Annotated in this window: 48 protein-coding genes and 1 pseudogene (1 of these 49 only partly in view); 34 read left to right on the forward strand and 15 right to left on the reverse strand. The window is 61.4% G+C overall.

What is annotated here, in order from left to right; all coding sequences use genetic code 11:
• Positions 1-208, reverse strand: the 5' end (the start) of a protein-coding gene (locus tag GTP46_RS21430; RefSeq protein ID WP_161008654.1) for an NAD(P)H-dependent oxidoreductase. Its footprint begins 533 nt before the window's first position; the window shows 208 of its 741 coding nt (coding positions 1-208); it begins with the start codon at positions 206-208; its stop codon lies off the left edge, out of view.
• A 78-nt stretch (positions 209-286) separates the two neighbouring features.
• Here GTP46_RS21430 and GTP46_RS21435 point away from each other — a divergent pair, with 78 nt between their 5' ends.
• Together GTP46_RS21435 and GTP46_RS21440 are read left to right on the forward strand one after the other, a co-directional pair.
• The gene (locus GTP46_RS21435; RefSeq protein WP_161008655.1) at positions 287-1,180 is read left to right on the forward strand and encodes a LysR family transcriptional regulator; all 894 of its coding nucleotides are present in this window, start codon (positions 287-289) and stop codon (positions 1,178-1,180) included.
• A 13-nt stretch (positions 1,181-1,193) separates the two neighbouring features.
• A complete protein-coding gene (locus GTP46_RS21440) occupies positions 1,194-1,589 on the forward strand; it encodes a GFA family protein (RefSeq protein WP_161008656.1) in 396 nt (131 codons plus the stop codon).
• Positions 1,590-1,619: 30 nt separating this feature from the next.
• Here GTP46_RS21440 and eda read toward each other — a convergent pair whose 3' ends face one another.
• Positions 1,620-2,246: a bifunctional 4-hydroxy-2-oxoglutarate aldolase/2-dehydro-3-deoxy-phosphogluconate aldolase gene (gene eda, locus GTP46_RS21445; RefSeq protein ID WP_161008657.1), complete on the reverse strand. Its 627-nt coding sequence runs from the start codon at positions 2,244-2,246 to the stop codon at positions 1,620-1,622.
• Between the two features lies 1 nt (position 2,247).
• Positions 2,248-4,173: a phosphogluconate dehydratase gene (gene edd / locus GTP46_RS21450; protein ID WP_161008658.1), complete on the reverse strand. Its 1,926-nt coding sequence runs from the start codon at positions 4,171-4,173 to the stop codon at positions 2,248-2,250.
• Positions 4,174-4,365: 192 nt separating this feature from the next.
• On the opposite strand from edd, the gene pgi reads away from it, so the two are divergent.
• The 3 genes from pgi (at position 4,366) to GTP46_RS21465 (ending at position 9,103) form a co-directional block, all read left to right on the forward strand.
• A complete protein-coding gene (gene pgi, locus GTP46_RS21455) occupies positions 4,366-6,018 on the forward strand; it encodes a glucose-6-phosphate isomerase (RefSeq protein WP_161008659.1) in 1,653 nt (550 codons plus the stop codon).
• Positions 6,015-6,905 (forward strand): SMP-30/gluconolactonase/LRE family protein, encoded by an 891-nt coding sequence (locus GTP46_RS21460; RefSeq protein WP_161008660.1) that lies wholly within the window; start codon positions 6,015-6,017, stop codon positions 6,903-6,905. Before pgi ends, GTP46_RS21460 begins: the two co-directional genes overlap by 4 nt.
• A gap of 128 nt (positions 6,906-7,033) precedes the next feature.
• On the forward strand, positions 7,034-9,103 hold the full coding sequence (locus GTP46_RS21465) for a DUF7024 domain-containing protein (protein WP_161008661.1): 2,070 nt from the start codon (positions 7,034-7,036) through the stop codon (positions 9,101-9,103).
• A gap of 9 nt (positions 9,104-9,112) precedes the next feature.
• Here GTP46_RS21465 and GTP46_RS21470 read toward each other — a convergent pair whose 3' ends face one another.
• Complete coding sequence (locus GTP46_RS21470; RefSeq protein ID WP_229259047.1) at positions 9,113-10,600, reverse strand: methyl-accepting chemotaxis protein; 1,488 nt, start codon at positions 10,598-10,600, stop codon at positions 9,113-9,115.
• A 398-nt stretch (positions 10,601-10,998) separates the two neighbouring features.
• Between GTP46_RS21470 and zwf the strand changes: the two genes are divergently transcribed.
• The 11 genes from zwf (at position 10,999) to GTP46_RS21525 (ending at position 25,123) form a co-directional block, all read left to right on the forward strand.
• Positions 10,999-12,471 carry a glucose-6-phosphate dehydrogenase gene (zwf, locus tag GTP46_RS21475; protein WP_161008663.1) on the forward strand — a complete coding sequence of 491 codons (1,473 nt, stop codon included), beginning with the start codon at positions 10,999-11,001 and terminating at the stop codon, positions 12,469-12,471.
• Positions 12,472-12,479: 8 nt separating this feature from the next.
• Complete coding sequence (locus tag GTP46_RS21480) at positions 12,480-13,334, forward strand: SIS domain-containing protein (protein WP_161008664.1); 855 nt, start codon at positions 12,480-12,482, stop codon at positions 13,332-13,334.
• Between the two features lie 86 nt (positions 13,335-13,420).
• Positions 13,421-13,726, forward strand: coding sequence for a HigA family addiction module antitoxin (locus GTP46_RS21485; RefSeq protein WP_161008665.1), 306 nt, complete (start codon positions 13,421-13,423; stop codon positions 13,724-13,726).
• A gap of 140 nt (positions 13,727-13,866) precedes the next feature.
• On the forward strand, positions 13,867-14,493 hold the full coding sequence (locus GTP46_RS21490; RefSeq protein ID WP_161008666.1) for a hypothetical protein: 627 nt from the start codon (positions 13,867-13,869) through the stop codon (positions 14,491-14,493).
• A 60-nt stretch (positions 14,494-14,553) separates the two neighbouring features.
• Positions 14,554-15,417: an EamA family transporter gene (locus tag GTP46_RS21495; protein WP_161008667.1), complete on the forward strand. Its 864-nt coding sequence runs from the start codon at positions 14,554-14,556 to the stop codon at positions 15,415-15,417.
• A 53-nt stretch (positions 15,418-15,470) separates the two neighbouring features.
• Positions 15,471-16,406 carry a transaldolase gene (tal, locus tag GTP46_RS21500; protein WP_161008668.1) on the forward strand — a complete coding sequence of 312 codons (936 nt, stop codon included), beginning with the start codon at positions 15,471-15,473 and terminating at the stop codon, positions 16,404-16,406.
• A 110-nt stretch (positions 16,407-16,516) separates the two neighbouring features.
• Entirely contained in the window at positions 16,517-17,692 is a 1,176-nt protein-coding gene (locus GTP46_RS21505) for an efflux RND transporter periplasmic adaptor subunit (protein ID WP_161008669.1), read from the forward strand.
• Positions 17,693-17,704: 12 nt separating this feature from the next.
• Positions 17,705-20,857, forward strand: a complete 3,153-nt coding sequence (locus GTP46_RS21510) for an efflux RND transporter permease subunit (protein ID WP_161008670.1) — start codon at positions 17,705-17,707, stop codon at positions 20,855-20,857.
• Complete coding sequence (locus tag GTP46_RS21515; RefSeq protein ID WP_161008709.1) at positions 20,850-22,310, forward strand: efflux transporter outer membrane subunit; 1,461 nt, start codon at positions 20,850-20,852, stop codon at positions 22,308-22,310. Before GTP46_RS21510 ends, GTP46_RS21515 begins: the two co-directional genes overlap by 8 nt.
• A gap of 9 nt (positions 22,311-22,319) precedes the next feature.
• Positions 22,320-23,393 carry a patatin-like phospholipase family protein gene (locus GTP46_RS21520; RefSeq protein ID WP_161008671.1) on the forward strand — a complete coding sequence of 358 codons (1,074 nt, stop codon included), beginning with the start codon at positions 22,320-22,322 and terminating at the stop codon, positions 23,391-23,393.
• Between the two features lie 95 nt (positions 23,394-23,488).
• A complete protein-coding gene (locus GTP46_RS21525) occupies positions 23,489-25,123 on the forward strand; it encodes a methyl-accepting chemotaxis protein (RefSeq protein WP_161008672.1) in 1,635 nt (544 codons plus the stop codon).
• Here the strand turns inward: GTP46_RS21525 and hemW are convergent.
• Genes hemW through GTP46_RS21540 form a run of 3 tightly spaced genes read right to left on the reverse strand, consistent with a single transcriptional unit; the run spans position 25,089 to position 27,987 of the window.
• Positions 25,089-26,348: a radical SAM family heme chaperone HemW gene (hemW, locus tag GTP46_RS21530; protein WP_161008673.1), complete on the reverse strand. Its 1,260-nt coding sequence runs from the start codon at positions 26,346-26,348 to the stop codon at positions 25,089-25,091. The genes GTP46_RS21525 and hemW overlap by 35 nt on opposite strands.
• Entirely contained in the window at positions 26,345-26,929 is a 585-nt protein-coding gene (rdgB, locus tag GTP46_RS21535) for an RdgB/HAM1 family non-canonical purine NTP pyrophosphatase (RefSeq protein ID WP_161008674.1), read from the reverse strand. Before rdgB ends, hemW begins: the two co-directional genes overlap by 4 nt.
• Before the next feature lie 56 nt (positions 26,930-26,985).
• Positions 26,986-27,987 (reverse strand): NADP-dependent oxidoreductase, encoded by a 1,002-nt coding sequence (locus GTP46_RS21540; protein ID WP_161008675.1) that lies wholly within the window; start codon positions 27,985-27,987, stop codon positions 26,986-26,988.
• A 108-nt stretch (positions 27,988-28,095) separates the two neighbouring features.
• Here GTP46_RS21540 and GTP46_RS21545 point away from each other — a divergent pair, with 108 nt between their 5' ends.
• Complete coding sequence (locus GTP46_RS21545; protein WP_161008676.1) at positions 28,096-28,524, forward strand: substrate binding domain-containing protein; 429 nt, start codon at positions 28,096-28,098, stop codon at positions 28,522-28,524.
• A 217-nt stretch (positions 28,525-28,741) separates the two neighbouring features.
• Here GTP46_RS21545 and rph read toward each other — a convergent pair whose 3' ends face one another.
• The 3 genes from rph to GTP46_RS21560 are packed head-to-tail and all read right to left on the reverse strand — an operon-like array spanning position 28,742 to position 31,463.
• Positions 28,742-29,470: a ribonuclease PH gene (gene rph, locus GTP46_RS21550; RefSeq protein ID WP_161008677.1), complete on the reverse strand. Its 729-nt coding sequence runs from the start codon at positions 29,468-29,470 to the stop codon at positions 28,742-28,744.
• Positions 29,471-29,480: 10 nt separating this feature from the next.
• Positions 29,481-30,437 carry a PP2C family protein-serine/threonine phosphatase gene (locus GTP46_RS21555; protein WP_161008678.1) on the reverse strand — a complete coding sequence of 319 codons (957 nt, stop codon included), beginning with the start codon at positions 30,435-30,437 and terminating at the stop codon, positions 29,481-29,483.
• A gap of 18 nt (positions 30,438-30,455) precedes the next feature.
• Positions 30,456-31,463, reverse strand: a complete 1,008-nt coding sequence (locus tag GTP46_RS21560) for a serine/threonine protein kinase (RefSeq protein WP_161008679.1) — start codon at positions 31,461-31,463, stop codon at positions 30,456-30,458.
• Positions 31,464-31,552: 89 nt separating this feature from the next.
• Between GTP46_RS21560 and GTP46_RS21565 the strand changes: the two genes are divergently transcribed.
• From GTP46_RS21565 to GTP46_RS21580, 4 genes are all read left to right on the forward strand, one after another.
• Positions 31,553-32,443, forward strand: coding sequence for a YicC/YloC family endoribonuclease (locus tag GTP46_RS21565; protein WP_161008710.1), 891 nt, complete (start codon positions 31,553-31,555; stop codon positions 32,441-32,443).
• Between the two features lie 139 nt (positions 32,444-32,582).
• Positions 32,583-32,978 (forward strand): nuclear transport factor 2 family protein, encoded by a 396-nt coding sequence (locus tag GTP46_RS21570; RefSeq protein WP_161008680.1) that lies wholly within the window; start codon positions 32,583-32,585, stop codon positions 32,976-32,978.
• Between the two features lie 65 nt (positions 32,979-33,043).
• Positions 33,044-33,301 carry a type II toxin-antitoxin system Phd/YefM family antitoxin gene (locus GTP46_RS21575; protein WP_161008681.1) on the forward strand — a complete coding sequence of 86 codons (258 nt, stop codon included), beginning with the start codon at positions 33,044-33,046 and terminating at the stop codon, positions 33,299-33,301.
• Entirely contained in the window at positions 33,298-33,717 is a 420-nt protein-coding gene (locus GTP46_RS21580; protein ID WP_161008682.1) for a type II toxin-antitoxin system VapC family toxin, read from the forward strand. The genes GTP46_RS21575 and GTP46_RS21580 overlap by 4 nt, the downstream gene beginning before the upstream one ends.
• Here GTP46_RS21580 and GTP46_RS21585 read toward each other — a convergent pair.
• Positions 33,709-33,996, reverse strand: coding sequence for a putative quinol monooxygenase (locus GTP46_RS21585; RefSeq protein ID WP_161008683.1), 288 nt, complete (start codon positions 33,994-33,996; stop codon positions 33,709-33,711). The genes GTP46_RS21580 and GTP46_RS21585 overlap by 9 nt on opposite strands.
• Positions 33,997-34,057: 61 nt before the next feature.
• Positions 34,058-34,522: an FKBP-type peptidyl-prolyl cis-trans isomerase gene (locus tag GTP46_RS21590; protein ID WP_229259048.1), complete on the reverse strand. Its 465-nt coding sequence runs from the start codon at positions 34,520-34,522 to the stop codon at positions 34,058-34,060.
• Positions 34,523-34,619: 97 nt separating this feature from the next.
• On the opposite strand from GTP46_RS21590, the gene GTP46_RS21595 reads away from it, so the two are divergent.
• The 4 genes from GTP46_RS21595 (at position 34,620) to GTP46_RS21610 (ending at position 38,737) form a co-directional block, all read left to right on the forward strand.
• Positions 34,620-35,363 carry a DUF72 domain-containing protein gene (locus GTP46_RS21595; protein ID WP_161008684.1) on the forward strand — a complete coding sequence of 248 codons (744 nt, stop codon included), beginning with the start codon at positions 34,620-34,622 and terminating at the stop codon, positions 35,361-35,363.
• A gap of 84 nt (positions 35,364-35,447) precedes the next feature.
• Positions 35,448-36,086: a guanylate kinase gene (gene gmk / locus GTP46_RS21600; protein ID WP_161008685.1), complete on the forward strand. Its 639-nt coding sequence runs from the start codon at positions 35,448-35,450 to the stop codon at positions 36,084-36,086.
• Positions 36,087-36,115: 29 nt separating this feature from the next.
• Complete coding sequence (rpoZ, locus tag GTP46_RS21605) at positions 36,116-36,319, forward strand: DNA-directed RNA polymerase subunit omega (RefSeq protein WP_154359737.1); 204 nt, start codon at positions 36,116-36,118, stop codon at positions 36,317-36,319.
• An 81-nt stretch (positions 36,320-36,400) separates the two neighbouring features.
• Complete coding sequence (locus GTP46_RS21610) at positions 36,401-38,737, forward strand: RelA/SpoT family protein (protein WP_161008686.1); 2,337 nt, start codon at positions 36,401-36,403, stop codon at positions 38,735-38,737.
• Between the two features lie 68 nt (positions 38,738-38,805).
• On the opposite strand, the gene GTP46_RS21615 is transcribed toward GTP46_RS21610, so the two are convergent.
• The 3 genes from GTP46_RS21615 to greB all read right to left on the reverse strand — a co-directional run bounded on the left by GTP46_RS21615 (position 38,806) and on the right by greB (position 40,930).
• Entirely contained in the window at positions 38,806-39,444 is a 639-nt protein-coding gene (locus tag GTP46_RS21615) for a transposase (protein ID WP_161008687.1), read from the reverse strand.
• A gap of 63 nt (positions 39,445-39,507) precedes the next feature.
• Positions 39,508-40,350, reverse strand: coding sequence for a hypothetical protein (locus GTP46_RS21620; RefSeq protein WP_161008688.1), 843 nt, complete (start codon positions 40,348-40,350; stop codon positions 39,508-39,510).
• A gap of 13 nt (positions 40,351-40,363) precedes the next feature.
• Positions 40,364-40,930: a transcription elongation factor GreB gene (gene greB, locus GTP46_RS21625; RefSeq protein WP_161008689.1), complete on the reverse strand. Its 567-nt coding sequence runs from the start codon at positions 40,928-40,930 to the stop codon at positions 40,364-40,366.
• Between the two features lie 38 nt (positions 40,931-40,968).
• On the opposite strand from greB, the gene GTP46_RS21630 reads away from it, so the two are divergent.
• From GTP46_RS21630 to GTP46_RS21670, 9 genes and pseudogenes are all read left to right on the forward strand, one after another.
• A complete protein-coding gene (locus GTP46_RS21630; RefSeq protein WP_161008690.1) occupies positions 40,969-42,147 on the forward strand; it encodes a sensor histidine kinase in 1,179 nt (392 codons plus the stop codon).
• A gap of 13 nt (positions 42,148-42,160) precedes the next feature.
• On the forward strand, positions 42,161-42,808 hold the full coding sequence (locus GTP46_RS21635; RefSeq protein ID WP_161008691.1) for a response regulator: 648 nt from the start codon (positions 42,161-42,163) through the stop codon (positions 42,806-42,808).
• 126 nt (positions 42,809-42,934) lie between these two features.
• Entirely contained in the window at positions 42,935-44,527 is a 1,593-nt protein-coding gene (locus GTP46_RS21640) for a GGDEF domain-containing protein (protein ID WP_161008692.1), read from the forward strand.
• A 303-nt stretch (positions 44,528-44,830) separates the two neighbouring features.
• Positions 44,831-46,393 (forward strand): flagellin N-terminal helical domain-containing protein, encoded by a 1,563-nt coding sequence (locus tag GTP46_RS21645; protein WP_161008693.1) that lies wholly within the window; start codon positions 44,831-44,833, stop codon positions 46,391-46,393.
• 91 nt (positions 46,394-46,484) lie between these two features.
• A complete protein-coding gene (locus tag GTP46_RS21650; protein ID WP_161008694.1) occupies positions 46,485-46,868 on the forward strand; it encodes a flagellar protein FlaG in 384 nt (127 codons plus the stop codon).
• Positions 46,869-47,073: 205 nt separating this feature from the next.
• A complete protein-coding gene (gene fliD, locus GTP46_RS30405; protein ID WP_161008695.1) occupies positions 47,074-49,758 on the forward strand; it encodes a flagellar filament capping protein FliD in 2,685 nt (894 codons plus the stop codon).
• A gap of 28 nt (positions 49,759-49,786) precedes the next feature.
• Positions 49,787-50,224 carry a flagellar export chaperone FliS gene (gene fliS / locus GTP46_RS21660; RefSeq protein WP_161008696.1) on the forward strand — a complete coding sequence of 146 codons (438 nt, stop codon included), beginning with the start codon at positions 49,787-49,789 and terminating at the stop codon, positions 50,222-50,224.
• Between the two features lie 3 nt (positions 50,225-50,227).
• A complete protein-coding gene (locus GTP46_RS21665) occupies positions 50,228-50,557 on the forward strand; it encodes a flagellar protein FliT (protein ID WP_161008697.1) in 330 nt (109 codons plus the stop codon).
• Between the two features lie 14 nt (positions 50,558-50,571).
• A pseudogene (locus GTP46_RS21670) lies at positions 50,572-51,113 on the forward strand (flagellar hook-length control protein FliK); the annotation flags it as partial.

Consider the following 51,113-nt stretch of genomic DNA (forward strand, 5'->3'; position numbering starts at 1 on the left):
ATTTTTCCTGCTCTCGCAGGATGTCGGCGCGGTGATTTTCGAGTTTGGGGATTTCGCTGGCGGCCAGCTTGGCGTTCCACTCCATCGCATATAAGTCCGAGACCTGCACCGCATGGCCTGCAGTCTGCAAACGCTGGATGGCGTAGTGCTTCAATGCGGCGTTCAGCGAGTTGGGATCGGGGTGGGCATAGACAATCAATACATTCATAAGTGGCTCCTGAAAAACCTCAGCATAGACAGGCATCAGGTATAGTTGAAATGAATTCCCAATATCCCAGCTATAGACATGAATAATCTCAGGCAACTAGACCTCAACCTGCTCGTGACACTGGACGTGCTACTGGCCGAGCATAACGTCACGCGTGCAGCAGAGCGATTGCATTTCTCGCAGCCCTCCATAAGCGTGCACTTGGCCAAGCTGCGCGATATTTTCAGCGATCCGTTGCTGCTGCCCGGACCGCGCGGCATGCGCCCCACCGCGCGCGCCGAAGAACTGCGCGAGCCATTGCGACTAGCGCTGGAAGCATTGGGGCGCGCAGTGTCGGCAGCCGCGCCTTTCGATCCGGCGCAGGCCGAGCAAACCTGGCGCGTTGCAGCTACCGACTATGCGGAATCGACCATCCTGCTGCCGGCAATGGCAGGCCTGCGTGCCGCCGCACCGGGCACGCGACTGGCCGTACTGGAGCTAACGCCACCGCACATCACGCGGCAAGCGGAGCAAGGCCTGATCGACCTGGCCTTTCACACCAGCGAGGATGCACCGCAAGGCATGCGGCGACGGCTACTGTTCAAGGAGCACTACGTCCTCGCAGGCCGCGCCGGCCATCCACGCCTGAAGCGCAAGCCGACACTCAAACAATTCTGCGAACTGGAACACGTGATCGTTTCGCCGGACGGTGGAGGCTTCAGCGGCATCACCGACGCCATGCTGACGCAGGCAGGCATGACGCGGCGCGTGGTACTGTCAGTGCCGCACTTCCTGTTCGTGATCTCGGCGCTGGCCAGTACCGACTTGGTGGCGATGCTGCCGGAACGGCTGGTGCACGGCAACCCGGCACTACGCGTGGTGCAGCCGCCGGTAGACATTCCCGGCTACGAAATGGCCATGCTCTGGCACGAACGCCTGCATCGCGATCCAGCGCATCAATGGCTGCGCGAGCACATCGGCGCCAACATTTAAAAGGAGATACAGCATGAGAACCGCATCCTGCTCTTGCGGCCAACTGCAAATAGAAGTGAACGGCGAACCACGCGGCGTTGGCGTCTGCCACTGCTTCGCGTGCCAGCAACGCACCGGCAGCGTCTTCGCCGCCTTGGCAAGTTTTAACGTACCCTATAAAGTGAGCGGCACAGCGACGGAATACCTACGCACCGGCGACCAGGGCGCACAGTTCCTGTTCCGCTTCTGTCCTATCTGCGGCACCAGCTTGTACCACACCGAAATCGGCTACGACGACAAAGTCAGCATCGCAGTAGGCGCCTTCGCCGACCCAAGCTTCCCAGCGCCCACTGCCTCCATCTACGACGTCCGCCGCCACACGTGGGTCCAACTCCCGCACGGTACCAAGACTTTCAGCAAAGACCCATAAAAAACGACGCCGTAGCGTCGTTTCGTTGGTTTAGATCCGCAGGCCGCTGGCGGCTTTGGCCAGGTCGGTGATGCGTGCCCAGTCGCCGGCGGCGATGGCGTCTTTTGGCGTCAGCCACGAGCCGCCTACGCAGGCGACGTTTTTCAGTGCCAGGAACTGCGACGCGGTCTCTTGCGAGATGCCGCCGGTCGGGCAGAAGGTGATGTCCGGCAGTGGGCCGTTGATCGCGTTCAGCATGCCGATGCCGCCGGCAGGAACGGCCGGGAACAGTTTCAGCTGCTTGAAGCCTTGCTCGCGCGCGGCCATGATTTCCGATGGCGTCATCACGCCCGGCAGCAGCGGCAGGCCGCTGCTCTTGGCGGCGGCGATCAGCGCTGGCGTCAGGCCCGGCGATACACCGAACACCGCCCCCGCATCACGTGCTGCGGCAAATTCTTCCGGCTGCGTCAGCGTACCCACGCCGACGATGGCGCCTTCCACTGCGGCCATGGCCTTGATCGCGCCCAGGCCGTGCTTGGTGCGCAGGGTCACTTCCAGCACGCGGATGCCACCAGCCACCAGCGCCTTCGCCAGCGGAACTGCATGTTCAGGTTCGTCAATCGCGATCACAGGGATCACGGCCGAAGTACGCATAATATCGAGCAGAGACAGGGTCATATCAGGCTTCTTTCTTGGTCGAGAAATCTTCGTCGGAACCCGGCACGGTATTACCGACCGGATCTTTGTCATGCAGGCCTACCGTGGTGGCGATCGGCGACGGCAGCGGGAAGGTGGTTGCACCCTTTTCTGCTTCGCACACGGCGTTGCGGAACATGGAGAACAGTTCACGGCCCATGCCCACGTGGTTCACCGACATATCGGCATGCGCCATCGAGCGTGCGTGCCATGCCGCCGAATCCACCAGCGCTTCCAGCGTGCCAGTTTCGGCGCAGACTTTGATGATGTCGCCATCGCGCACCAGGCCCAGTGGACCGCCAGCCAGAATCTCAGGCGACACGTGGATCGCAGCCGGTACCTTGCCCGATGCGCCCGACATACGGCCGTCGGTGACCAGTGCCACTTTGCGGCCAGCGTCTTGCAGATTGGCCAGCGCAGGGGTCAACGCGTGCAGTTCCGGCATGCCGTTGGCGCGCGGGCCCTGGAAGCGCAGCACGGCCACGAAGTCGCGGTCCAGCTGACCGGTTTTGTACGCATCCATGAAATCTTCCTGCGAATTGAATACCAGCGCTGGCGCTTCAACGGTACGGTGCTGTGGCTTCACTGCCGACACCTTCATCACAGCACGGCCCAGGTTACCCTGCACCAGCACCATGCCGCCGTCCGGCGAGAATGGATTACCGTGCTTGCGCAGCACATTTTCGTCGCCCGATTCAACTGGCGAATCCTTGAACACTACACCTTTGTCACCCTCGCCCAGGAACGGCTCAGCGCAGTGCTTGCGCAGGCCTTTGCCCAGGATGGTGGTGACGTCGTCGTGCAGCAGGCCTGCATCCAGCAGTTCACGGATCACAAAACCGGTGCTGCCGGCGGCGTGGAAGTGGTTCACATCCGCTTCGCCGTTCGGGTAGATGCGGCACAGCAGCGGCACTACTTTCGACAGCTCGTCAAAGTCGTTCCAGTCGATCACAATACCGGCTGCCTTGGCGATGGCCGGCAGGTGCAGCGTGTGATTGGTCGAACCGCCGGTGGCCAGCAGCGCGACAATGGCGTTGACGATGGACTTCTCGTCGACCACATGGCCGACCGGGATGTATTCATTGCCTTGGTCGGTGATGACGGCGGCACGCTGGGCGGCAGCCTTGGTCAGTTCATCGCGCAGCGGCGTGTTCGGGGTGATGAAGGCGGCGCCTGGCAAGTGCAGGCCCATGACTTCCATCAGCATCTGGTTGGAGTTGGCGGTGCCGTAGAAGGTACAGGTGCCGGCGCCGTGGTAGGACTTCGACTCGCCTTCCAGCAGCTCGGCGCGACCGGCTTTGCCTTGTGCGTACAGCTGGCGGATCTTGGCTTTTTCGGAATTCGACAGGCCGGTGGTCATCGGGCCGGCCGGCACGAACACCGCAGGCAGGTGGCCGAAGTGCAGCGCGCCGATCAACAGGCCAGGAACGATCTTGTCGCACACGCCCAGGTACACGGCGGAGTCGAACATATTGTGCGACAGCGCCACGGCAGCCGACATGGCGATGGCGTCGCGCGAGAACAGCGACAGTTCCATGCCAGGCTGGCCCTGGGTCACGCCATCACACATGGCAGGCGTGCCGCCGGCGTATTGCGCCACCGCGCCCACTTCGCGCACGGCTTGTTTAATCAATTCTGGATAACGCTCAAACGGCTGGTGCGCCGACAGCATGTCGTTGTAGGCCGAGACAATCGCCACCGACGGCTTCTTCACTTCCTTCAGCACCAGCTTGTCGTTGGCCGGGAAGGCAGCGAAACCGTGCGCCAGGTTGGTACACGCCAGCGCGCCGCGTTGCGGGCCGCCTTTGATACGGGCCGCTTCAAGATGGGCCAAGTACGCGCCGCGCGATGGTTTGCTGCGCTGAATGATGCGATTGGTGACTTTTTCCAGGACTGGATGCAACGCCATGATCGTTCCTTATGAATGGATTGCGTGAAATTTTACTACAAAATTGCAAATCTCACTGTCTTTTCTTAGGCCGATATGCGCCCTGCAGCATCGCTACGAGGCAGGAATATTCAGGGTAGCACCACCAAATCGTAGTGAATTTACCTGATTTTCCTGTATCATTCGGCCATCCCCTCCTTACCTGCCACCATTATGCGCCAGCCTGCACTGACCACTATCGCGAGCTTCAAAGCCCTTGAATCCCACGCCGCCGAGGCCAAAAACTGGCAACTGCGCCAGCTGTTTGCCACCGACGCCGAGCGCTTCCCGAAACTGACGGTCGATGCCGCCGGCCTGTTCCTCGATTATTCCAAGAACCGCCTGGACGCCACCACCGTCGGCCTGCTGCTGGACTTGGCCCGTGAGCGCGGCGTTGAGCGCCAGCGCGATGCCATGCTGAGCGGCGAGAAAATCAATCTTACCGAACAACGCGCAGTGCTGCATACCGCGCTGCGTATGCCGCGCGGCAAAGCATTGGTGGTCGACGGCCAGGATGTCAACGCCGACGTGCATGCAGTGCTGGACCACGTTAAAGAATTCACCGACCGCGTACGCAGTGGCGCTTGGCTGGGCTACAGCGGCAAGCCGATTACCGACATCGTCAACGTCGGTATCGGCGGTTCGGACCTGGGCCCGAAGATGGCCGTGCTGGCACTGCGTTCGTACGCGCATCCGCGCCTGAAGATGCACTTCGTCTCCAACGTCGATGGCCATGACATGGACGCCGCGCTGGCGCAGGTCAATCCTGAAACCACGCTGTTCATCATCGCGTCGAAAACCTTCACCACCGCCGAGACCATGCTGAACGCGAACACCGCGCGCACCTGGTTCCTCAACAACGGCGGCGCGCAAGACAACTTGGCCAAGCACTTCGTGGCCGTGTCGACCAACGCCAAATCGGTGGCGGAATTCGGCATCGATACCGCCAATATGTTCCCGTTCTGGGACTGGGTGGGCGGCCGTTACTCGGTGTGGTCGGCGATTGGTTTGTCGGTGGCGCTGGCGGTGGGCTTCGGCTACTTCAGCGACTTCCTGGCCGGCGCGCACGCGATGGATGAACACTTCCGCGAGGCGCCGCTGGAACAGAACATGCCGGTGCTGCTGGCGATGGTCGGTTTCTGGAACCGCCAGTTCCTGAACGCCAGTTCGCTGTCGATCGCGCCGTACCATCAAGACCTGAACCGCTTCCCGGCCTACCTGCAACAGCTGGATATGGAATCGAACGGCAAGCGCATCACCCGCAGTGGCGCGGAAGTCGATACGCCAACCTGCCCTGTCGTGTGGGGCGAGTGCGGCACCAACGCGCAACACGCTTACTTCCAGCTGCTGCACCAAGGCACCGATGTGACGCCGATGGACTTCATCGCCGCCTTGCGCGCGACCCACGACCTGGCAGGCCATCACGATGCACTGCTGGCCAACTGCTTCGCGCAGTCGGAAGCCTTCATGACCGGTAAAACCGCCGATGAAGTGCGCGCCGACCTGGCAGGCTCGAACCTGAGCGCCGACGAAATCGAAGCGCTGGTGCCGCATAAAACCTTCCCTGGCAACCGTCCATCGAACACCATCCTGATGGACCAGCTGACGCCTGCCGCACTGGGCGCGCTGATCGCGCTGTACGAGCACAAGACCTTCGTGCAAGGCGTGATCTGGGACGTAAACAGCTTCGACCAGTGGGGCGTGGAACTGGGCAAGGTACTGGCCAAGAACATCCAGTCAGAACTGACCGGCGAAGTCAAACCGGAACGTCACGACAGCTCGACCAATGGCCTGATCTTCATGGCGAAAGCGGCGCAACACATATGAATATCCAAGTAGCTTATGACGCGGTGATGCAGACCGGCGAATGCCCGCTGTGGCACCCGCAGGAACAGGTGCTGTACTGGGTGGATATTCCGGCCTTCACCGTGCACCGGCTGGATCCTGCCAGCGGCGCGCATCGTTCGTGGAAGCTGGATAGCGAGCCGGCCACGCTGGGCATCAGTGACAAGGGCGGCTTGATCGTCGCCATGCGCAGCGGCTTTGCGCATCTGGACACCAGCAGCGTGGATGTGAAGCTGACCACGATTGTGGATGCGCCTTACGATCAGTCGATTACGCGCTTTAACGACGGCCATGTGGACCCTGCGGGCCGCTTCTGGGTCGGCACCATCTACGAACCGCGCGACAAGCCGGCAGCGGAGATGTACGTGCTGGAACAGGGCAAGCTGCGCAAGGCATGGTCGGGCGGCATGACGAATTCAAACGGCTCGGGTTTCAGCCCGGACCAGAAGTCCATGTACCACGCAGACACCGCCGCACATCGCGTGACCAAGCTGGATTACGACGTCGCTACTGGCGCGGTCGATAACCAGCGCTTGCTGCACCAGTTCTCGATGGACAAGGAGAACAACTACGGCGGCCGTCCTGACGGCGCGGCCGTGGACAGCGAAGGCAACTACTGGGTGGCGATGTTTGAAGGCGCGCGGATTGCGAAGCTGTCGCCGGAAGGTGTGCTGCTGGGCGAGATCAAGCTGCCGGTGCGCTGCCCGACCATGCCGGCATTCGGCGGTCCAGATTTAAAGACGCTATACGTCACCAGCGCCGGCGCACGTCCGGCGCCGGAACTGGAGCAGTATCCACTGAGCGGTAAGCTGCTGGCAATTGAAATGGATGTCGCCGGCCGCGTGGAACCAACTTACCGCAGCGCCTGAGCATCCCTGTATTGGAATGTTTGAGCAATAGTTAATCGGGAAGATTGCTTAATAAGCATTTTCATATTAGCATTGTTTCAAACAATTCAATACGTAGGGAAATAATGCGCACCCCCTTGGAACGGCCCGTGATGGGACGACGCGTCACTGTCCTGCTCACGCTGGCGGTGGCGCTGCTGGTACTGGCGGTCTTCTTCCGCCAGCAAATCCACAGCCACTTCGGTTATCTGTCGGGCGACCGCTACGACGGCGTAATTCAGGTCGCCTTGCTGGAGCACTGGTTCAATGTGTTCCGCGGCTGGTCGCACTGGAGCAGCCCCAACTACTTCTATCCTTATCCCAACACGCTCGGTTACAATGAAGGCCTGTTCCTGAACGGCGTACTGTACTCGTTCTTCCGCGCCCTGTCGTTCGACGCTTTCCTCGCCAATGAACTGGTGAACATGGTGATCAAGAGCGTGGGCTTCTTCGGCTTCCTGGCGGCGGCGCGCCGCATGCTCAAGCTGCCGTTCGAGTGGGCGCTACTGGGCGCTGCCATATTCACACTCAGCAACAACAGCTTCATGCAGCTGTCGCACGCGCAGCTGCTGTCGGTGTCGCTGGCGCCGCTTGAAGCGCTGTTGATCTACAACGCGGCGCAGGCCCTGCTAGCGTTGCAGAGCCGCCGCCTATTCGTGTCCGGCAGCCTTGCGGCGCTGCTGTTTGCGGGCTGGATGATGAGCTGCCTGTACACCGCCTGGTTCTTCGCAGTGTTTGCGCTGATCGCCGTGCTGTTCCAGCTGCTGCTGCGCGGCCTGCCGGGCCTGAAGCAGCTTGGACAAGCCGTTGCTGACAACAAGGTCGCGCTGCTCGGCATTGCTGCCGTGGCGGCGCTGTCGCTACTGCCTTTCATCAGCGTTTATCTGGGTAGCGGCAAGCAGCGGCCGTGGAGCGAAATCCTGTTCTACGTCCCCAGCCTGTTCGACAGCTTCAACGTCGGCACCGGCAATGCGGTGTTCGGCGACATGATCGCCTCGCTGCACGCAGGCTGCGAGATGTGTGATCTTGGCAGTGGCGAGCGCGAAGCCGGCATCGCGCCGGTGCTGCTACTGCTAGCCGGTATGTGCATCCTCGATATCTTCAAGCGCCAGCTACCACTGCCGGAAGAGGTGAAAACCATCATGGTCGGCATCGCCGCCGCTAGCTTGGTGCTGTGGCTGCTGTCGATCCGCTTCGACCAGGATACCGGCTGGGCATGGCTCTACCAGTACCTGCCGGGCGGCAGCGGGCTGCGCGTGGTGTCGCGCATCTTCCTGCTGCTGACACTGCCGGCAACGGCGCTGGCAGTGTGGTACTTGTCGCGCTCCTCGTGGTCGCCGCTGGTGCTGCTGGCAGTGAGCGCGCTGCTGTTGGCGGAAGAAGTCAACCACAGTCCGATCACCACGCTGGACCGCCACCTGCTGCTCGACCGCGTCAGCGGCATGCCACCCGCACCGGCCGAATGCCGCGCCTTCTTCACCACCGCCTCGCCGGATACGGTGGATGGCGACACCTCGTTCCCGGTCGGCGCGATGTATCCGCACAATGTGGACGCCATGCTGATCGCCGAACTGGTCCACCTGCCCACCATCAACGGATTCGCCAGCTTCAATCCGAAGGACTGGAATTTCGCCTCGCCCGCCGCGCCGGACTACCTGCTGCGGGTGCAAGCCTACGCCAAGGCCCACCAGTTGCAGGGCCTATGCCAGCTGGACCTGGTGGACAAGCGCTGGCACACCAAACCGGTGTACCTCGCCTCGAAAACGCGCCTCGGTTACTGGGATCTGGCCAGCAAGCAGATACCGGCCGAGCGCCTGCGCGGCTTCGGTCCGGCCGAAACGTTTGGCCGCTGGACCGAAGGTCGCGAGGCCAGCTTCCAATATGCGCTGCCGGAGCACGCCAAACGCGACACGCTATCACTGAAGATTAATCTGATCACCGCGATGGTCAATGACCAGCACAGCCAGCGCGTGCTGGTGTCGGTCGACGGTGGCGAGAAGCATGAATTCGTATTCAAGAGCAATGCCCGCGCCAGCATCGCGCTGACAGTGCCGGCACCGACCGGAACACAGGGCGAGATTCACATGGAGCTGCCCGATGCCGTGTCGCCGCGCGAACTGGGCATCAACGCCGACCCGCGCCAACTGGCAATCGGCGTCAAATCGATCGAGATCGAGTAAGCGCGGCGCTTATGCTGCCGCCAGTCGCAGCGCCGCACGGGAAGCCTGTGCGCGTTGCGATAGGCCCGATTCCGCTTGCCCCGCATCCAGCTTGAAGGCCGACACCAGCGTGGTCAGATGCTGCGCTTCCTGCGCCAGCGCATCTGCCGCCGCCGCATCCTCCTGCACCAGCGCCGCGTTTTGCTGCGTGTTCTCGTCAAACTCCACGATCGCGCTGTTGATGCGCTCTATGCCCTCGTTCTGCTCCTGATTGGCGTTGCTCATCTCGCCCATGATGGCCGTCACACGCTGCACGCTATCCACCACTTCCAGGATGGTGGACCCCGCCTCATCCACCAAACGGCTGCCGGTTTCCACCGTCTGCACGGTATTGCCGATCAACTCCTTGATCTCCTTGGCCGCCGCCGCCGAACGATGCGCCAGACTACGCACCTCGGACGCCACCACCGCAAAGCCCCTGCCCTGCTCACCCGCACGCGCCGCTTCCACCGCCGCATTCAAGGCCAGGATATTGGTCTGGAACGCGATCCCGTCGATCACGCTGATGATGTCCACAATCTGGCGCGACGAGGCGTTGATCTCGCCCATCGTATCCACCACCTGTCGCACCGCCTCGCCGCCTTTAACCGCGATCTGCGATGCACTCTGCACCAGCTCATTGGCCTGGCGCGCGCTCTCGTTGTTCTGGCGCACCGTCTGCGCAAGGCGCGACATCGACGATGCGGTCTGCTCAATGCTGCTGGCCTGGCGCTCGGTGCGGCGCGACAGCTCCGCATTGCCATGGGCAATCTCACCGGACGCACCGGCTATCGTATGCGCACCATCGCGCACGCCGGCGATGGTGTCGCGCATGGTAACCAGCATCTCCACCAGCGAACGCGCCAGGCGGCTGCGCGGCTTGGCTTCGGTGGCTGACAAGTCGATGCGTCCCTCAATCGACGCCAACGCCGACACAATGCTCTCCAGCTCCGCCGCCTGGCACGCCGCGCGCCGCAAAATCGTCGCGAGGAAGATCAGCACTGCCGATTCCACCACCACATACGCGGCGTGAATAAACACGGTCGACAGCGCCGGACGGGTGAAGCACATCACGCCATAGCCCCACTCCTGCAGATAGTGGAAGCTCAGGTGGTGCACCGCCGCCACGCCGGCCGCCACCACGATTGGCTTCCAGTCGCGGTAGGCCAGCAAGAATGCCAGATACACAAAAATCCCGAAATGCAGCTCGGTCAGGCCGGCGCCCTGATGAATGTTCAAACCGGCAAATACCATCACACTGGCCGCCACCACGCAACGTGTCAGCACCGAGCCCGGTGCGCTAAAGTGCAGCAAGGTCGGTAGACCAGCAGCCGGCAGGCCGACCAGCAGCGCCACCATCCAGGTGTCGTGAATGCCGGCCAGCGCCAGCGAGAACAGTTGCAGCGCCCACAGGACGCACAGCATCATCTTGTCCGCCTGGACCGCAATCGCCTGCAAGGGATCGTGTTTATTTGTCATGAAATACTCCGGGCTGGCCAAGCAAACGCGCATGGATAACACGCGACGACAAGCCAGCTTATAATTTGGTCGTGGTGAGTATCGGCGGGGAGAGGGCCGGATGCCTGTTGATGCCGCAGAGGGGCGGCGCATGCGCTACGTGATCTGGCGGAGACCGCGCATTGTGGCGCGGAACGGCGAGCAGGATCGCATGCAGGAATGCCGCCATTATAGCGTATTTTTCCAAGCGGAAATTAATCTCGCAACCGTGCGCCAGACCGCAACAGCAACGGCTCCCTCATAGGAGAATGTAGTAAATTTTCTTGCCAAGCACCTGAATAAGTAGTAAATTTACAGTAGCGGCTGCGTGCTGCACGCGGCAATTCCTTCGGCACTTTTTTTGCGACGAAATTCATACTATGGCTCTTTCCGATTTTGATCTGGTTCTGTTTGGCGGCAGCGGCGATCTGGCGATGCGCAAATTGCTGCCCGCGATGTATGCCCGCGATGTAGCCAATGACCTGCCTCCGACCGCCCGCATTATTTGCGTCGGCCGCGCGGACGCCAGCCAGGAAGAATTCCTGCAAACCGTGGAGACCACGTCCAAACCGCTGATCAAATCGCCGGCCGTAACGCCGGCCGCGTGGGCGCGCTTCACCGCCCGCATCGTCTACGTCTCGCTGAACGCGACCGACGCCGGCAGCTACACCTCGCTGGTGGAAGCGCTGCGCAAGGACGAAGCCATCACCAAGGTCTACTACCTGGCCACGCCGCCGGCCATCTTCGCGCAGATTTGCGAGAACCTGAAAACCAACGGCCTGGTCACCGCCAACTCGCGCGTGGTGCTGGAAAAACCGCTGGGCCGCGACCTGGCTTCGGCCAAGCAGATCAACGCTGAAGTGGGCAAGGTATTCGAAGAATCGCAGATCTACCGTATCGACCACTACCTCGGCAAAGAGACTGTGCAGAACTTGCTGGCCCTGCGTTTCGGTAACATCCTGTTCGAGCCGCTGTGGCGCCGCGAGTGGATCTCCGATGTGCAGATCACCATCGCCGAGAAACTCGGCGTCGGCAACCGCCTCGGCTACTACGACACCTCCGGCGCGCTGCGCGACATGCTGCAGAACCACTTGCTGCAACTGCTGTGTATCGTCGCCATGGAACCGCCGACCTCGATCGCGCCGGACGCCGTGCGCGACGCCAAGCTGCAAGTGCTGCGCTCGCTGAAAAAATTCACCCCGACCACGCTGGCGCAAAACATCGTGCGCGGCCAGTATCGTGCCGGTCATGTGGACGGCAAGGCTGTCCCAAGCTACCGCGACGAACCGGACGCACCAGCCCACTCGCGCACCGAAACCTTCGTGGCGATGAAAGCGGAAATCGACACCTGGCGCTGGGCCGGCGTGCCGTTCTACCTGCGTACCGGCAAGCGCATGGCCGATGGCCTGGCTGAAATCGTGGTGCGCTTCAAGCAAATCCCGCACTCGATCTTCAACCAGCCGACCAACAGCTTCCAGCCGAATTCGCTGGTCATCCGCCTGCAGCCGGACGAGGGCCTGCGCATGAACCTGATGGCGAAAACGCCAGGCGACGGCATGCGCTTGAAACAGGCCGAGCTGGAACTGGACTTCCGCGAGCAATTCAAATCGCCGCGCATGGAAGCCTACGAGCGCCTGCTGCTGGACGTGCTGCGCGGCCAACTGACCTTGTTCATGCGCGGCGACGAATTGGAAGCGGCGTGGGAATGGGTTGAGCCTATCCTCAACAGCTGGGAATCGGAAGACAGCTATCCACTGCCGTACGCATCGGGTACCTGGGGTCCGGCCGCCGCTTCGGCGCTGATCGGGCGCGATGGCCTGCAATGGCGTGAAGAAGTTTTACCGGAAGACTAATCGCTACAATGCTACTCGATTCCATCCGTACCCAACTCGACTCGCTCTCCAAATCGGAGCGCAAGGTGGCTCTGGCCGTGCTCGAACATCCGACGCAGACGGTCAACCAGAACATCACTGCGCTGGCCAAAAGCGCGCAAGTGTCCGAACCGACCGTGGTGCGTTTCTGCCGTACGCTGGGCTATGACGGCTGGCATGAGTTCAAGCTTAAGCTGGCGCAAGGCCTGGCCTTGGCCCTGCCCGGCCTGAACGAACAGCCGACGCAGGACGACCTGGCGGCAGATCTGGTCAACAAGATCTGCAGCCGCTCGATCAACACCCTGCTCGACTTGCGCAACAACCTCGATCCGGAAGCGATCCAGAAGGCGCTGGACATCCTATCCAAGGCCAACAAGATCGAATTCTATGGGCAGGGCACGTCCGGTATAGTGGCGTCCGATGCGCAGCACAAGTTCTTCCGTTCGGGCGTACCGACTGTGGCGTACGCCGATCCGCACATCCACAGCATCGCAGCGGCCCTGTTGCGTACTGGCGATGCGCTGGTGGCGATCTCCCAGCGCGGCAACAGCCCAACGCTGGTGCGCTCAGTCAAACTGGCCCGCCGCGGCGGTGCCGACGTGATCGTGCTGGCGCCTTCGGGTACGCCGCTGGCGGAACTGGCCACGGTACTGATCCCGATTGACCTGATCTTCAACATCGACCCTTACACGCCGATTTCGGCGCGCCTGGCGTATCTGGTAGTGATCGACGTCCTGGCCGTCGGCCTGGCTCTGCAACGCGGCCCCGAGTTCCGCAAAAAAATGCAAAACGCCCAAAAAGCGTTGCAGGAATTCGACTTGCAATTCGACTCCTTCATCGGCTGATCCACATTTAAACCTGCGCGTATATCACGCGCAGGCATTGCTATGATCTTAAAGTCGCTTATCCTGAAAGCGACTGGAAGACTGACATGGCAAAACTACTCGACGAAATACATCCCGGCGCAATCCTGCTTGAGGACTTCATGAAGCCGATGGGCATTACCGCGCAAAGGCTGGCCGCTGATATGGATGTGGCACCTAGCCGCATCAGCGACATCATCAACGGCAAGCGCCCCATTACTGCCGATACTGCGCTGCGCCTCGGTCTCTTCTTCGGCATGGAGGCGCACTTCTGGTTGCACTTGCAAAGCGAATACGATATCCGGATTGCGGCGCGCGCGAAGCAGAAGCAGTTGCAAGCTCGGGTGCGGCCTCTGCGCCACAACCTTGCATGACTGCAGCCCTCGCGCTGCTGGTGCTGACGCCCCTGCTGTAACATTTTGTAATACCTTCAAAGCCGGGATTTACTATCCCGGCTGTTGCCTCCGTGAACGAGCTCGCCTAGCCTGTCTCTACACATTCACCGGAGACAGCCATGCGTAATGATTTTCATGATAATTTTTCCTGCGGCTTTCACGACCGCGGCGATGAGACGTTCAGCTTCACCCTCACCAACGGCGCCGTGACCGCTGTGCAGGTAACGGAAACGCATGGCACCCGCACCAGCACGCATACCGACACTATCGGCGCCACCTCCACCTACGCCGTAGGCACCGACGGCACCATCACCGAGACTTCGATCTTCGGCCACACCGTGGAGACCACCATCTACACCGCAGCCGCCACCGCCGGCCAGTACACGGTCAAATCGGTCACCGATACTTACATCCCGCAAGGCACGGCCACTACTGCGCTCAATGTTGATCCTAACGACCGCGCCAAGTTCACCATCGACACCAGCGGCGCCGTCACTGCTGTGCAGCGCGTGCTGGACGACGGCACCACCAAGGCGGTGACCGTTGGCACCGGCACCACCTATTCCCAGCTGGCCGCAGGCTATGTGCTGGAAGTGCAGACCCATGGCACCCGCACCAGCTACGAGGTCTACCACGACGGCAACGGCGATGGCGTCTACACCGAGATCGCCCATGGCAGCGGCAGCACAGTCGACCTGGTCGGCCTGCAATCACAGATCAGCGCAAGCATCCACGCTGTCCTGTAACTCTCCTCGTATAATCGTCCAGATACGCTGCAGCGGGGCGGTTTGCAAGGGAGTCAATGGATGGATGGATCGGTCGTCACCGTCGTGCTGTTTGCCGCGCTGCTGCATGCGAGCTGGAATGCGCTGGTCAAGGCCGGTTCCGATAAATACCTGAGCACCGTGCTGGTGGCCTGCGGCGCCGGTCTGGTCTCGCTGCCGCTGCTGCCGTTCGCTAGCGCGCCACATGCCGACAGTTGGCCGTGGCTGGTTGCCTCCGCCTGCTGCCAGGTGATCTACTACCGCCTGCTGGCTGCCGCCTACCATCACGGCGACATGAGCCAGGCTTACCCGCTGATGCGCGGCGCCGCGCCGCTGCTGGTGGCGCTGGCCAGCGTGCCGCTGCTAGGCGAACGGCTGCACTGGCGGCAGGATGTTGCCGTGATGCTAATCTGCGGCGGCGTGCTCACTCTCACCATCCTGCGCGGCGCCCACGCCGGCGCGGACAATGCCGCCAATCGCGCCACCCGCCGCAAAGCCACCTCCTACGCCCTGCTCAACGCCGCCATCATCGCCGGCTACACCATGATCGACGCCGTCGGCGTGCGCAAGTCCGGCGCGCCAGCCGCCTACACCATGTGGCTGTTCGTGCTGACCGCCGTCATGCTGCTGTTGTGTTCTACCAACCGCTGGCGCGAACTGCCGGCCTACGCGCGCAGCCACGCGCCCGTGATGCTGTTGGGCGGCTTCGGCACGCTGGCCTCCTACGGCCTGGCGCTGTGGGCCATGACGCAGGCGCCGGTGGCCGCCGTGGCCGCGCTGCGCGAAACTTCGATCATGTTTGCCGCCGCCATCGCCGCCCTGTTCCTGCGCGAGCGGCTGGCGCCCGGACGTATCCTCGCCGTCAGTCTGATCGCCTGCGGCGCAATTCTCATGCGGCTGGGCTGAGACGGAGTAAAATAAGCGAGATCACCATTTTTCTTATCAGATTGGCAGCGTTTATGAACCAACTCGAACAACTCAAACAATACACCACCGTCGTAGCGGATACCGGCGACTTCCAGGCTATCCAGCAATACACCCCGCGCGATGCCACCACCAATCCATCGCTGATCCTGAAAGCGGTGCAGAAGGAAGAGTACAAGCCGCTGCTGGAAAAAGCCGTACGCGACAATATGGACGCCAGCACCGGCGAAGTGATCGACCACCTGCTGGTCGCCTTCGGCAAGCAAATCCTGCGCGTAATCCCAGGCCGTGTATCGACCGAAATCGACGCTGCCCTGTCGTTCAACACCGCCGCTTCGGTGACCAAAGGCCGTGAACTGATCAAACTGTACGAGAAAAACGGCATCGACCGCGAGCGCGTGCTGATCAAGATGGCTTCGACCTGGGAAGGCATCCGCGCTTCCGAGATCCTGGAAAAAGAAGGCATCCACACCAACATGACGCTGCTGTTCTCGCTGCCGCAAGCCATCGCTTGCGCTGAAGCGGGCGCCAAGCTGATTTCGCCGTTCGTGGGCCGCATCTACGACTGGTACAAAAAATCCACCGGCATCGACTATCAAGGCGCGGAAGATCCAGGCGTACAGTCGGTCAAGCGCATCTACAACTACTACCGCAAGTTCGGCTACCAGACCGAAGTGATGGGCGCCAGCTTCCGCAACACCAGCCAGATCCTGGAACTGGCCGGCTGCGACCTGCTGACCATCAGCCCGGACCTGCTGCAAAAGCTGGCCGACACCAACGCCCCGCTGGAGCGCAAGCTGAGCACCGACAGCGGCAAAAACGCCGCCATCGGCAAAATCTCGGTCGACGAAGCCACCTTCCGCTTCATGATGAACGAAGATGCGATGGCCACCGAGAAGACCGCCGAAGGCATCCGCGCCTTCGTGGCCGACACCGGCAAGCTGAAACAAATCATCTCCGGCATGCGTTAATTCTCTCGCGGTTTCGCTGGTAAAAGGCAGGAGCGTGGCACAGGCCGCCCTCCTGCCTTTTTTGCATTACAATCTTGCATCAACAATAAAACCAGACCGCGAGACCATCCATGAGATTCGTCCCACGTTGTACCGCCGTGGCAGTCGCCAGCCTCACCCTGCTGGCCGCCTGCGGCGAGAAAACCGATACCCACGGCGCCCCGCCGCCTGCCACCGTCTCCGTCATCACCGTTACTCCCGCCAGCGTCACCCTGAACAGCGAACTGCCAGGCCGCACCGAAGCTTCGCGCACGGCGCAGGTGCGCGCGCGTACCGCCGGCATTGTGCTGCAGCGGGTGTACCAGGAAGGCGGCGAGGTGAAGGCGGGCCAGGTCTTGTTCCGCATCGATCCAGCGCAGTTCCAAGCTTCGTTCGACAGCGCGCAAGCGGCCGTCGCCAAGGCCGAGGCCAACCTGGCGCAGGCCGAATTAAAGGTAAAACGGTATAAACCATTAATCGCGGCGCAAGCGGTCAGCCAGCAGGAATACGACGATGCCGTCACCGCACAGAAGCAGGCCGCGGCCGATCTGGCGACTACCAAGGCGGCCCGCACCACCGCCAACCTGACGCTGGGCTACGCCACCGTCACCTCGCCGATCTCCGGCCGCGTGAGCCGCGCGCTGGTGACAGAAGGCGCGCTGGTGGGCCAAGGCGAAGCGACGCCGATGGCCACCGTGCAGCAGCTCGATCCGATCTACGTCACCATCACCCAATCCTCCACCGAGGTGCTGAAGCTGCAGCGCGCGCTGGCCGAGGGCAAACTGAAACGCGCCGGCAAGGATCAAGTCCGCGTCACGTTGGTGACGGAAGACGGCCAAGCCTACCCGCAAGCGGGCAAGCTGCTGTTCTCGGATGTGTCGGTGGATGAGAGCACCGGCACCGTCTCCATGCGCGCCGAATTCCCGAATCCGAATCGGGTCCTCCTGCCCGGCATGTACGTGCGCGCGCGCCTTGAGCAAGGTGTGAGTGACGCCGCCATCACCGTGCCGCAGCAAGCCATCGTACGCACCAACGAAGGTTCGACGGTGCTGATCGTCGGCGCCGATAATAAAGTGGTTTCGCAGCCGGTGACGGCCAACGCCAACGACGGTAACAACTGGGTCGTCAGCGCTGGCTTGAAAGGTGGTGAACGCATCGTAGTCGAAGGCTTCCAGAAGGCCAAGCCAGGCGCCACGGTGAATCCGCAGCCGTGGAAAGGCCCGGCCAGCGCCGCGCCGGCCGCACCTGCGCCTGTCGCCGCCAAGTAACCGGGAGCACACATGGCCAAGTTCTTCATCGACCGCCCGGTCTTCGCATGGGTGATCGCGCTGTTTATCCTGCTCGGCGGGATGCTGGCGATTACCGTGCTGCCGGTGTCGCAGTACCCGACCATCGCACCGCCATCCATCGTGGTGACGGCCAACTACCCCGGCGCCACCGCGCAAGTGCTGGACGATGCCGTCACCAGCGTCATCGAACAAGAGATGAACGGCGCCGATGGCCTGCAATACGTCGAATCGCAAAGCGAGGCCAGTGGCGCGGTGACGATTACCGTCACCTTCGTCCCCGGCACCAATCCTGACCTGGCGGCGGTGGATGTACAGAACCGCATCAAACGCGTGGAGTCACGCCTGCCGGCCGCTGTGACGCAGCAAGGCGTGCAGGTGAACAAGGCGCGTTCCAACATCCTGATGTTCGTCGGTCTGACTTCTACCGACGGCCGCCTCGATCCGACCGGCTTGGGCGACTACATGGCGCGCAACGTGGTCAATGAAATCAAACGCATTCCCGGCGTGGGACAGGCGCAGTTGTTCGGCACCGAGCGTGCTATGCGCGTCTGGGTTGATCCGCAAAAGCTGATCGGACTAAAACTGAACATGACCGACGTCACGGCAGCCATCCGCGCACAGAATGCGCAAGTTACTTCTGGCACGCTGGGTGATCTGCCTAGCCCCGCGCAGCAGACCTACTCTGCACCGATTGTGGTGACCGGCCAGCTGTCGTCCACCACGGAATTCGGCCAGATCGTACTGCGCGCGAATCCCAACGGCTCGCTGGTGCGCTTGAAAGACGTGGCGCGCGTGGAGATGGGCGGCGCCAGCTTCAACATCAACGCGCGCCTGAACGGCGCGCCCTTCTCCGCGATTGCAGTGCAGCTGTCGCTGACCGGTAACGCGCTGCAAACCGCGACCGCCGTCAAAGATAAAATGGAGCAGCTGGCGAAATACTTCCCACCCGGCGTGAAGTACACCATCCCTTACGACACCTCGCTGTTCGTCAAAATCTCGATTGAGGAAGTGGTAAAGACACTGCTGGAAGCGGTGCTGCTGGTGTTCCTCGTGATGTATCTGTTCCTGCAAAATATACGCTACACGCTGATCCCGACCATCGTGGTGCCAGTGGCGCTGATGGGCACTTTCGCGGCGATGCAGCTGTTCGGCTTCTCCATCAACGTGCTGACCATGTTCGGCATGGTGCTGGCGATCGGTATTCTGGTTGACGATGCGATTGTGGTGGTAGAAAACGTCGAGCGCATCATGAGCGAGGAAGGCTTGTCGCCGCGCGACGCTACGCGCAAGGCGATGAGCCAGATCACTGGCGCGATCATCGGCATTACGCTGGTGCTGGTGGCGGTGTTCATTCCGATGGCATTCTTCGGCGGCGCGGTCGGTGCGATCTACCGCCAGTTCTCGCTGGCGATGGTGTCGGCCATGCTGTTCTCCGCGCTGATGGCGCTGACCCTGACGCCGGCCTTGTGCGCCACCATGCTCAAGCCGGTGGAGGCTGGGCATCACCACGAGAAGAAAGGCTTCTTCGGCTGGTTCAACCGCAAGTTCGCGGTGACGGCGACCGGCTACCAGGGAGTGATTGCGAATATCCTCAAGCGCACCGGCCGTTATCTCGTGATCTTCGCGCTGCTGTGTGGTGTTGTGGGCTGGCTGTATGCGCGCCTGCCATCGTCCTTCCTGCCGAATGAAGACCAGGGCTACTTGATCGCCAACGTACAGCTGCCGCCAGGCGCATCGACCAGCCGCACGCAAGCCGTGCTGGCGCAGGCCGACGCCTACTTCCGCAAACAGCCGGGCGTGGCACGCACCATTGCGGTGGCGGGCTTCTCGTTCTCGGGTAACGGCCAGAATGCTGGTCTGGTGTTTATTCCGCTGAAGGACTGGAAAGAGCGCGGACCGGAGCAGTCGGCACAGGCGATTGCGCAACGCGCGTTTGGCGATTTGTCCGGCATCCCCGATGCAATCATCTTCCCGCTCAGCCCTCCGCCGATCCGCGAACTGGGTAACGCCACCGGCATCACGGCGCGCCTGCAGGATCGCAGCGCGCAAGGCCACGATGCGCTGATCGCGGCGCGCAACCAGCTGCTGGGGCTTGCGGGTAAGAGCGAGATCCTGAAAGGCGTTCGTCCGGAAGGACTGGAAGATGCGCCACAGCTGCAAGTCGATATCGATCGCGAGAAGGCCAATGCGCTGGGCGTGTCCTTCGCCGACATCAACGCCATGATGTCGACCGCACTGGGCTCCTCGTACGTCAACGACTTCACCAGCAGCGGGCGCCAGCAGCGCGTGATCGTGCAGGCCGACGCGCCTCGCCGCTTGCAGCCGACGGACATCATGCAGCTCAACGTGCGTAGCGCCAGTGGGACCATGGTGCCGTTTTCTTCGTTCGCCTCATCGCACTGGATACAAGGCCCGGTGCAGCTGGTGCGCTACAACGGCTACCCGGCCATCAAGCTGACCGGCGATGCTGCGCCGGGCCGCTCGACTGGCGAAGCGATGGCCGAGTTGGAGCGTTTGGCGGAACAACTGCCGCCGGGCTTCGGCATCGAGTGGACCGGCCAGTCGCTGGAAGAGAAAACCTCCGGCTCGCAAGCGCCGATGCTGTTTGCGTTGTCGCTGCTGGCCGCCTTCCTGGTGCTGGCAGCGCTGTACGAAAGCGAATCGATCCCGGTGGCGGTGCTGCTGGTGGTGCCGCTGGGAGTACTGGGTGCGCTACTCGGCGCTCACCTGCGCGGACTGCCGAATGACGTCTACTTCAAGGTCGGCCTGATTGCCATCATCGGCTTGTCGGCCAAGAATGCGATCCTGATTATCGAGTTTGCGAAGGACTTGCAAGCGCAAGGCAAAGGCCTGATCGAGGCGACGCTGGAAGCCGTGCACCTGCGCTTCCGCCCCATCATCATGACGTCGCTGGCGTTTATCTTGGGCGTGCTGCCGCTGGTGATTGCCACCGGTGCGGGATCGGCCAGCCAGCGCGCCATCGGCACCGGCGTGATGGGCGGAATGATTACGGCGACCGTGCTGGCGGTGTTTTTGGTGCCAGTGTTCTTTGTGGTGGTGCGTCGCATCTTCAAGGGCAGCGAGCGCCAACGCAAACTGGCTGCACATGAATTGAACGATAAAAACCATGAAACCTATGATTAAGCCCGCAGCCTTATTCAGCGCTGCCCTGCTCTCCGCCTGCTCGATGGCGCCGACCTACCAGCGCCCCGCCGCACCGGTGGCCGCAGCCCTCCCGTCCGACAGCGCCGGCGCAGCATCGCGCACCAGCGTACCACTGCCGCTGCCTGCCGACGCCAGGACCGCCGTCGATACCGGCTGGCGCGAATACTTCTCCGATGCGCGCCTGCAGCAGCTGATCGCCGCAGCGCTGGACAACAACCGCGACCTGCGCACTGCCGTACTGCGCATCGAAGAAGCTCGCGCCCAGTACAACATCCAATCCGCCGACCGCCTGCCGAACCTGAACGCCAGCGTGGCTGACACGCGCGCCAAGACACCGGCCTTCCTGTCATCGACCGGGAAATCAACCGTCGGTCAACGCTACGACGTCGGCGTATCGGTATCCTCGTTTGAGCTGGATTTCTTCGGCCGCGTAAAAAGCCTGAGCGATGCTGCACTGGCTAGCTACCTCGCCACCGAAGAAGCACGCCAGGCCGCGCAAATCGCACTGGTGTCGCAAGTGGCGCAGGCCTACTACACCGAACGCGCCTACGCCGAACAATACGCGCTGGCGCAGCAAACCTACGAAGCACGCGCCCGCACCTACAAGCTCACGCAGCAACGCGCCGAAGTGGGCGCCTCATCGCGCCTCGACCTGCGCTCCAACGAAACGCTGATGGAGACCGCGCGCGCATCCGCACTGGCACTGGCCCGCCAACGCGCGCAAGCCGAAAACGCCCTGACGCTGCTGGTTGGCCAAGCCCCGAGAGCCGCAGAAGGCACCAGCTCTGGCGCGGCCAAAGCAGCGAACACCGGCGCCATGCCGACCGACGCGCAAATCGACGCACTGAGCGCCTTGCCAGCCGGCCTGCCATCTGACCTGCTGGCCCGCCGTCCCGACATCCGCGCCGCCGAGCAGCGTCTGAAAGCTGCCAACGCCAACATCGGCGCCGCACGCGCCGCTTTCTTCCCGCGCATCAGCCTCACGGCGGCAGTGGGCAGCAGCAGTCCTGCGCTGCATGGCCTGTTCGACAGCGGCTCCGGCAGCTGGTCCTTCGCACCGCAACTGACGCTGCCGATCTTCGACGCGGGCCGCAACAGCGCCAACCTCTCGCTGGCCGAAGTCCGCAAAAACATCGCCATCGCTGACTACGAGAAAACCATCCAGACCGCCTTCCGCGAAGTCGCAGATGCACTGGCCGCACGCGACTACCTCGGCGAACAGGTGGCCGCCCAGCGCGCCGTGCAGGAAGCGCAAGCCGATCGCCTCAAACTGCTGCAACTGCGCTTCGACAACGGCGTCGCCAGCTCGCTGGACATCCTCGACGCCCAGCGCGAACTATTCAGCGCACAGCAAACATTGGTGCAAGCCCGCCTGCTGCGCACCACCAGCGCCATTGACCTGTACCGCACGCTGGGAGGCGGCGTGCGCTAAACTAGCGGGATGACTTCTCCGATTACCATCCGCCTCGGTCAGCGGGCACGCCAGCGGATTGCCGCCGAGGGCATGCAGGCTGCCGATATCGCTATCGTTCCTGCCGCCGCCGGCGGTCCGAAAGGCCTCATCCTGCATGGCCTGGACTGCTGGATGTTTGGCGATTTTTTCAAGACCGCACCACGCCAGCGTAAGCTCGTCGGCGCCTCCATCGGCGCGTGGCGCATGGCTGCTTCCGCGTTCCGGGATCCGGTCGCGGCGCATAAGCGGCTGGTGCGCCTGTACGCCGGCCAGCGCTATCCGGACAAGGTGACGTCAGCCTACGTCAGCCAAACCTGCCGTGCCCTGCTCGATGAACTGCTCGACGGCCGTGGCCAGGAAGCGATCAACCACCCAGACCATCACGTCTCCATCATCACCATCCGTGGCATCGGCGCCTTGAGCGGCACCAACGGCGCGCGCTGGCGCGAGATGGCAGGCTTCCTGCTCGCCGCCGCCGGCAACGCCGTATCGCGCAAACGCCTCGCCGCCTCGATGGAGCGCGTGATCTTCCACAATCAGCACGACGACGCACGCTGGCTGCGCGACGACTTCGACGCCTTCGCCGCCCATTTCGTCGGCCTGCAAACAGAAAATCTGCGCGACGCCCTGCTGGCCTCCGGCTCCATCCCGCTGGTGCTGGAAGCGGTGACCAACATCGCCGGCGCGCCGGACGGCGCCTACTGGGACGGCGGTTTGATCGACTACCACCTGCACCTGCCCTACCAGCGCGATCCCGGCCTGGTGCTGTACCCACACTTCAACGACTACATCGTGCCCGGCTGGCTCGATAAGTCGATGCCGTGGCGCCGCGCCCGCGACCACGCGCTGGAGAACATGATCCTGGTCTCGCCATCGCAGGACTTCGTACGCACGCTCCCCAACGCCAAACTCCCCGACCGCAAGGACTTTAAGGTCTACGGCCAAAATCACGACCACCGCAACCGCGACTGGCTGCGAGCCATCGGTGAGAGCGAACGCATGGCCGAAGCCTTCGCCCGCTGGTGCGAAAAGCCCGACCTGAAACAGGCCGCCAGCTTCTGACTGTTCTCAAAATACGACAGAAGCCGCCGAAGTGAACGCATCGCCGCAGGACTAGCGCATACTTGTATTCCGCATGTATGTTCGGAGGGGTGATCATGAATGTCCTGTCGCAGATGCGCATCGGTACTCGTCTCGCTGTCGGTTTCGCCGTGGTGCTATTGCTGGCGATCCTGGCCACCTCGGTCGCACTGATCAACGCCCGCTCCACCGCGCAAGCCACGCGCGACATGATGGAACTGCCGCTGGCCAAAGAGCGCCTTGTCTCCGACTGGTACGTATTGATTTACTCGGCCATCGCCCGCACCGCGCTGATCGCCCGCAGCTCCGACGAAAAACTCTCCGATACCTTTGCTGATGTCATCTCCGCCAGCACCAAGCGCGGTAGCGAATTGATTGAGCAGATCAAGAGCCGGCTGTCCACTGACGAGGAGCGCAAGGTGATGGAACAGATCACGGACCTGCGCAACAAGTACCAGAAGGCCAAGACCGATATCATGAACGCCCGTAAGGCTGGCGACTCGGCCAAGGCTGAGCAGCTGTTCAAGGATGGCTTCACGCCCTCCGCCGATGCTTACCAGGACAAGGTGAAAAGCTTCCTCGCCATGCAGCGCAAGGCTATCGACGATACCGCCCACGCCATCGATGCCGCCAACAGCCGCTCCAACGCGCTGCTGCTGGTGCTGGCGGTGCTGATGGTCAGCATCGGCTCCGTAGCCGCGTGGATCATCTCGCGCTCCATCACCGTGCCGCTGAAGTCCGCCGTGGACATCGCCGCCACCGTTGCCAACGGCGACCTGACCACGCAGTTCAGCGCACAAAACAACCAGGACGAAATCGGCGATTTGATGAAGGCCCTGCGCGGCATGAACGACTCGCTGCGCGAAGTGGTGAGCCAGGTGCAGATCGGCACCAACACCATCGCCACCGCCTCCAACGAAATCGCCACCGGGAATATGGACCTGTCGCAGCGCACCGAGGAGCAAGCCAGCTCGCTGGAGGAAACCGCGTCTTCGATGGAAGAGCTGACGTCCACCGTGCGTCAGAATGCGGAAAACGCCAAGCAGGCCAACCAACTGGCGCATGCCGCGTCCGCGGTGGCGGAGAAAGGCGGCGCCATTGTCGGCCAGGTGGTGAACACCATGGGCTCCATCAACGACTCGTCGCGCAAAATTTTCGACATCATCAGCGTGATTGACGGCATTGCGTTCCAGACCAATATCCTGGCGCTGAATGCGGCGGTGGAAGCAGCGCGCGCCGGTGAACAAGGGCGCGGCTTTGCGGTGGTGGCGTCGGAAGTGCGCAACCTCGCGCAGCGTTCTGCCGGTGCGGCCAAGGAGATCAAGGAGTTGATCGGCAATTCGGTCGAGCAGGTGGATATCGGCCAGAAGCTGGTGCAGCAAGCCGGCAGCACCATGAACGACGTGGTGGCCAGCGTGCGCCGCGTGACCGATATCATGGGGGAGATTACCTCCGCCAGCAGCGAGCAGAGTATCGGCATCGATCAGGTCAATACCGCCATCACGCAGATGGATAGCGTGACGCAGCAGAACGCCGCGCTGGTGGAGCAAGCCGCTGCGGCAGCGGCCAGCATGCAGGAACAGGCCTCGAAGCTGGCCGATGTGGCGTCGTCGTTCAAACTCGGACATGATGGCTTGCACGGCGCCCTGTCAGCGCCGGCAAGGCCAGGCAAGCGTCCTAGCCCTTCAAGAATAGCTCTTGCAAATCATTGAGGAAGCGCTGGCCTAACTCGGTCGGCTTGATGATCTTGTAGTCGCGGTAGAGCAGCCCTTTCGCCTCGGCGGCGTTGAGCTGCTTGTCGATGGCGTTGATGCTCAAGCCAGTGCGCTCGCTGAAAAGGTTGGGATCGAAGCCGCCGTGCAAGCGCAAGGTGTTGAGCATGAACTCAAAGCCCATGTCCTCGCGCTGGATTTCGTACTCTTCCTGAATTGGCGTGCCCAGTTTGACCTGTTCCATGTAGGCCTTGGGCTGCTTGTAGCGCGCCTGGCGCAGGATGCGATGCGGGAACGACAGCTTGGAGTGCGCGCCCGCGCCGATGCCGAGGTAATCGCCAAACTCCCAGTAGTTCAGGTTGTGGCGCGCGCGATGGCCTTCTTTCGCGTAGGCCGAAATCTCGTACTGGTTGTAGCCATTGGCCTTGGTCAGTTCCGCGATCATGTCCTGCATGTCGGCACTGGCATCGTCGTCCGGTAGCGTTGGCGGATATTTCGCGAACAGCGTGTTCGGCTCCATCGTCAGGTGATACAGCGACAGGTGCGGTGGATTGAAGGCCATCGCCGTTTCCACATCATGACGCGCCTCTTCCAGCGTTTGCGACGGCAGCGCGTACATCAAATCCAGATTAAAGTTGTCGAAGTTGGCGAGTGCGATTTCCACTGCGCGCTTGGCTTCGTTGTCGTCGTGGATGCGGCCGAGCGCCTTGAGGTGACGCTCGTTGAAGCTCTGGATGCCAATCGATAAACGATTCACGCCACTGGCGCGATAGGACTTGAACTTCTCGGCCTCGAAGGTGCCGGGATTGGCTTCCATCGTGATCTCGCAGTCGCTGTCCAGCGGCAGCAAGGTGCGCACGTCAGACAGCAAGCGGTCCAGCCCTGCGGCCGACATCAGGCTAGGCGTACCGCCGCCGATGAAGATGGTGTAGATCTTGCGACCCCAGATCAGCGGCAGCGCCATTTCCAGGTCGGTGCGCACCGCGTCCAGATATTCCTGCTCGGGGAACGCGCCGCCATCCTTAGCTTCGTGCGAGTTGAAATCGCAGTACGGGCATTTGCGCACGCACCATGGGAAGTGGATGTACAGCGACAGCGGCGGCAGCGCCGTCAAATTCAGCGAGCCACCCTGCAGATACTTGGCAGCGACGCCTGCGGTTTCACTAATGTCGACCGCTGGCTTAGAGGCTTGCGTAGTTGCGCCGACGATTTTAATCGGGATCATTTCAGCTTCTCTACCAGTGCGCGCAGGGCCTGGCCGCGATGCGACAAGGCGTTCTTTTCATCGGAGCTCAATTCAGCAGCGCACTTGCCCAGTGACGGAATGAAGAAGTAAGGATCGTAGCCAAAGCCACCGGCGCCGCGCGGGGTGTCGATCATCACGCCGTTCCAGCGACCATCAGCGATGATAGGCTGCGGATCGTCAGCATGGCGCACGAACACCAGCACGCAATAGTAGTACGCGGACTTGTCTTCATGCTTGGCCAGTTCCGCGATCATCTTCTCGTTGTTGCGCGCGTCCGATTTCGGCTCGCCGGCAAAGCGCGCCGAGTACACGCCGGGCGCGCCGCCCAGCGCATTGACGCATACGCCGGAATCGTCCGCCAGCGCAGGAAGCCCGGTCAGGCGCGCGGCGTGACGGGCTTTTTGCAATGCATTTTCGACAAACGTGTGAAAAGGCTCATCCGCTTCAGGGACGTCGTATTCGCCCTGCGCGTGGACATCAAAGCCCACGGTCGACAGCAGTTCGTTGAACTCTTTCAGTTTGCCCTTGTTATTGGAGGCGAGGATCAGGCGTTGGGTCATGATGTTCGGCTACGTAAATGAAGCCGACATTGTAAACCCTTTGCGCCGGGGTGACCTTAAGCTACCTTGAGCACCAACTTACCGTTGTTGGAACCGTCGAACAGCTTGTTGAAGGTTTCAGGGAAGCTCTCCAGACCTGCTACCACGTCTTCACGCGTTTTCAGCTTGCCGGCGCGGATCCAGCCCGCCATGTCGGTGATGGCTTCCTTGGCGCGGGGGTAGTAGTCGGACACCATCACGCCACGCAGCGTGGCGCGCTTCACCATGATTTGCAGGTAGTTGGCCGGGCCCTTGGCTGCTTCCAGGTTGTTGTACTGCGAGATAGCGCCACAAATCACCACGCGCGCGCCCATTGCCAGCTTGGCCAGCACCGCATCCAGGATCTCGCCGCCGACGTTATCGAAGAACACGTTCACACCGTTCGGGCAATGCTGCTTCAGTGCTGCGGCCACGTCTTCCGACTTGTAATCGATGGCGGCGTCGAAGCCCAGTTCTTCAACCAGATACCGGCATTTGTCCGCACCACCGGCGATGCCGACCACGCGTGCACCTTTGATCTTGGCGATCTGGCCGACCGTTGCGCCCACTGCGCCGGCCGCGCCGGAGACCACCACCGTGTCGCCCTCTTTCGGCTGGCCGACGTCCAGCAGGCCAAAGTACGCCGTCATGCCGGTCATGCCCAGTGTGCCGAGGAACAGCGGCAGCGGCGCCAGCGCAGCATCAACCTTGAACAAGCCTTGGCCGCTGGAGATGGCGTATTCCTGCACGCCCAACAGGCCGGTCACGTGGTCACCCACTGCAAAGCCGTCGTTGCGCGAGTCGATCACCTTGCCCGCCGCGATGGCGCGCATCACCTCACCGATGCCGACTGGCGGCATGTAGGAATTCTCGCTGGCGTTCATCCAGCCGCGCATGGCCGGATCGAGCGACACGTACTTGATCTGCACCAGCACTTCGCCTTCGACCAGCGCGCGCACTGCCTCGCTACCGTAGCTAAAGTCGCTGCGTTGAACGGCGCCCGCTGGGCGGCTGGTGAGACGGAATTGGTGGTTTTGCATGTGGGACTCCTTGATAGTCGATGGAAGCAGTATAGACCGCGTTAAATCACTTGATAAGTCACCAATCAGGCGATACATTGTTGTCCACAGAGGGGCAGTCTTGATCAGGTGCTGCAGCAGGCGCGCCAGATCGAGCGGGCGCTGGGCAATATCGAACAGCTGACCGACCAGCACCAGCAACAGGTACGCGGGCTGCTGCGCGTGTCCAGCTCCATTGCCGCGCGGCGTCCGCTGGTGCCGCTGCTGGCGGAGTTTGCGCAGCGGTACCCGGAAGTGAAAATCTCGCTGCAGCTGGAGGAACGCATTGTTGACCTGATCGATGAGCAGATCGATGTGGCGATCCGCACTTCCAATCTGGTCGACTCCACGCTGGTGGCGCGCAAACTGGCCGAGAACCGCAGCGTGATCGTGGCCTCCCCTACCTACCTTGCACGCGCGGGCGAGCCGGAAACGCCGGAGGATTTGCGCGAGCATGCCCGCTGCCGCAAGGTCCGGCAACTTATGCAGTCTATCCAGCGCGCGAATTTTTGGCGTTGAAGACGTCGGTGTTTATCGACTTCCTCAAGGAGCGCATGGGTCAGGCCTCCAGCGCCACCGGCTTGGAGGGATAAGTCGCCAGCACGATGGAAGTCGACACGGCGCCGTATGCGGCCAGGCTGTCGATCACCGCTTCCAGCTGGTGCATGGCAGCGACGAACGGACAGTGGCCGCGAGCAGCTTGGGCGACTAGCCGGCTGGCAGCTATTAGAGAACCTTACAGTCCCAGCGTCTGCTTCTGCAGCTTGATCAAATCCGCGATACCGGCTTGCGCCAGATCCAGCAGACGGTTCATGCCGGCGCGGTCGAAGGCTGCACCTTCTGCCGTGCCTTGCACTTCGATGAAGTGGCCGGCATCGGTCATCACCACGTTCATGTCGGTATCGCAGCCCGAATCTTCGATGTAGTCGAGATCCAGCACTGGCGTGCCTTGGTACACGCCGACCGAAATCGCGGCCACGAAGTGCTTCAGCGGAATCGCAGGAATCGCACCGCGTGCCACCAGCTTGGAGAATGCATCGTAAGCCGCCACCATCGCACCGGTGATGGACGCGGTGCGGGTGCCGCCGTCGGCCTGAATTACGTCGCAGTCCAGGTGCAGGGTGCGCTCGCCGAACGCTTCCAGATCGAACGCTGCGCGCAGCGAACGGCCAATCAGGCGCTGGATCTCTTGCGTGCGGCCGGACTGCTTGCCCTTGGCCGCCTCGCGGTCCATGCGGCTGTGGGTGGAGCGCGGCAGCATGCCGTATTCGGCGGTCAGCCAGCCCTGGCCTTTACCCTTCAGGAAGCCCGGCACTTTATCTTCGATGCTGGCGGTGCAAATCACCTTGGTGTCGCCACACTCGATCAGCACCGAACCCTCGGCGTGCTTGGTGTAGTCGCGGGTCAGGCGCAGGGTGCGCAGCGCGTCGACAGGACGGCCGCTTGGGCGAGTTACTTCAGTCATTACGTTTTCCTTATTTCAGAATTTGGGAAGATTTTTCGATTGCACCGCGAATCTCCGCGATGGCTTTTTCAATTTCGTCGTCATCGAAGGCATCGGCCTCCGAAGGTGCAGTATCGGAAGACAGCGCCGGCGGCGCCGTGTCGCGGATGGTGGTGCTGTGCAGGTCTTCCGGCAGCGCCTCGGTCGAAATCATGGTCTCGGTTACCGGGTCCATATTATCCAGCACCGAACTGCCTTGCCACATGATGGCCAGCGCCGTGACGTTGTCGCTGGCGTCGCCCGCTGCTCGCAGCGCGGCTTGCAGCATGTCCGGCACGGCGCTCACCACGGTTTGCGCTTGCAGGCGCCGCACAATTTCATCGTCCGGCAGCATAGACCACAAACCGTCGGAGCACAACAGCATCAAATCGCCCGGCAGCAGACCAACGCCAGCGCCGACTTCCACGCGCGGCAGCGAATCAGCGCCAAGGCAGTTCCACAGCTTGTTGCGGTCCGGGTGCGTAGCGCGTTCGGACGGCAGCGCCATGCCTTTGGCGATCAGGTTCTCCACGTGCGAGTGGTCCCTCGTGCGGCCGAGGATTTGGCCATTGCGCATCCAGTACAGGCGCGAGTCGCCGCAGTGCGCCCATGTTGCTGTGTTGTGCTGGATCAGACAAGCGACGATGGTGGTGCGCGGCGTTTCAGGCAGCTTGTTCGCGTGGCGGAACTGGTGGATGTCGCGGTGCGCTGCCAGCAAGGCTTCTTCCAGAAAGCGCTGCGGTTTTTTCATGTAGGGCTGCGCCTGTTGCTGGAACATGGTGGAGATGGTTTGCAGCGCCACGCTGGCCGCGATCTCACCGCGCAGGTGGCCGCCCATGCCGTCGGCCAGCACCAGCAGCAGCGCGTCGCGCGTGAAGCTATAGCCCATGCGGTCCTGGTTCACCTTGCGGCCGCCAATATGACTTTCCTGGTACACGGAGAATTGCATGATTCAGTCCTTCTAAAGTCAGACCAGCGTATCCGGACCAGCCTTGGCGCGCGCGGCGCCGCCACTGCCGCCGCCCAAACGCCCCACCAGTCCACGCAGCTTGTCCATCACGCTTTGTGGCTGTGGCGTTGGCGGCGCGACCACCGGCGGTTTCGCTTGCAGCACCTTCTGCAAGGCGAACAGGCTTTGCGGACGGTCCAACGGTTCGAGCTGTAAACACCAGCGCACCAGCTGCACCAGCTCTGGCGAGTACTGGCCTTCCAGTTTTTCAAAGTGCCCGGCCATCTTGTCCTCGATCTTGCGCTGGTCGGCAGGCTGCGGCGGCGAGCCGACCATGCAGGCGAACATGGAGGCGCCAATACTGTAGATATCGGTCCACGGTCCCATGCCGGTCTTGGCGTACAGCTCGGGCGGCGCGAAGCCGGGCGTGTACATCGGCGTCAGCGTCGGCATGTCGGTGTTGATGGTCTGGCGCGCGGCGCCGAAGTCCAGCAGCATCGGCGTGCCGTCGGTGCGCAGGTAGATGTTGGCGGGCTTGAGGTCGAGGTGTAGCAGCTTGTTGGCGTGGACTTCACGCAGGCCTTTCACCGCTTGCGTGAAGATAGTGCGGATAAAAAGTTCACCTACTTTAACTCCCTTGCCGCGCTGGCGCTGGATATACTCCTGCAGCGAATGGCCGGACTCGTAGGCCATAACCATATAAACCGTTTCGTGCGCACGGAAGAAATTGAGCACGCTTACAACATTCGGATGCGAGATGCGGGCCAGCGCCCGGCCTTCCTCGAAAAAGCACTTGAGCCCAATGCGGAACACGGCAAGATTGGCTTTGGAGACGGCCGGCACCAGCTCGCCGTCCTGCCGCAGTGCCAAAGAACTAGGCAAATATTCCTTGATTGCGACCGCCACGCCCTCGGTATCGTAGGCAAGGTAAACAATACTGAACCCACCGGACGCAATTTTCTTTACAATGCGATATCCAGCAATTTCCAGACCATCCGGTAGGGGGGCGTTGTTTTGTGCAGCCATAGGGTTCCTCGCCTCGACATCCCGGATTGTGTGGATAAATCACTGTTTTGTAAAGATTAAATCGGGGATATCCATTGAGCATTTCCAGCATGACGGGCTACGCGGTCGCCACCAGTGAAAGTGCGGCGGGAACTTTGACCATTGAAATCAAGAGTGTGAACTCACGGTTTTTGGACTTGCAGTTCCGAATAAACGACGATTTGCGTGCGCTTGAACCCGATTTACGCGCGGCGATCATGGCCGCCATCACCCGCGGCAAAGTCGAACTGCGACTGAGTTTTGGCCGCAAAGCCGCCACCACAGGTACGCAGGCGCTGAATCTGCCCCTATTAACCGAATTACAACGCTTGCAGAGCGAAGTCGCTGGCTTGTTCGCCGGTGTGCAAACGATGTCAGTAGCTGAACTACTGCGCTGGCCGGGCGTGATCGAAGAAGCGCAAATCGGCCAGGAGTCGCTGCAGGCTGACGTGGCCACCCTCACCGCGCGCACCGTGGAAGCGTTCGTGCACAGTCGTCAGCGCGAAGGCGCGGCGCTGGAAGCCATGCTGGTGTCGCGGATTGAAGCGATGGAAGGCATCGTCAAGCGCATCACGCCGCTGATTCCGCAAGTAGTGGCAGCGTTCCAGCAAAAGGCAGTGGAACGCATGCAGGATGCGCTGGGCCTGGCTTGCCAAGGCTCGAATTCGGCGCTGTCGCGCCAGGATGCGCTGGAGCGGATACGCCAGGAAGTGATTTTGTACGGCATCCGTATCGACGTGGCGGAAGAACTGGGCCGCCTGTCGGCGCACCTGACCGAGACGCGCCACATCCTGAAAAAAGGCGGCCAGGTCGGCAAGCGCCTGGACTTCATGATGCAGGAGCTGAACCGCGAAGCCAACACCCTCGGCGCCAAAGCCTCGGTGAAGGAACTGGCCGACGCTTCGATGGAGCTGAAACTGCTGATCGAACAGATGCGGGAACAGGTTCAGAACCTCGAATAAAACAAAGGAGCTCCGGCTCCTTTTTTTTACGCCCAGATTATTCACTCATATGAATAAAGCTTTTGCGATTAGCGGATTTATCCAACAATGATGTAGCGCTACAGTGGTGTCACTCCAACTTCTTTTTGAAAGCGACATCATGAAAAACGCCAGCCAATTACTGACCGCCTACCTCGATAATATTCAGGACCCTGCCGTCGCTGCGGCCTTGTTTGCCGATGACGGCGTACTGGAACTGCCTTCGCTGTCTTCGCTGGGCATCAACGCCCGCGCTGTAGGTCCCGCCGCCATCGCAGCCTTCATCGGCGGCCTGCTAAAAAACGTGCCCGAGTTCCGCTTTCACAACGTGCAGCTGTTGATCGAAACCGCAGACCAGGCCTTCGGCGAATACAGCGTCGAAGCCAAAGTCCTCTCGACCGGCAAGCTCTACAAACAAACCTACGCCGGCCGCTTGGTCGCCAAAGACGGCAAAATCCAACTCCTGCGCGAAGCCCTCGACACCTACGCCGCGTCCCAAGCCTTCACCCCTGACTGACCCGCTTGCTTGATGTACCTCGTTGCCTGTAGTAGCTTAGAACTACAGCCAAACGAGGTGCCATCATGACGAGCACAACTCTGTCCTCCCGGGAATTTAATCAGCAGTTCAATAAACCAGCCAAAGCCGTCATCAACGGCCCAGTGTTCGTGACAGAGCAGGGCCAAACGAGTTACGTACTCCTGAATTTTAAGGACTACCAACGTCTTATTCGAGAGCACAGCAATATGGCCGAGCTACTTTCCGTGCCAGAATTGGCTGCTAACATTGACTTCGATCCGCCACGTTCAGCAGAAATAGCGCGGGGAGCAGATTTGTCATGACATATCTGCTCGACACCAATATCGTATCTGAGTTGAGGAAGGCCGCAGGCAAGGCACATCCCAATGTCGTTCGTTGGAAACTCAGCGTCGATGCCAGTCCACAGCACCTGTCGGCGATTACTATTCACGAGTTAGAGCTCGGCATCTTACTGCTGGCACGACGCAACGCAGTCGGTGGTGACTCGTTGCGCTACTGGCTTCAAAATCAAATACTAATCTCATATGCCGGTCGAATTATCCCTGTTGACACAGCCATTGCGCAGCAAAGCGCCGCGCTGCATGTCGATCAAAGCCGTCCTTGGGCAGATGCTTTGATCGCCGCGACAGCGCTTGTCCACGATTTGACTGTGGTTACTCGCAACGTGAGTGACTTTGAATCGACTGGTGTACCCGCGCTCAATCCTTGGTTACACTAGTTGGTTCAGCTTGAGGATTTGTACGTCGGCTTTGCCGCCGACGGATTTGAGGAGTTCCTGGAAGTGCGGCGTGGCTTCGTGTTCGGCCAGCGCGGCTTCGTCGCGCCAGGCTTCGAGCATGATGAAGCTGGCGTGGTTGCCCAGGTCGATGTGCAGATCGTAGCGGATGCAGCCGGCTTCGGCGCGGCTTGGCGGCACGATGCGCTCCAACGCTTCACGCACCAGCACTTCGTGGCCTTCTTTGGCAGTGATGGTGGCGACGATGATCAGGTCTTTCATGGCATATCCTGTGTGGAATTAAACCCCGATACTATCAGGACACAGGATATGCCGCAGGCGGTCAGTTGACCGCTACCAGTTCGATCTCGAAGATCAAGGTGGCGTTGCCCGGAATGCTGGAGAAGCCCGAGGCGCCATAGCCCAACGACGGCGGAATGGTGACGACGCGCTTGCCGCCCACCTTCATGCCAAGCACACCGCTGTTAAAACCAGAGATCACTTGCAACGGATTGGCGTTCACCACAAAGCTGAACAGGCTGCCAGTGCCGACATTGCTGTCGAACTTGGTGCCGCGCAGATCGCTGCGGCTGCCATCAAACAGATAGCCGGTGTAACGCACGGAAGCCGTTTTGCCGGTGGCTGCCTCGGCGCCGGTGCCGATCACTTGGTCTTCAATCTTGAGCGCGGTCGGTGGTTGCACACCTGCCGCTGGAGAGGAAGTCGAGCTGTCGCCGCCACCGCCGCCGCAAGCCACCAGTGCGACCGCGCACACGGCGGCTGCAATCATTTGAAACGTAGATTTCATAATCTCCTTGTTGGATGTTTTATTTGAATAACGGGGCCGCAGTGTAGCAGATCAATCCCGTGTAGACTGAGGCATCAATACCCATAGGAGATGGAAGATGGCGCAGATTAGAGTCGGCATCGGCGGTTGGGACTTCGCACCGTGGCGCGAGACGTTTTATCCGAAAGACGTGCCGGTTAAAAAGCAGCTTGAATATGCCAGCTCACAACTGACCAGCATCGAAATCAACGGCACCTTCTACCGCACCGCCAAGCCCGAACACTTCGCCAGCTGGGCCGCCAAAACGCCCGACGATTTCGTCTTCTCCGTGAAAGCCACACGCTACGCCACCAACCGCAAGGTGCTGGCCGAAGCTGGCGAATCAATCGAGCGTTTCATGGATAGCGGCCTCACCGAACTGGGCGACAAACTCGGCCCCATCCTGTGGCAGCTGGCGAACACCAAGCAATTCGACCCCGACGACCTGGAAGCCTTCTTCAAACTGCTGCCCGCCAAACTCGGCACACGCAAACTGCAGCACGTGCTGGACGCCCGCCACGACAGCTTCCTGAGCGACGACTACCTCAAGCTGGCGCGCAAATACAAGGTCGCCACCGTCATCACCGATTCACCGAAATATCCCAATTTCACCGAGCTCACTGGCGAATTCACCTACGCCCGCCTGATGAACGCGCAAAGTGATGTCGAAACCGGCTACACCAAGCCAGCCTTGAAGAAATGGGTCGCGCAAGCACAGCAGTGGCAGCAGCAAAGCAAGTCCGGCAAGGCCTACATCTACTTCATCAACGGCGCCAAGGAGCGCGCGCCTGCCGCAGCGCAGCATTTCCTCTCCTTGTTGTAAATTGAACTCCCGCCGTTGCTCTTGGTAAAATACATCTTTGGGCGACGGAAAATATCGCCCGCTGACGTTTTTGAAAGATCAACCATGAGCTCAACCAACGCCTTCTCGGGCAGCCTGTTCGTTGTCGCTGCGCCGTCCGGCGCCGGCAAGTCCACGCTGGTCAACGCGCTGCTGGCCCAGGAACCGACCATCAAGCTGTCGATTTCCACCACCACCCGCGCGCCGCGTCCGGGCGAAACCCACGGCAAGGAATACTACTTCACCACGGCGGAAGATTTCGTCGCACGCACCAAACAGGGCGAGTTCCTGGAGTGGGCGGAAGTACACGGCAACTACTACGGTACCTCGCGCCTGATGGTGGAAGACCAGATGAAATCCGGCACCGACGTGCTGCTGGAAATCGACTGGCAAGGCGCCCGCCAGGTCAAGAAACTGTTCCCGCAAGCGGCCGGCATTTTCATCCTGCCGCCATCCATCGCAGCGCTGGAAGAACGCCTGTACAAACGTGCGACGGATGAGCCGCACGTGATCACCAAGCGCCTGCTGGCGGCGGGCGGCGAAATCGCCCACGCCCCCGAGTTCGAGTATGCTATTATCAACGAAGAATTCGACGTAGCGCTGTCGGAACTGACAGCGATCGTCCGAGCGGCCCGTTGCCGGTTTGCGCAACAAGCGGCGCGCAGCGCCTCGCTCTTTGCCCAACTGGGCATCCACGCTGAATAAATAAATACACAAGATTTTAGGAGTTATAGATGGCCCGCATTACGATTGAAGATTGTCTGAAGAGCATACCTAACCGTTTCCAGCTGACCCTGGCCGCAACCTACCGCGCACGTCAGCTGTTGCAAGGCCACACCCCTAAGGTGGAAGCCAAGGATAAACCTACCGTTGTCGCCCTGCGTGAAATCGCTGCCGGCAAAGTCGGTCTGGAAATGTTGAAAAAAGTCCCAATGTAAGTTGGGACCGCGTTCCCGAACAATGTGAATGATGCGGTATAGTAGTAGTGAAACATTCTCATCGAGACGGAACGCGAACGTATGAATCTGATTCCTGCAGATCCTACTCTGAGTGACAAGCCTGCCAAGGCGAAAAAGCCGGCCAGCAAGCCGGCTAAAGTCATGTCCGGGCCTGCAGCCAGCGATAGCACTGAAGCTCTGTCCGCACCACCTGCCTCCCCTCCTGCTCCACCTGTGATTTCTTCGTCGCCTCTGGCCACGCCTCCTGCCCTGACGGCCGGTGTTGCGTCGGTGTCTCATCTGTCTGAAAAACTGGCTGAATACATGAACGCTGCCGACCTCAAAAAGGTCAAGGAAGCGTATCGCTTTTCGGACGAAATGCACCTTGGGCAACTGCGCAAGTCGGGCGAGCCTTACATCTCGCATCCGATTGCCGTGGCCGAAATCTGCGCCGATTGGAAGCTGGACGCGCAAGCCATCATGGCCGCGCTGCTGCATGATGTGATGGAAGACCAGGACGTCAAGAAGGAAGAGCTGATCGAGCGCTTTGGCGCTCCGGTAGCGAATCTGGTGGATGGTCTGTCCAAGCTGGAAAAAATCGAGTTCCAAAGCCAGATCGAAGCGCAAGCGGAAAACTTCCGCAAGATGCTGCTGGCCATGGCCTCGGACGTGCGCGTGATCCTGATCAAGCTGGCCGACCGCCTGCACAATATGCGCACCATGGATGTGATGAAGCCGGCCGCCAAGGCCCGCATCTCCAAAGAGACCATGGAAGTGTATGTGCCGATTGCACACCGTCTCGGCCTGAACAATATCTACCGCGAATTGCAGGACCTGTCGTTCGCCCACCTGTTCCCGCTGCGCTATCGCACGCTGGGCAAGGCCGTGAAGGCGGCGCGCGGCAATCGCCGTGAGGTGGTCAAGAAGATCCTGGAGTCGGTGAAAAACACGCTGTCGATGGCGAATATCGAGGCCGAGGTGTATGGCCGCGAGAAGACGCTGTACGGCATCTACAAGAAAATGCGTAGCAAGCACCTGTCGTTCTCGCAGGTGCTGGACGTGTACGGCTTCCGCGTGGTGGTCGACAGCTTCCCGAATTGCTACGTGGCGCTGGGCACCCTGCACTCGCTGTATAAGCCGATGCCGGGCAAGTTCAAGGATTACATTGCGATCCGCAAGCTGAATGGCTACCAGTCGCTGCACACCACGCTGATTGGTCCATACGGCACGCCGGTCGAGTTCCAGATCCGCACCCAGGAAATGCATCGCACTGCCGAATCGGGCGTGGCGGCGCACTGGCTGTACAAGAATGGCGAAGCGAATATGTCGGACTTGCAGCAGCGTACCCACGCGTGGCTGCAATCGCTGTTGGATATCCAGCAGCAGACTGGCGACTCGGCTGAGTTCCTGGAACACGTCAAGGTCGACTTGTTCCCCGATTCGGTCTACGTGTTCACGCCGAAATCGAAAATCATCGCGCTGCCGCGCGGAGCGACGCCGATTGACTTTGCGTATGCCATCCACACTGGCATTGGCGATCATACGGTGTCGGTCACGATTAATAATGAGCCGGCGTCGCTGCGCACTGAGCTGCGTAATGGCGATATCGTTGAGATTGTGACGGATTCGGCTTCGCGGCCTAGCCCGAGCTGGCTGTCGTTTGTGCGCACGGGTAAAGCGCGCTCGGCGATTCGCCACCACCTGCGCACGATTAATCTGCCGGAGTCGATTGCGCTGGGCGACCAGCTGCTGTCGCAGGCACTGACGTCGCTCGGCGTGCCCCCGGAGCTGGAAGATCATCTGGTCGAGCGCCTGCTGAAGGAATCGAGCGCCAAATCGCTGGACGAGCTGTATGCCGATATCGGCGTCGGCAAGCGCATGGCGGCGCTGGTGGCGCGGCATATCTTTGGCTTGCGCGGCGGCGAGTCGGCTAGCGCGCCGATTGATCACAATAGCGCGGCTGAACTGGACCCGGTCACTATTTGCGGTAGCGAAGGTGTGTCGGTGCAGCTGGCGCCGTGCTGTTTGCCGATCCCGGGTGATTCGATTATTGGCCAGCTGCGCCGTGATCAGGGTCTGCTGGTGCACACGGCCGACTGCCAGCTAGCCAAGCGCCAGAAGACCAAGGAACCGGACCGCTGGATCGCCGTCAAGTGGGGCACGGAACTGAACCGCCGTTTCGACAGCCGCATCAAGCTGCTGATCAACAACGAGAAAGGTATCTTGGCGCGCGTGGCGGCGGAGATTGGCGAATCGGATGCCAACATCACCTTCGTCGGCATGGACGAGGACAAAGAACACGTGCTGCACCAGTTGCGCTTCACCATCCAGGTGAAGGACCGTGTGCATCTGGCAGGCCTGCTGCGCAATGTGCGCCGCGTGGCAGGCGTCAACCGCATCCTGCGCGAGCGCAGTTAACCCGCACTGCCACGCGGGGTCTGACCCCGTACGGGGTCAGACCCCTAAGTGGTAACGCGTGCGTATCGCTAAGGTCGTGGGTTGGATGCGCCCCACCCCTTATCCCCTAACATCCCATTCCCATTCGCTGCGGCACGAATTTCTGCAATCTGCATAGGGGTGAGGGTTTCCTGAAATAGTCTCAAATACGCCTGCCGCCGCTCGTTGTCATTCATTCCCAGACGCCGGTACACCGAATGCGGCGTCAGCAACGCATCATGCCTTCCCTCCGCATTTGAACGGTAGCTTGACCACTTATAGTTCCCCGGGAATCGCACCATCCCAGCCCTCACCGGGTTCATTTCAATATACCGCTGGCAGGCCAGCAAATACCCCTCCGTCTGCACCAGACAACTCTTATACCGCCCATCCCACGGCGACCCCGTCGTCTGATGCCGATGATTGAAGTACTGCGCATACTTCTGCGTCACACCTTTCATCATCGCAGCTAGTTGCCTGGCATCCTCCACGCTCACCAGCAAATGCACATGATTACTCATCAGCACATAGGCATGCACCTCGCACCGCGCAATCACCGTCTCCTCATGCAACCACTGTCGAAACTCAACAAAATCATCATCAACAAAAAAGCACCTCTGCCTGTCATGCCCGCGCTGAATCACATGCAACGGAACTGCCGGCAATACCAAACGTGAATGTCGAGGCATGGCATCTCTCCCAAAGTGTCTCGCCAAATTAGCAAGCCTGTGGGAGCCTGGTTCTGACCCAGCTCAATAAGGGCTGTACCAGTACGCCTTGTTGGATAGCGGGGTTTGCGGAGAGAGCAGCGGGTTATCGACACGGAAAATGCGGCGCTTGCGCAGGCCGGCTTTGTCGATCAGGCCGTCGTAGAATTCGTGGAATAGATGGTCGAAGCGGCCATCTGCAATCAGCTGCTGCATGCCGTATTCCAGCCGCTGCGCCAATCGCTTTTGTCCGCCGCCCAAAAAGAAGTAGCGCGGCGATGGGACGTACAGCGCGAAGCTGCGCTCCACGCTCAAGGTCGGAAAGTTGGGCACATAGGCGGCCTGCTCGTAAATCGCCTCGTCTATCGCGCGTGGAAAATACTGGAAACGCCCCGCCGCCAGCATGCTATGCAGACCGGCCGAAGTCGCTCCCTCCACCACCTTGAAGCCAGCCTGTTTGTAGGTCGCAGTCAAACTCCACTGCCGCCCCGTGCCCAGCGTGAAAGTCCTCAGTTGCTCCAGCGAGCGCACGGTACTGAATAAATCCTGGTTGCGGCCGTCGATCAGCGCGATGCGGTAGCACGATATCCCTTTGTCGATCGGGATGCGGATCGGGATCAGCTTTTGCTCCCACTCCTGCGACGTCACCTGCCCGCTCAGGTTGACCAGCTCGCCCTTGAGCATTTCCTGCAGCAGCCGGTCGCGCTCCATGCGCAGCGGCGCCACGCGGAATTCATACGCACCGTATTTGGCGCTCGACGCTTCGAGTGCAGCCGTCACCAGCCGCAAGGTATGGCTGTCGCTGAAACTCGATTTGCTCGAGCTCATGTCGAGCACATAGGTATCGAGCGCCCACGCCGCATCCTGCCAGCCCAGCAGCGCCAGCAAGCCGCATGCAAACTTAATCGGCGACTGGCGCAGGATAACGCACCTCCAGGATGTCCAGTTCTTCCACGCCGTTGGGCGCTTGGAAGGTGATGGTGTCGCCCTCCCTCGCCTTGGTCAGCGCCCGCGCCACCGGCGCCACCCAGCTGATCTTGCCGTTCAGCGGATCCAGCTCATCAATGCCGACGATGGTGATGGTGCGCTCCTCGCCATGCTGGTTGCTATAAGTAACGGTGGCGCCAAAAAACACCTGGTCGCTGCCATGGTGCACGCTCGGATCGACAATGGCAGCCGAGTCCATGCGCTTGGTCAGGAAGCGGATGCGGCGATCGATTTCGCGCAGGCGGCGCTTGCCGTAGATGTAGTCGCCGTTTTCCGAGCGGTCGCCGTTGGACGCAGCCCAGTGCACGATGCGCACCACTTCCGGCCGGTCGACATCGATCAGCTGCAGCAGCTCATCCTTGATGCGCTGGTAGCCTTCGGGACGGATGTAATTCTTGGAGCCAGCCGGAATCGCCAACGCCAGCGCGGCGGCTTCGTCGTCCTCGTCTCCCTCTGCTTCTTTGACAAATGCTTTATTCATGCCGCTTATTGTAATGGCTTTCACGTATCATAGATGCCATGAATGCAGCCGTCCCCATCCCCAGCGACAGCCAGTCCCTGTTAGCCGAACTGGAGCAGGTGCGTGCGCGCTTTGCCGCCATCGTTTCCAACACGCCAGGACTGGTGTACCAGTTCGTGCTGCACGCCGATGGCGCGGTCAGCTTCCCCTACCTGAGCGACGGCTGCCAGGCCTTGCTGGGCCTGACCGCTGCCGACCTGCACGCCCATCCGCAGCGCTTCCTTGAGTTGATCCTCGAAGACGACCGCCCGTCCTACCGCGACGCCATGCACGCCTCGGCGACCGCGCTGTGGAGCTGGAACTGGGAAGGCCGTATCTGGGTCGATGCGTGGAAGGACGTCAAGTGGATCAACCTGCGCTGCACGCCGCATGCGCTGCCGGACGGCGCGGTGCGCTGGGACGGCATCATGACCAATATCACGGACAGCAAAGTGGAGCAGGAGGAAGTGCGGCGTTCGCGCACTCGCCTGGCCGAGCTGACTGCCCACACCGACCGCGTCAAGGAACAGGAGCGCACCCGCATCGCCCGTGAAATCCACGATGAGCTGGGCGGCAACCTGACTGCCATCAAGATGGCGGTGGCCATGCTGGCGGCGCGGCTGGACGGCGCCGATCCGGCGCTGCAGGAGAAAACCGATTACGTCGATGCGCTGGTCGACCGCACCATCGAAGCCATCCACCGCATTTCGCTGGACTTGCGCCCGGCGCTGCTGGACCTCGGGCTGGTGGCGGCGCTGGAGTGGCAGGTCAAGGAGTTCGACAAGCAAACCGGCATCCACAGCAGCTTCAGCACCAACCACCGCGACATCGGCCTCGACAACGACCAGGCCACCGCCCTGTTCCGCATCGCGCAAGAAGCGCTGACCAATATCGCCAAGCACGCGCACGCCAGCAAGGTGACCGTCAAGCTGGCGCGGCTGCGCCATCACGTCAGCCTGAAAATCGCCGACAACGGCAGCGGCATCCGCCAGGCCGACCGCGCCAAACCCGACTCTTTCGGCCTGCGCGGCATGGCCGAACGGGCCCGCGCATTGGGCGGCACGTTGACGCTAAGCCACGCCAATGGCGGCGGCACGGTGGTTGCCATCAAAATAAAGCGCGATACGGTACGCGATAGCCTCATCGCTGCCGCCGCTGGCGCTACAATAGCGGAAGAAAACATTTCCACGACGAAATAATGTGTAGGGATTCATGACAGAAAAAGCCATCATCAAGGTCTTCATCGCGGATGACCACGCCATTGTGCGAGAAGGCTTGAAGCAGATTCTGGCGGAGACGCGCGACATCGTGGTCGCGGGCGAAGCCGAAAACGGACTGGACGCTATCAAACTGTTCCGCAAGTCCGAGTGCCAGGTGATGTTGCTCGATATCTCGCTGCCGGACCGTAACGGCATCGAAGTGCTCAAGCAAATCAAGAAGGAAAAGCCGGAGCTGGCAGTGCTGATGCTGTCCATGCACCGCGAGGACCAGTACGCCATCCGCGCGCTGAAAGCGGGTGCGGCTGGCTATCTCACCAAGCAAAGCGCACCGAAGGAGCTGGTGACAGCGATCCGCCAGGTGGCGGGCAACCTGAAGTACATCAGCGCCGCCCTGGCGCAGGAACTGGCCAACCACGTCAACGACGACCACGAGGCGCCGCTGCACGAAACCCTGTCCGACCGCGAGTACCAGACCCTGACCATGATCGCCTCCGGCAAGACGGTGGGCGTGATCGCCAAGGAGCTGTCGCTGTCGGTCAAGACGGTAAGCGAGTACCGGGCCCGCCTTTTGGTTAAAATGAAACTGAAAAATAGTGCGGAACTGACGCACTACGCGATTAAAAACCAGCTCATTGAATGAGCAAAGGTTAAGATAGTCATACTCAGATGAAAGCCACCTTCCCGCCGCTTATCGAAGTATTGCTTGGGAGACAGCAGGCTTATCATTGCCATAATTGGTAATTCCTGAAGAGGCCCGCGCGTCACTATGTCCAGCAAACCTAACACTCCCGAGCAAAATCCGGCCGACATTGCACGCGAAGCGTTCCGACGCCTGGCGGTGCGCCGTATCGCGCCGACGCCGGAAGCTTATCGCGATATTTATAACGAAATTGCCGGCGTCGTCGCCGAACCGGCCGCCGCTGCCCCGGCACCGCTAGGCAGCGCCGATCCCGGCCCGGAATCGGTACTCAGCCAGTTTGCCAACCGCATGACCGAAAACACCGGCGACCTCGCCGAGTTCGGCCGTCGCTTCAACCGCGCTGTCAAGTCGCGCGACTGGGACGGCTATGCGCGCGCCTTGTCGCAGCTGGTGGAAAAGCACATGGTGGTGCCGAAAAAAGGCATCGAAGTGGCCGGCATGCCGGGCGAGGAAAACGAACAGACCCGCAGCCTGCGCGACCTGCTGAGCCGCACCCTGACCTTTGCCGTGGCCTCGCTGCTGGCCGGCGCGCCGGTGCTGGCAGCCGAAGCCGAATCGCTGGGCGCTGCCACCAAGCTGGCCCACAGCGAGGAAGCGCTGGCCGAGATCGCCGTGCGCCTGAAGCAGCTGTGCTACCAGATCGAAGTACGCGGCGGCGACAGCGGCGAGCAGCAAGAGCTGCTGCTGCGCCTGTTCAAGCTGCTGCTGGAAAACGTCAGCGAGCTGCTGGACGACGACAGCTGGCTGCGCGGCCAGATCGAGGCGGTGCAAAACCTGATCGCCGGCCCGCTCGACGTCCGTGCGCTGGAAGAGGCTACCCGCAGCCTGAAGGAAGTCATTTACAAGCAGGGCCAGCTCAAGCACAGCCTGTCGGACGTCAAGCTCACCGTCAAGAATATGATGATGACCTTTATCGACCGCCTCGGCCAAGTGGCGGCCTCGACCGGCGACTTCCATGAGAAAATCGGCGGCTACTCGGAAAAGATCAGCAAGGCCGACAATATCTCCGAACTCAACAGCATCCTCGACGAGGTGCTGAAAGAAACCCGCCTGGTGCAGAGCGAAGCGCTCAAGGCGCGCGACAAGATGATGCTGGCCAAGCAGGAAGTGCAGGATGCCGAAGCGCGCATCCACACCCTGGAAGCCAAACTGCAGCACTTGAGCGAACTGGTGCGCGAAGACCAGCTGACCGGCAGCCTGAACCGCCGCGGCCTGGACGATGTGTTCGAACGCGAAACCGCGCGCTCCGACCGCCGCGGCACGCCGCTGTGCATTGCCGTGCTGGACCTGGACGACTTCAAAAAGCTCAACGACACCTACGGCCACATCGCCGGCGACGCCGCACTCAAGCATTTGGTGAAAATCGTCAAGGACACGCTGCGCTCGATGGACGTGATCGCCCGTTTCGGCGGCGAGGAATTCCTGATCCTGATGCCGGAAACCACGGTTGAAGCCGCCGCCTCCACCATGACCCGCCTGCAGCGCGAGCTGACCAAGCACTTCTTCCTGCACGATAACGAGAAGGTGCTGATCACCTTCTCGGCCGGCGTGGCCCTGCGCCGCCCAAATGAGGAACAAACCGAGCTGGTCAAGCGCGCCGACAAGGCCATGTACACTGCCAAGCAGACGGGCAAGAACCGGGTGGTGGTGGCCGACTAAGCCCCTGCTCCCTCTCAACACAGTGCCCGGCCCCTGCGCCGGGCATTTTTTTTGCCCATGTCACTGCAATAAATAAATTTATTTTTACCCTAAAGTTTCATTTTTAAACGTCGTTTAGACGCTCATGCATAGCGAACTTTAGCCCTGAAGGCAAAAATTTTCCTGCCTTTTCTCCCTAAACTTTCCATGCGGGAACCCGTTACAGGGAATAACTGCGGTTTGATTGCTTCGGAACACGGAAGCAGACCAAGGTGATCTGAGGCACCCGGCCCACAATAAGTCGTACCAGTTTGGAGAAACATCATGGCACAAGTCATTAACACTAATATTGCTTCGCTGAATTCGCAACGTAATCTGACCTCCTCGCAAGCATCGCTGCAGACCTCCATGCAACGCCTGTCGTCCGGTCTGCGCATCAACAGCGCAAAAGACGACGCTGCAGGTCTGGCGATTTCGGAGCGTTTCACGTCGCAAATTCGCGGCAATACCACGGCTGCGCGTAACGCCAACGACGGTATCTCGCTGGCTCAAACGGCCGAGGGTGGCTTGAGCACCGCCGGCGATCTGCTGCAGCGTATCCGCGAACTGGCAGTTCAGTCCGCTAACGGCACCAACTCCGATTCCGACCGTAAATCGATCCAGAACGAGGTATCGGCCCTGTCCAGCGAGTTGAACCGTGTGGCCACCACCACCCAGTTCAACGGCCAGAACGTGCTGGACGGCTCACTGACCGCGTCGCAGTTCCAGGTCGGCGCCAACTCCGGCCAGACCATCAACGTCGGCATCCAGTCGGCGAAAGCGACCGACATCGGCAACAACACGCTGAACTCGGTGCTGGATGGCACCGCCGCCAACTCGGCGTCGTCGACCACCGGTACCGGCCTCAACGCCATCACCGCGCAGAACCTGACCTTCACCTCGGGTACCGGCACCACCACCAACGTCAAAGTCGATGCCAACGAAAGCGCCAAGAAAATTGCCGCCAGCGTCAACGCGCTGTCCAATTCGAGCGGCGTGACCGCCACCGCCGTCACCACCGCCACCATTACCGGCACCGGCACCAATGCCATCGCCGACGGCTCCTTCCAGTTCCAGCTGCGCGGCGACAACTCGGTGGAATCGGACGCTAACTCGACCGCCGTCACCATCTCGGCCCAAGTCAAGGGCGGCGACCTGTCGGGTCTGGCCCAGGCGATCAACGCCCAAGTCGGCACCACTGGCATCAGCGCCTCTGTGGTGACCAACACGACCTCCGGCTTCAAGGAAGTCAAGCTGACCAACGCGTCGGGTGCGGATATCAGCATCGTCAACACCAACACCGCCACCAACGACCAGCTGGCAACCTCGCAACTGCGCGGCGCCGACAAGCCTGCCAGTGGCGCCACGGCGGCCGTCAGCGGCAACGTGACCACCTTCGCTGCTGGCGTCGCTACCGGCGGCGTCGCTTCGGTGGTCGGCGGTGGCCTGTCGTTCTCGTCGGACAGCGGCTTCACCCTGAAGTCCGATACCGGCACCGACATCGTCAACGTTTCGGCCGGCTCGGATCTGCAATCGGTGGCCAAGCTGGACGTGTCGACCGTGGACGGTTCGAATGCAGCACTGAAATCCATCGACTCGGCCCTGAACCAGATCAACAGCAACCGTGCAGCACTGGGTGCGATCCAGAACCGTTTCGCGTCGACGATTTCGAACCTGAACACCACGACCGAAAACTTGTCCGCATCGCGTAGCCGTATTCAAGATACCGACTTCGCAACGGAAACCGCCAACATGACCCGTGGCCAGATCCTGCAACAGGCTGGTACCGCGATCCTGGCGCAAGCTAACTCGTTGCCAAACGGCGTGCTGTCGCTGCTGCGTGGCTAAAATCCGGGGATAAGACGGCGCCGCAAACGCCGCCTTCAACTGGTTCCCCGGCTGATTTCATCAGTCGGGGATTTTTCGTAAAGGAAGCATCATGACTATCGATAGCATAGGCTCTGTGTCTACCGCCCGTACCGCCGACCGCAGCCCGGTCAGTTCCGACGCCGCCGTGGCGCAGGGCGCGGCACGCGCACCGGCCACCGCAGTCGAAACGGCCAACGCCGTCAAGGCCAACGCTGCCGTTCCGACACTGGACCAGGTCAACGAAGCCGTGTCGCAGCTCAACAAGTCGGCCCAGGCCAACTCGCAGGGGCTGGAGTTCTCGGTGGACACCGACACCAAGCGTACCGTGGTGAAAGTGATCGACCAGAGTACCAAGGAAGTCCTGCGCCAGATTCCGTCGCCGGAAGCGCTGGAAATTGCCAAATCGCTGGAATCGAAATCCAGCACCGGTCTGCTGATCTCGCAAACCGCCTGAAGCGGCCGCGCCTCGTGCGCGCCGCTTTTTTCTCTTCTGTGGCATCCTGACTCCGGGAGCGCCGCCCTGCCTCGCTTGCCACTACCCGGCCGTGCCGCTGCCTGTTTTTTCAGCTTTGCCTGAACTGGCGGGTTTTCTCCCCTCTCAAGTCCGGTTTGATTCTGCCGATATTGTCTTATATTATTGCTTTACATAGGAGTACAACGTGGGCATCTCTTCTCCCGGCATCGGCTCAGGCATCGACGTCAATACCATCGTCAGCAAACTGATGGCGGTGGAGTCTGCACCACTGGCAGATTACGACAAGAAGTCAGCCAGCTACCTGGCGCAGGTCTCCGCCTTCGGCAACCTGTCGAGCGCGCTGGGCACGTTCCAGTCCTCGCTCTCGAGCCTGACCTCGGTCAACAGCTTCCAGTCGCTGCTGAGCACCCCCAGCGACACCAGCGTGATGACTGCCACCGCTTCCAGCACGGCCCAGCCCGGCAGCTACCGGGTCAACATCACCCAGCTGGCGCAGGCGCAAACGCTGGCCTCGGGCGGCTACAAGAGCACCACCTCGGCCGTCGGCCTGGGTAACAAAACCACGATTAACTTCTCGCTCGGCACCGTCAGCGGCGGCACCTTCGGCATCACCGGCACCCAGCTGGGCGCCAGCCTGAGCTCCGGCGGTTTGACGCCGGGCTCGATCACCATCAATAACACCACCATCGCCACCGACGGCACCACCCGCAGCGCGCGCCTGCTGGCCGACGCCATCAACGCCAAAAGCACCACCACCGGCGTCTCGGCCAAGCCCTCGGCCACCGTGTCCAGCGCCACCTTGTTTGGCAGCAGCGGCGCCTCGACCTTTGGCAGCGTCGACACCAGCGGCGGCGGCACCTATTCGCTGACGGTCGGCGGTGTGGAAATTGCGGCCCAAGCCACCGGCGTGGCCGGCGGCAGCGGCGTCTCCGCTGCGTCCATTGATGCGGCGCTGACTGGCAATACCGCCGTCGCGCGCGCGCTGGCCGACGCCAATATCACCGTCACTGGCACCGCTGCCGATGGCACGCTGCAATTCACCAATCCGGACGGCAGCAATATCGCCATCGCGGAAAACGTCACCGGCAGCGTCACCGGCGGTATCGGCAACAGCGGCGCCGCCAACATTGGTTCCAGCACCACCGCAGTCGGCTCGATCACGCTGGTGGCAGCCGATGGCAGCCCGATCAGCGTGGGCGGCACCAACCCGGCCGGCGCCGGCTTTACCGCCGGCGTGGGCGGCGCTTACCTGGGCGCCGGCTTTACCGCCGACGCCAGCCGCACCAGCGGCAACATCGTGATCGACAGCTCGAACAATACGCTGCAGGGCATCATGGATGCCATCAACAAGGGCAACTTCGGGGTCACCGCCAGCATCGTGTCGGACGGTTCGTCCGGCACCGGCGCCACCCCGAACCACCTGATCCTGACCTCCAGCGCCACCGGCCAGAGTTCGACCATGAAGATCACGCTGGCCGGCTCCAGCGGCAACCCGCCCGACCCCGACCTGGTCTCGCTGCTGGCCTACGATCCGTCCGGCACCCAGAATCTGAGCCAGAAGGCCTCGGCGCTGGACACGCAAGCGACCGTCAACGGCATTGCTGTAACCAGCTCCAGCACCAGCATCAGCGGCGCGATTGCCGGCGTCAGCATCAGCGCGCTCAAGACCGGCACCTCGACCCTGAGCGTGGCCAAGGACAGCAGCTCGCTGACCACCTCGGTCAACACCTTCGTCAAGGCCTACAACGACCTGAACAGCCAGATCGTCCAGCTCAGCGCCTACAATGCCGACTCCAAGACCGGTGGTCCGCTGCTGGGCGACTCCACCGTGCGCAACCTGCAAGCATCGGTGCGGCGCCAGATGAGCTCTTCAATTACCGGACTGCAGGGCACCAGCCTGACCAACTTGTCGCAAATCGGCGTCTCGTTCCAGAAGGACGGCTCGCTGACACTGGACAATGCCAAGCTGCAAAGCGCGATCAACAACAAGTTCAACGATATTGCCGGCCTGTTCGCGGCGGTTGGCCGCGGCACTGACCCGGACGTCAAGTTTGCCAGTTCGACCACCAAGACCCAGGCCGGCGAATACGCCATCAACATCAGCCAGCTGGCGACCCAAGGCGTGTTGCAAGGCACCACGCCACTGCCGGCCGAAACCACCATCGATGCCGACACTACCTGGACCGTCACGCTGAATGACACCGTGCCATCCAATATCAACAACACCGCCACCATCACCCTGCCGGCGGGCACCTACAACCCGTCGCAGATGGCAACGCTGCTGCAATCGTCGATCAACGGCGTCAGCGCGTTTTCCAACAACGGCGCCACGGTGACCGCCACGATAGGCGATGATGGCACGCTGAAGCTGGCCTCGACGCGCTATGGCTCCAAGTCGAATATTCACATCATCAGCACCGGCGGCACCGACCTGTCCACCGTGTTCGGCAGCGGCGCCCCGGTCGACGGCAAGGACGTGGCTGGCACCATCGGCGGCTACACCGCCACCGGCGACGGCCAGACCCTGACCGGCGCGCCTGGCGCCCCAGTCGATGGCTTGAAGCTGACGATCGCCGGCGACACCACCGGTTCGCGCGGCAGCTTCGGCTTCTCGCAGGGTTATGCCTACCAGCTCAACACGCTAGCGGCCGGCTACCTCGGCAGCAGCGGCGCGATTGCCAGCCGCACCACCGGCTTGAACAACAGCGTCAAGGATGTGCAAAAGCAGCGCGACGCCTTCAGCTCACGCCTGACCGACATCGAAGCGCGTTACCGCGCGCAATACTCGGCGCTCGACACCTCGATCGCCAGCATGAATACCACCGCGTCGTTCTTGACGCAGCAGTTTGCGGCTTTGTCCAAAGCCTGACCGCAAACGATTAAACAGGAGATAAAGTATGTTCGGATCTCGACAAACTGGTGTCAACGCCTATGCCAAAGTTGGCATGGAAACCGGCGTGGTTGCCGCCAGTCCCCACAAGCTGATCGTGATGCTGTTCGACGGCGCGCTGGTCGCGCTCAGCAGCGCCCTGACCGGCATGCGCGCCGGCAATATCGGCGAGAAGGGCAAGTCCATTTCCAAGGCCATCATGATCATCGACAGCGGCCTGCGCGCCGCACTCGACAAGAAAGCCGGCGGCGAAATCGCCGAAGGCCTGGATGCGTTGTACGAATACATGAGCGCACGCCTGCTGACGGCCAACCTCAACAACGATCCCAGCATCATCGAAGAAGTGCAGCGTTTGCTGACCGAGTTGCGCGACGCCTGGAACGCGATCGCCGACACCCCTGCCGCTACCGGCATTCAACCCACTAACAACCTCGCGAGCGCCTGATTTATGATGACGATTCAAGATGTTTTATCCGTGTACGCCGCGATGGCCGACCTGACCGAGCAGATGGTGCAAGCCGCCAGCCGCAGCGACTGGGACGCCCTGGTCTTGCTGGAGCAGCGTTGCGCGGCCCACGTGCAGGCGCTGCGCGAGCAGGAAGCACAGCAACCCATGACGGGCGCCGAGCGCGAACGGAAAATCGACCTGATACGCCAGATGCTCAACGCCGACCGCCAGATCCGCGACCTGACCATGCCGTGGATGGCGCAATTGTCCAAACTGATCAACTCCACCGGCACTGAGCGGCGCGTCGTCACCGCCTACGGTAGCGTCTAAAGCAGGCGCGCGCCATGTTGCCGCGCCTGGACGCCGCCATCGTCACGCCGGTTAGTTCGGCGGATGGGGCCGGTGCTGTCGCCGCCATTGGCGATGGCCGCCAGGCGGCCTTCCAGCGCGCGCTGCAAAGCTTGGTCGGACAGACTGTGCCGGCCGAGGTCATGTCCAAACTGCAGGACGGTAGCTACCTGGTCAAGGTAGCCGAAAACGCCGTGCGCATGATGCTGCCGGGCGATACCCAAGTCGGTAGCCAGGTGCCGCTGACCGTGCTCAGCGCCCAGCCGCGCCCTACTTTCCAGCTCGGGAATAATCCGCCGGGCAGTACCCCGACCGTGCTGTACAGCGAAGCCGGCCTCACCGAGGGCGGCGAGCCCGCCGCCAGCCTGCCGTCGCAAGGTTCCGCAGTGTACGTCCCCGGCAGCGGCAAACCGGCCAGCGGCGCAACCCAAGGCGCACCTGGCACACCTGCTGGCGCCGCCGGTGCGGAAACGGCGGCCGACGCCGATGCCGCTCCCGGCCAGCTCAAACCCGGCTTACCCGGTGCCCCGGCCAGCGG

The sequence above is a fragment of the Duganella flavida genome (assembly GCF_009857445.1).
Lineage (GTDB): Bacteria > Pseudomonadota > Gammaproteobacteria > Burkholderiales > Burkholderiaceae_D > Rugamonas > Rugamonas flavida.

Coding starts and splice junctions, on each gene's coding strand:
- GTP46_RS21435 (WP_161008655.1), top strand. CDS start 287: ATGAATAATCTCAGGCAACTAGACCTCAACCTGCTCGTGACACTGGAC.
- GTP46_RS21440 (WP_161008656.1), top strand. CDS start 1,194: ATGAGAACCGCATCCTGCTCTTGCGGCCAACTGCAAATAGAAGTGAAC.
- eda (WP_161008657.1), bottom strand. CDS start 2,246: ATGACCCTGTCTCTGCTCGATATTATGCGTACTTCGGCCGTGATCCCT.
- edd (WP_161008658.1), bottom strand. CDS start 4,173: ATGGCGTTGCATCCAGTCCTGGAAAAAGTCACCAATCGCATCATTCAG.
- pgi (WP_161008659.1), top strand. CDS start 4,366: ATGCGCCAGCCTGCACTGACCACTATCGCGAGCTTCAAAGCCCTTGAA.
- GTP46_RS21460 (WP_161008660.1), top strand. CDS start 6,015: ATGAATATCCAAGTAGCTTATGACGCGGTGATGCAGACCGGCGAATGC.
- GTP46_RS21470 (WP_229259047.1), bottom strand. CDS start 10,600: ATGACAAATAAACACGATCCCTTGCAGGCGATTGCGGTCCAGGCGGAC.
- zwf (WP_161008663.1), top strand. CDS start 10,999: ATGGCTCTTTCCGATTTTGATCTGGTTCTGTTTGGCGGCAGCGGCGAT.
- GTP46_RS21480 (WP_161008664.1), top strand. CDS start 12,480: ATGCTACTCGATTCCATCCGTACCCAACTCGACTCGCTCTCCAAATCG.
- GTP46_RS21485 (WP_161008665.1), top strand. CDS start 13,421: ATGGCAAAACTACTCGACGAAATACATCCCGGCGCAATCCTGCTTGAG.
- GTP46_RS21490 (WP_161008666.1), top strand. CDS start 13,867: ATGCGTAATGATTTTCATGATAATTTTTCCTGCGGCTTTCACGACCGC.
- GTP46_RS21495 (WP_161008667.1), top strand. CDS start 14,554: ATGGATGGATCGGTCGTCACCGTCGTGCTGTTTGCCGCGCTGCTGCAT.
- tal (WP_161008668.1), top strand. CDS start 15,471: ATGAACCAACTCGAACAACTCAAACAATACACCACCGTCGTAGCGGAT.
- GTP46_RS21505 (WP_161008669.1), top strand. CDS start 16,517: ATGAGATTCGTCCCACGTTGTACCGCCGTGGCAGTCGCCAGCCTCACC.
- GTP46_RS21510 (WP_161008670.1), top strand. CDS start 17,705: ATGGCCAAGTTCTTCATCGACCGCCCGGTCTTCGCATGGGTGATCGCG.
- GTP46_RS21515 (WP_161008709.1), top strand. CDS start 20,850: ATGATTAAGCCCGCAGCCTTATTCAGCGCTGCCCTGCTCTCCGCCTGC.
- GTP46_RS21520 (WP_161008671.1), top strand. CDS start 22,320: ATGACTTCTCCGATTACCATCCGCCTCGGTCAGCGGGCACGCCAGCGG.
- GTP46_RS21525 (WP_161008672.1), top strand. CDS start 23,489: ATGAATGTCCTGTCGCAGATGCGCATCGGTACTCGTCTCGCTGTCGGT.
- hemW (WP_161008673.1), bottom strand. CDS start 26,348: ATGATCCCGATTAAAATCGTCGGCGCAACTACGCAAGCCTCTAAGCCA.
- rdgB (WP_161008674.1), bottom strand. CDS start 26,929: ATGACCCAACGCCTGATCCTCGCCTCCAATAACAAGGGCAAACTGAAA.
- GTP46_RS21540 (WP_161008675.1), bottom strand. CDS start 27,987: ATGCAAAACCACCAATTCCGTCTCACCAGCCGCCCAGCGGGCGCCGTT.
- rph (WP_161008677.1), bottom strand. CDS start 29,470: ATGACTGAAGTAACTCGCCCAAGCGGCCGTCCTGTCGACGCGCTGCGC.
- GTP46_RS21555 (WP_161008678.1), bottom strand. CDS start 30,437: ATGCAATTCTCCGTGTACCAGGAAAGTCATATTGGCGGCCGCAAGGTG.
- GTP46_RS21560 (WP_161008679.1), bottom strand. CDS start 31,463: ATGGCTGCACAAAACAACGCCCCCCTACCGGATGGTCTGGAAATTGCT.
- GTP46_RS21565 (WP_161008710.1), top strand. CDS start 31,553: ATGACGGGCTACGCGGTCGCCACCAGTGAAAGTGCGGCGGGAACTTTG.
- GTP46_RS21570 (WP_161008680.1), top strand. CDS start 32,583: ATGAAAAACGCCAGCCAATTACTGACCGCCTACCTCGATAATATTCAG.
- GTP46_RS21575 (WP_161008681.1), top strand. CDS start 33,044: ATGACGAGCACAACTCTGTCCTCCCGGGAATTTAATCAGCAGTTCAAT.
- GTP46_RS21580 (WP_161008682.1), top strand. CDS start 33,298: ATGACATATCTGCTCGACACCAATATCGTATCTGAGTTGAGGAAGGCC.
- GTP46_RS21585 (WP_161008683.1), bottom strand. CDS start 33,996: ATGAAAGACCTGATCATCGTCGCCACCATCACTGCCAAAGAAGGCCAC.
- GTP46_RS21590 (WP_229259048.1), bottom strand. CDS start 34,522: ATGAAATCTACGTTTCAAATGATTGCAGCCGCCGTGTGCGCGGTCGCA.
- GTP46_RS21595 (WP_161008684.1), top strand. CDS start 34,620: ATGGCGCAGATTAGAGTCGGCATCGGCGGTTGGGACTTCGCACCGTGG.
- gmk (WP_161008685.1), top strand. CDS start 35,448: ATGAGCTCAACCAACGCCTTCTCGGGCAGCCTGTTCGTTGTCGCTGCG.
- rpoZ (WP_154359737.1), top strand. CDS start 36,116: ATGGCCCGCATTACGATTGAAGATTGTCTGAAGAGCATACCTAACCGT.
- GTP46_RS21610 (WP_161008686.1), top strand. CDS start 36,401: ATGAATCTGATTCCTGCAGATCCTACTCTGAGTGACAAGCCTGCCAAG.
- GTP46_RS21615 (WP_161008687.1), bottom strand. CDS start 39,444: ATGCCTCGACATTCACGTTTGGTATTGCCGGCAGTTCCGTTGCATGTG.
- greB (WP_161008689.1), bottom strand. CDS start 40,930: ATGAATAAAGCATTTGTCAAAGAAGCAGAGGGAGACGAGGACGACGAA.
- GTP46_RS21630 (WP_161008690.1), top strand. CDS start 40,969: ATGAATGCAGCCGTCCCCATCCCCAGCGACAGCCAGTCCCTGTTAGCC.
- GTP46_RS21635 (WP_161008691.1), top strand. CDS start 42,161: ATGACAGAAAAAGCCATCATCAAGGTCTTCATCGCGGATGACCACGCC.
- GTP46_RS21640 (WP_161008692.1), top strand. CDS start 42,935: ATGTCCAGCAAACCTAACACTCCCGAGCAAAATCCGGCCGACATTGCA.
- GTP46_RS21645 (WP_161008693.1), top strand. CDS start 44,831: ATGGCACAAGTCATTAACACTAATATTGCTTCGCTGAATTCGCAACGT.
- GTP46_RS21650 (WP_161008694.1), top strand. CDS start 46,485: ATGACTATCGATAGCATAGGCTCTGTGTCTACCGCCCGTACCGCCGAC.
- fliS (WP_161008696.1), top strand. CDS start 49,787: ATGTTCGGATCTCGACAAACTGGTGTCAACGCCTATGCCAAAGTTGGC.
- GTP46_RS21665 (WP_161008697.1), top strand. CDS start 50,228: ATGATGACGATTCAAGATGTTTTATCCGTGTACGCCGCGATGGCCGAC.